Consider the following 56885-nt stretch of genomic DNA (forward strand, 5'->3'; position numbering starts at 1 on the left):
CTTGACGGGAGAGGTCGACGCCCGAAGGGCGGCGGGTGAGGGTGGCAGCGCCAACGTAACAGGCACAGCGCTGCACTGCGCGCGACATCGCAGAACGAACGCGAATGACCGACGACGTCCCGCCGCGACGAGTGCCGAAGCCCGTCACGGAAGCCTATCTCCAGCGCGTCGCGCTCGCCTATCTCGAGCGCTTCGCGTCATCCTCCGAGAATCTGAAACGCATTCTGCAGCGCCGGGTCGCGCGACGTTGCCGGCTGCGTGACGAAGACCCGGCGCCGTTCGCACCGATGATCGAGGCCATCGTCGAGAAGAGCCGGAGATCCGGGCTCGTGAACGACCGGCAATATGCCGAGAACCGGGCCGCGACGCTCCGCCGGCGCGGAGGCTCGGCGCGCGCGATCGGCGCGAAACTCGCCGCGAAGGGAATCGATCGCGAGACGATCGCACAGGCGCTCGAGGGCGAGCCCGAGGACGAGGAACGCGCAGCGCACGCCTTCGCGCGGCGCCGCCGGCTCGGCCCCTACAACCGGGGAGATCGAAAAGCAGCGCGGGCGAAGGATCTCGCATCCCTCGCCCGCGCGGGATTTTCCTATGATGTCGCGCGGCGCGTGATCGATTCCGAGCCGCAGGACGAGTGAACCGCTACATCGCAGCCTTGCGATAGGCGTCGACGACCGCCTGCCCGTCGGGGCCGGCCTTCTTGAGCCAATCCTGCGTGAGCTGCTCGCCGATCTTCTCGAAGCCGCTCTTCAGCTCGGGGCTCGGCGGCAGCACCTTCATGCCCTTGGCGGCGAGCTGATCGGTGTACCACTTCGTCTTTTCCTGAGCGAGCTTCCAGCCGCGATCCTCGGCAACCTGGGAGGCCTTCAGAACGGCCTCCTGGCTGGCCTTGTCGAGTCGATCGAAGGCCGCCTTGTTGACGAAGATCATGTTCTTCGGGAGCCAGGCCTGGGTGTCGTAGAAATGCGAGAGCGATTCCCAGACTTTCGCATCGTAACCCGTCGATCCCGAGGACATGAACGAGTTCACGACGCCGGTCGCCAGAGCCTGCGGGAGCTCCGCCGCCTGGATCGTGACCGGCTGAGCGCCGACGAGCTCCGCGATCCGCGCCGTGCCGACGTTGTAGGCCCGCCACTTCAGACCTTTCATGTCCGCGATGCTGTTGATTTCCTTGTTCGCATAGATGCCCTGCGGCGGCCACGCGACGGCGAAGAGCAGCATCAGGCCCTGGCTGGCGAGCTTCTTCTCGAGCACCGGCTTCTGCGCAGCCCAAAGCTTGCGCGCTTGGTCGAAGGAGGTCGCGAGGAACGGCACCACGTCGACGCCGTAGAGCGGATCCTCGTTCTCGTGCAGCGACATCAGGACTTCGCCGATCTGCGCCTGCCCGGTCTGCACGGCGCGCTTGATCTCGGGCGCCTTGAAGAGCGAAGCATTGGCGTGAACCGTGATCTGCAGCTTGCCGCCCGTCGCATCGGCGACGTCCTTCGCGAACTGCACCAGGTTCTCGGTGTGGAAGTTGTCGGACGGATAGGCGGCCGGCAGGTTCCATTTGGTCTGCGCGGTTGCCGGCATTGCGAGCGCCACGGCCCCCGCGAGCCCGAGCATCAGACGTGGGATCAGTTTCATGGTTTTGTTCTCTCCTTGGGACCCCGATCGTAGCCGGTGAGACTGCGCACGCAAATATGCTCTTCACGCGAGAGTGAATGCGGGTCCTGCTCCCCGGCGCATCATGACCGCGTTTGAGCGCGGAATGCCTCCCCGAATTCCCGGAGCTCGGATGCGTTCAGATCGGAGACCGCCCAGAGGGTCATTCCGTTCTCGGTCCAATGCAGGACGTTGTAGCCCTCGCGGGACAGGTGGTCGGGCGAGGATGCCGGCTGCGCGCCCTCGGAGCCGGGCCAGATGAACACGTTGATGACATGCTCCCGGCGCCGGAAGACGAGCGCGGCGACGGCGCGCCCGGATACGTAATCGAGCCGCCCGCCGACGAGGGGAAAGCCCGCGCTCGTCAGATCGACGACCGGCGGCGAGAAATCCAGCTTGCCGGCAAACCAAGGCTTCACCGTATGCTGATCCGAGGTCTGGACATCGGTCAGGTGATCGACCTGGAGCGATCGGACGTGCCCGGCGACGAGCTCGTTCACCGGATCGGGCCCTCGGAAGGGAGTTGCGATAAAGAGCGCGAGGCTCGCGGCGAGCGCCAGCCCCGAGGCGCCGATGGTCCACCGGCGCCAGGAATCCGGCCGGCGCGGTACAGCACGACGGCTCTCCGCCTGTCCGGTCGGGGCTTCCTCTGCCGCATCGAGCGCGGCGAGAACGCGGGACCGGAGCGCATCGGGAGCGCGCCGAGAAACATCATGGGTCCGGATCGCCTGCCGGAGCGAGCGGTATGTCTCATACTCCGCAGCGCAATTCGTGCAGGTGGCCAGGTGCTCGTCGCATTTCAGCGCATTCGCGGCGTCGAGCTCGCCGTCGAGCAATCCGTGCATGAGCAGCTTCATGTCAGCGCAGCTCGTCATGCCCTTTGCTCCCGGTTGGAATCGTGGCGGCCTCTCCACATCCGTTCCAGCATCTCGCGCGCGCGGGCGAGCCGCGACATGACGGTCCCGATCGGCGCGCCGGTTGCAGTTGCGATCTGTTGGTACGAGAGCTCTTCCAGCTCCCGGAGAACCAGCGTCTCTCGAAACGGCACCGGGAGGGCCTCGATGAGATCCCGCATGCATCGGCTCTCGTCGCTTCGGAGGAGCGCCGTCTCGGGGGTCTCCTGATCCGGATCCCAGATCTCTCGCCCGGGCTCATCCGGTTCGCGATCACCGCCCAGATAGGCTTCCAGGGAGACGGTCCGGCCGGAGCCACGGGCCCTTGCCTCTGTGAGGAAGACGTTGCGCACGATCGCGAGCAGCCAGGCCTTGGCGTTCTCTCCACGGTAGGTCCCGAAGGCGCGCAGGGCACGCACGAAAGCCTCCTGCACGACATCCTGGGCGAGGTCCTCGTCCCGCGCGAGGTAGCGCGCAAGATTGTAGGCTGCATCGAGATGGGGCAGCATGAGATCGCGAAAGCCTGTCCGGGCTTCGGTGCTCGCTGCGCCGCTGCCGTCAGGTACCGAAGAATCGGCTTGGCCGTGCACGGCCATCGGAAGAGCCTGTCCTGGTCTGGCGAGCGCCGCGTCCTCGCCTCGCGGCCGGGCTCGCTTCCCCGAACGGGGAGTGACCTCGACCGCTCCATCGGCGCCCCAACGCATATCCTGCGCTCTGGTCGGGAATATGGCTCCGGACATGCTCTGCACCTGGCCAGCATCGGACCCCGTCGTGACGCGGCGAGGCGAGGAATTATTCCCAGCCGACTGCATCTTCCGGCCGCCCAAAGACCAGCCGCGAAGACTCACGATGGTGAGGCTCCGCTTGCCTTCACGATAATCTTCCCGACCATGTGCGGATGAAGGGAGCAGAAGTAATCGTATTCGCCCGCGGCCGTGAAGGTGAACGAGAAGCTCCCATCGGTGTCGAGGGCCTTCGACCGGAAGGAGTGATCCTGCGCGACGATGGTGTGCGGAATGTCGTCCGCATTGGTCCACGTCACCGTCGTACCGGCCGTCACGGTCAATGTCGGCGGCGAGAAGGTGAAGTTGTCGACGCTTACTTGTGCTGCCCTCGTCGCTGGAGCCGTGGCTTGCAACGACTGTGCCTGCAGTCCGGTTGCGAACGCCAGGCCTCCGAAAGCGAACGTCAGGAGCGCAGCAAAAGCGCGGATAAGCGTGAAGCCATTCGACATGACACGATGTCCTATGGAGTTTCGAATTCCAGGCCTGGAAGCGACCGGGGCTGATCGCCCCGGTCGCACCGTCTCAGGTGACCAGGGGCGTATCGATGATGGCGAGGGGCTTGCGGCCCTGGACGAAGTTGACCGTCGTCACGCCGAGGAGCTTGCGCAGTTCGCCGGCCGGAACCTTCAGCGGCCCCGGTGAGGCGGCCGTTCCCGGTGCGGGCTGCGGAAAGGCGGTGGAGCGCGCCGTGTGGAACGCGACATTGCCCTCGACCTTCTGCATGATCTGATGGATGTGGCCGTTGAGCACGGTCACCGAGCCGAAGCGCTGCAGATACGAGAGCGCGCGGGCACCGTCCTCCGTGCCCCATCCCCATTCCGGATAAACACTCCAGAGCGGGATATGGGCGAAGACCACGATGGGCGTGCTCGCGGAAAGCCCTTTCACATCATCCTCGAGCCATTCGAGCTGCTCTTCGCCGAGATTCCCGAGCCCGCCGGCCTTCAAGTCGACGACATTGACGAGGCCGATGAAATGAACGCCGCCGCGATCGAAGCTGTAATAGCCGGCACCGCGCGTCCCCGCGCCGTAGCGCGCGAGATAGGCCTTCCCGTTATCCTCGTCGATCAGATCGTGCTCGCCGGGCACATAGAACACCGGAATCCCGACTTCCCTGATGATCTGGTCGGCATCGTCGAACTCTCTCTCCTTCGAGAGGTGACTGATGTCGCCGGTGTGGATCAGGAAGGAGGGCTTCGCAGGCATTGCCTTGATCGTCGCAATGGCTTCCCTCAGGGTCGAGAGCGCGTCCGGATTCGCGGGCTTGTCAAAGCCGACATGGCTGTCGCTGATCTGCAGGAAGGTCAGATCGTTCGCCGCAAGCGCGCTTGCCGCTTCGGCGCTGGAGAGGCCGAACGAACGCGGCACGCCGGCGCTCAGCATCCAGATCACGCCGGTTCCGGCCCATGTCATGCATTCGAGAAAACCACGACGGTCGATGCCGTCGTCTTCGTCGCTGGGTGAGTTCTGGTCGGTCGGGTCTTTCATCGGGAGTTCTCCTGACGAGAGTTCGCCCCCCGCTCCCTAGACCCGTCGAACTCCCGGATTATTCCCGGCACATGCGCACAATGCCGAAGATAGTTCCGATGTCGTGCGCGATGGCCGAAGAGATTTCAGAACGTGAATCCGGAGCGGCTGCACACGTCCCCGAACAGCGATCTCACGCAGCTCGGCTCCCGGAATGTCGAGACCCGAAGATCGAACGGTGGCATCGGATGCAATCAGAACCGAGCCGAATTCCTTGTTGAGCGCTTCCAATCGGCTCGCGACATTGACGCTGTCGCCGAGCGCCGTCACGCCTCGCTCCTGTCCTGCGCCGATCCGTCCGAGGACGACCGGGCCGGTGTGAATCCCGATTCCGATTCGAAGCGGTTGCGGCAGGGTGGAGCGGAATTCCACATTCAGCTCGTCGAGCGCCGTCAGCATCGCCTGCGCGGCCTCGAGCGCCTCGCGGCTTCCCGAACGTCGCTCTGACGTTTCGTCGAACACCGCCATGATGCCGTCGCCGAGGAACTTGTCGACCCTGCCGCCATGACGACGGATCTCCTGCTCCATGGCTTCGAAATACCGGTTCAGGAGAAACACGGTATCGTACGGATAAAGGCTCTCGGCGAGCTGCGTGAAGCCACGCAAATCAGCGAACAGAATCGTGACGCGCCGCTCGACGCCCCAGCGATCATCGTCCTGGACAACTCTTGGCGTAGACGCACGAAGCGGGATCAGCGGACGGACCGTCAAGGGATGGGACGGTCGGATCTGGCAAGCCAATCGAACGCCCGGCGGTGCCTTGATCCGAAGCAGCGCGGAGGCCTCCGTCACATCGGGAGGAGGCAGGCGTTCACTGCCTTCAAGGACGAGCACCCGGCAGGTCGTGCATCGTCCGCGGCCACCGCAAACCGACGCATGCGGGATACCGGCAGCCCGGCTGATCTCGAGGAGCGTGGCGCCCGCTTTGCCCTTCACCTGGCGGCCGCCGGAATAGACGATGGCCGGTCCGCTCCCGAGTCGGCCGGCGAGACGCGTCGTCACGATCATGGCCGAGACGATGAGGGCCACGCCCCAGATCACGGCCTCTGTCCGATCGATCAGGCGTGCTCTCGCGTCGAGCAAAAGTCCGGAGAGCGGCGGCGCCTCGACGTGCGTCAGGGCAAGACGCCGCGCGCCCTCGATCCAGCCGGTCAGCGCCAGCACGGGAACCAGGACCGCGAAGGCGAGCAGGAGCGGGCTCCAGGCCCGATACCAATTCTTGAGTCGCACCCAATGGTGCAAGCCGATCATCGCGTGGAGCCAAACGATGACGAGGAGAAGCGATTGCGACAGCGCCTTGGCGGGCCACAACAGGCGCAGTTGCGTCACATAGGTGGGCTCCACGCCGTACAGAGCGCTGAGCCCGCGCGTGCTCATCACGTGACCCGCCGCGAGAAAGGGAATCGACAACCCCAATGCGATCTGAGCGGCCTCCCAGAGCGGCATTCGCCACGTGCGGCGGTTGGCGAGCTTCCAGAGCGCCAGGCCGATATGCACGGCAACGGCTCCATAGAGGAGAAGCGTTCCCGGCCATGATTCCCAAATCGCCCGGCGCACCATCTGCGCTTGCTGCATCGCCTCGAGCGAGACATGCCCGAGCGCGTGGTTCAGAAAGTGCGTGAGCACGAAGGCGAACAGGACGAGGCCGGATGTCGATCGCCAAGCCTGAGGAATGCATAGCCGCAGCAGCACGATCCGGATCGGGCCCGGTGCTTCCGCGGCTCCGGTGCCTGCATCCGTCGCGGACACACGCGCCTTGCGAGCCATGCCAGCGGGCGGGCCGGCAGCTCCGGCACGGGTTTCTGCGCCGTTGACGAGGGTCAGCATCGGTGAGCGTCACCATGCATCAGGCAGGATTGCACTGGGCGAATGCATCACGCTGCGTTCCGTCCCGAGCGGTCGGTGGATTTCGGGCCCGTCCGCCAAGACCGGCGCGGGACGCGATTTATTCCCGTACGGTCCGGCCGCCTGGTCCCGGAGATGACGAGGCCATTTCGAATCTGGCCGTGTCTCGCACCCGGACCGTCGTTCGGGGTCTTAGACCAAAGTCGTTTCGACGAAGGGTCAATTGCACGGGAGCATTCGAGCGATAGGCTTCGTGTCGTTCAGGAGTGCATCTGCCCCCTCGCATGGTGAGGGCGAGACCGACCCGGAGGCTCCGCCGTCCTGCGTGAATGGCCAAGGGAACGACCATGGTTTCTACAGTCGCGACGCCTCTCGCGGAGGCGCAGGCGCGGCCGATGACGCGCGAGGAAGAAGGTCATCCTCGCCTCATCGCTCGGTACCGTCACGATGGTCTATGGCCCGATCGCGGCGGCCCTCGTCGAGTCCTTTCCGACGCGGATCCACTATACGGCGATGTCGCTGCCCTATCACATCGCCAATGGCTGGTTCGGCGACCTCCTTCCACCGGCCGCCTTCGCGATGGTGGCCGCAACAGGGGACATCCTCTTCGGCCTGTGGTACCCGATCGTGATCGCGCTCGCGACTTGCGTAATCGGCCCGATCTTCATGCCCGAGACGAAGAACCGGGACATCTTCGCCTTCGAGGGCAACCGGCAGGACTGACGAGGCGGATTCGTATCCATCCGTCGTTGTGAGCCGGAGGCGTGATGCACAGCCCCTCCCGCCACACCGCACCTCCGTCATTGCGAGACGAAGGCGAAGCAATCTACCCGACGACGGATGTGCCGCTGGATTGCTTCACTTCGTTCGCAATGACGGTGAGGGTACGAGAATGGGGGAGCGCCGCACCGGCCCGGAATGACGGGGAGGATTGCGCGAGGAGCATCATCGGCATAACCACCGTCCCGGCAGGGGGCCTCGGGAACCGGAAGAGACCGGTCGCATTCTGGACCTCCGACCAATGCAAGACGGCGATGACGGGACTCTCGGCACAGCCGAAAGCGGTTCCGAATTCAAGCTATGGAGTGCTCCGTGTCATCAACTCCCAAGGCCATGCTCGACGAGCCTGCACCGACCGATCCGAGCGATCAGGCGGGACTGCAGAATCCCGAACATGGCCTGCCCGAGAGCTTCGGCGAGGGATGGCGGGGCCGGATCCTGTTCTGGATTGCCGTCTCCTTCTCAATCTTCCAGATCGTCACCTCCTTCGGCGTTCCCCTGGACCGCCCGCTCGTCGGCGGGCTGACGCTGATCTGGGTGACCACGGCCGCGCTCGTCGTCTGGGCTGGCTATCTCGTCTGGCAGCGGATCCGTGGCCTGCCCGTTCTCGACGGCGTTCTCGCCCTTGCGGCCGTTGCGCTCGCATTCGGCATCGTCGAGAAATTTAGCGGCAGCCTGCCGAGCCAGGTGGTCCGCACGATCCACGTCGGATTCCTGTGCCTCGTGGCCGCGGCGATGCTCGCCAACCATCGCGCCGGAACAACGGCCATGCGGGTCATCCTCTGGCTCGTCGGTCTCGTGGGCTTCGCCGTCGGGCTCTACCACTGGGCGCAATATTACGATCTCGTGAACCGGACCGGCGATCTCACGCGGCTCGACATGGCGACCGGGATTGCGGCTCTTGCGGTTCTCTTCTATCTCGTCTGGCGGGTCATGGGCCCGGCCCTGCCGATCGTCGCCGGCACCTTTCTGGCCTATTGCCTCTTCGGGCACCTGCTGCCGGCGCCCTATGACCATCGCGGCTACGCGCTTGATCAGGTCATCGAGCACATGTCCTTCGGGACGGAGGGCATCTACGGCGTCCCGACCCTCGTCTCGGCGACCTACATCTTCCTCTTCATCCTGTTCGGCGCCTTCATGGAGAAGGCTGGGGTCATCGACTTCTTCAACGACATCTCGATGGCCGTCTTCGGCGACAAGCGTGGCGGGCCCGGCAAGGTCTGCGTAGCGTCTTCGGCGCTGATGGGCACGGTGTCGGGCTCCGGCGTCGCCAACGTCGTCGCGTCCGGCCAGTTCACGATCCCGCTGATGAAGCGCTTCGGCTTTCCGGCGGCTTTCGCGGGCGGCGTCGAGGCGACATCCTCGATGGGCGGACAGATCATGCCGCCCGTCATGGGGGCCGTGGCCTTCATCATGGCCGAGACGATCGACGTGCCCTATGCCGATATCGTCCAGGCCGCGATCATTCCGGCAATCCTGTACTTCCTGGCCTGCTATCTCGCAGTCCATCTCGAAGCCGGCAAGCGCGCTCTGCACGGATTATCGAAGGACGAGCTTCCGAGTGCCCGCGAAGAACTGCGTAAGAAGTGGTTCCTGGTCACACCGCTCGGTGTTCTCGTCTATCTCCTCTTCGCGGGCTATACGCCGCTCTTCGCAGGCGCAGTCGGTTTGTCGCTCACGGTCGCGCTGATCCTCGGCATCGCCATTGTCGCCGGCCTCGCAGTGCCGGCACTCCGTGTGGCGTTCTGGATCGGGCTGGCGCTCGTCTCGGCAGCCTCGCTCGGCACTAGCGTGGTCCTCGTGCTGGCGGTCGTCGCAGTCCTGGCGGTGTGGAACGCGTTCTCGGGACGCGGCAGGCTGACTCTCACAGCCTGCGTCGAGGCGCTCGCAGACGGCGCGCGGCAGGCGCTCCCGGTCGGCCTCGCCTGTGCGGTCGTGGGCATCGTCATCGGCACGATGACGTTGACCGGGCTCGGCACGATCGTCGGCAACTGGATGATCTCGATCGGCAAGGACAACCTGCTCCTCGCGCTCATTCTGACGATGGTGTTCAGCCTCATCCTCGGCATGGGCATTCCGACGATCCCGAACTACATCATCACGTCGTCGCTCGCCGCGCCGATCCTCCTACAGCTCGACGTGCCGCTGATCGTCTCGCACATGTTCGTCTTCTATTTCGGGATCATGGCGGATCTCACGCCGCCCGTCGCGCTCGCGGCCTTTGCGGCCGCGCCCATGGCGAAGGAATCAGGACTCAAGATCGGCTTCCAGGCCGTGAAGATCGCGCTGCCGGGATTCATCGTGCCCTATATGGCGGTTTACGATCCGGCCCTGATGCTGCAGCCCGTGCCCGGTCTGGATGGCGTGAGCTACTGGCTGTCCGTCGCCTACATCAGCTTCAAGACGGTTCTGGCGCTCGGGCTGTGGGGCGTCGCTGCCGTCGGGTATGGACGCGCATCCCTCTACTGGTGGGAGCGAATCCTCGCCGCGATCGCAGCCGCCTTCCTGGTCGCCGCGCTCCCGATCACCGATGAGATCGGCTTCGTGCTGGCCGCGTTCCTGATCGGGATTCACCTGTGGCGCACCAACACGCGCGCCGATGTCGCGGTGAGCGGGTAGTCTGTATCGTCATTGCAGGTCGTACACACAACCCACTACGACACACCCCGTCATTGCAAGCCGCGGGCGAGGCGATCCATCCTGAGACGGGTAGATTGCGTCACTGCGTTCGCAATGACGATGAGGGCGTGAGAGCGGGAAGAGCACTGCCGGAAACGGTAAGAGGCGCCAGATCCTCTACCGTCATTGCGAGCCGAAGGCACGATGCACCACCCTTTCCGCTGCCTCTTCGTCATTGCGAGCCGCAGGCGAAGCAATCTACCCGTCGACCAATGTGTCGCTGGATTGCTCCGCTGCACTCGCAATGACGGAAAAGTATGCCATCACTCCGCAAAGGCCAGACGGGGCAGGAACAGGGCGATCTGCGGAAATGCCGTGATGATTGCGACGGCCGCGACGAGGAGCAGGAAGAACGGGAGGGCAGCCCGCGCGATCACGAAGCTGTCGCGGCCCGACATGTTCTGCAGCACGAAGAGATTGAATCCGACCGGCGGCGTGATCTGCGCCATCTCGACGAGGATGATGAGGTAGACGCCGAACCAGATCAGGTCGAAGCCTGCCTGCTTGATCATCGGCAGCACGATCACGGTCGTGAGCACGATCATCGAGATGCCGTCGATGAGGCATCCGAGGATGATGTACATCACGGTAAGCGCCGCGATCAGCGTATAGGGCGAGAGATGCCGTGCCTCGACCCACTCCGCGAGAGCCGCGGGGATTCCCGTATAGGCCATCGCCGCCGTCGTGAAGGAAGCGCCTGCAAGGATGAGCATGATCATCCCGGTCAGCCGTGTCGCGGCGAGCAGGCTCTCCTTGAAGGTCGTCCAGGTGAGCGTGCCCGACCAGGCCGCGAGTAGGAGGGCTCCCGCGACGCCGTAGGCGGCGCATTCCGTCGCGGTCGCCAAGCCGAACATCAGCGCCGCGAAGATCGCGAGGATCAGCAGGATGCAGGGCAGGATCTGCGCCGACGCGCGGATCCTTTCCGAGAAGCTGGTCGGCGGATCGGCCGGAGGCGTCTTGCCCGGATTCAGGAGAGACCAGCCCGCGATGTAGCCGGAATAGAGCAGCATCACCATGAGACCGGGCAGGAAGCCGGCCAGGAAAACCTGCAGGATCGAGACATTCGCCGCAACCGCATAGACTACCATCGGGATCGATGGCGGAATCAGCAGACCGAGCGTACCGGAGCCCGCGAGCGAGCCGAGGCTCAGATTGTCGTCGTAGCCGCGCTTCTTCAGCTCGGGCAACGCAATCTTGCCGATCGTCGCGCAGGTCGCGGCAGACGATCCCGACACCGCTGCAAAGATTCCGCAGCCGACGACGTTCACGTGCACGAGCCGCCCGGGAAGCCGGTTGAGCCAGGGCGAGAGGCCCTGGAACATCTGCTCCGAGAGGCGCGACCGGAAGAGGATTTCGCCCATCCAGATGAAGAGCGGCAACGCCGTCAGCGTCCAGGATGCGGAGCTCGCCCAGACGCTCGTCGCGAGCACGGGGCCGATCGGCACGTCGGTCGCGATCAGCATCGCCCCGAATCCGACAGCGACGAGCGAGAGCCCGATCCAGAACCCGCCCGCGAGAAACGCGAACAGGAGGCCGAGGAGCACAAGGGCCGTATTGACGAGACCGACGTCCTGCATGGCCTCAGACTCCCCCTTCGGCGACGCGCGCGACGACCTCTTCGGGGGTCGTGGGCGCCGGCTTCTCGTAGCGAGGAGCGTTGCCGCGCAGCACGTGCACGAGCTCGTCGGCGAAGGCGATCGTCAGGATCACGAGCCCGACCGAGTAGCCGAGTTGCGGGATCCACAGAGGGACCGCGATCACGCCCTGCGACATGTCGTTAAAGCGGTAGCTGTCATAGGTCATCATCACCGCGTACCAGGCGAAGAAGCCGGTCAGCGCCGAACCCGCAGCGAGGCAGACCCGCTCCACGATGCGCCGCGCGCCCGCCGGGAGCCGGTCGATGATGAGGCCGACGCGGATGATCTCTCCGGACCGGAATGTGTAGGCGAGGCTCAGGAAGGCGAGCGCCGCCATGCACCAGGCTGCGAAATCGTCTCCTGCGGGAATGTTGAGATTGACCTCGCGACCGAGGGACAGGCCCAGCATGAGCAGGAAGATCGCGAACAGAAAGAAGGCCGCGAGATATCCCGAGAAACGGTAGAGCGCGTCGAGGCAGGTTCGGATCATCGAGAAGACCTTGCGCCACGGGTCGAAGCGCACGGAGGAAGGGTGACCGGGCGCGCGTCCGGGAGATGCGAGATATGCGGCGAGGTTTGAGGCATCGGGACCATTCGCGGCGGCCGGTTCATGGAGGCAAGAGCCCGGCCATGCACGCCTTTGCGCTTACGACCGGCGGGCCGAACTAACGGCATAGCTGCTCCCAGGGCAAGGCGCCCAGCACGCCAAATTCGATGCCGCGCACGCCGCTCTCCCGTACCCGACCGTCAGCTGTCCCCACCGAGATCGACCGGAACAGGGTCCGTCGTAGCCGCTGCGGCGATCGCAACGGTGATCCCGAATGCGGTCCCGCGCGTTGTCGAAACGATCGAGAAGGATATGGCTATGCCCTCGAAAACACCTCCCGCGAGCACGATGGACATGTTCGACCAGGGCCCGAAATCGCTTGAGGAGCTGAACGCCCTGATCGAGCGCGCAGGCCCGCTCGTTCCGGGCGCGACGCAAGCCGTCTTCGGCGAGGGGCCGGTCGGCGCGGATGTGGCCTTCGTCGGCGAACAGCCCGGCGACCAGGAGGACCGGCAGGGCCGGCCCTTCGTGGGACCGGCCGGTCAGTTGTTTCGGCGCGCGTTGGCGGAAGCCGGCATCGACCAGGACCACGCCTACCTCACGAATGCCGTGAAGCATTTCAAGTTCGAGATGCGCGGCAAGCGTCGGATCCACGTGAAACCGACGGCCGGCGAGGTCAAGCATTACCGGCCCTGGCTCATGAAGGAGCTGGAGTTCGTGCGCCCCAGGCTCGTCACGGCGCTCGGCGCCACGGCCGTCCTGGCGCTGACGGGCAAACAGACCTCCGTGATCCGAGCGCGCGGGCGGGCCGTGCTCGCGGGCTTTCCCGGATACGTCACCGTTCACCCGTCATATCTGCTACGGCTGCCTGACGAAGAATCGAAGCGCGCGGGCTACGAGGCCTTTCTGCAGGATCTCCGCAACATCGCGCATCTCGTGAATGCCGATCCCGAGACCGGCGAGCTGCCACAAGCCGCGCAGTGAAGGCTCTCGAGGAGCTGGATGACCGGAGAGGCCCATGAGGCAGATCGGCAGCGCCGTGATTCTGGCCATGACGCTGGCCACGGGTTCGTCTTCAGCGACGGTTCCGCCGGCACGGGACGGAGAGATCGCGATCCGGGAGGAATTCGACGCGGCCCGCCGGCTCGGGACACGCGCCGCCTACGACCAGTTCATCGCCCGCCACCCGGATCATCCGCTCGCCGCGAAAGCCCGCTCGGAGCGCGCCAAACTGAAGCATTGAGCCCAGCCTCCCGGTCATATGCGGCCCGAGGCCGATGGCGCGCCCGGGCCGAGAGGCTTAACGACCCGTTAAACCGCCACAATTAGGGTGCTCGACACCACGAGGGCCGGACATCGACCGGCGTGGGGATGAGGAGCAGATGGCGAACGGGCGCGGTCGGCAAGAGCCGACGTTCGAGACGCGCGCCGACGCGGGAAGGCTCGATCTGAGCCTTTCGCCGGAAGACCGGGCTGGAGGCGGCATGGCGCGACGCGGTGGTTCGCGGGGCGGGAAATCCAAACCCTCGCGTCGAGGACGATCCGGCAGCAGACGGCGCTCGCTGCTCGGCCGGCTGTTCTACGGCCTCGCCGTGCTCGGCCTCTGGGCCGTCATCGCGGTAGCGGGCATCATCGCCTATCACGCGGCGCAACTGCCTCCCATCGACCAGCTCGCCGTTCCGAAGCGCCCCCCGAATATCGCGATTCTGGCGGCGGACGGCTCGCTAATCGGCAATCGCGGCGAGACCGGCGGCCAGACGGTCTCGATCAAGGAACTCCCGCCCTATCTCCCGAAGGCCTTCGTGGCCATCGAGGACCGGCGGTTCTACGACCATTTCGGCATCGATCCGCTCGGGATCACCCGCGCGGCCTTGCGCAACGTGACCAACCGCGGCGTCTCCCAGGGTGGCTCGACCCTCACCCAGCAGCTCGCCAAGAACCTGTTCCTCACCCAGGAGCGGACGATCTCGCGCAAGATCCAGGAAGCGATTCTCGCTCTCTGGCTCGAGCGGACTTATTCCAAGGACGAGATCCTCGAACTCTATCTGAACCGGGTCTATTTCGGAGCAGGGGCCTACGGAATCGAGGCGGCGGCGCATCGCTATTACGGGAAGCCCGCGAAGGCGATCACCCTCCCCGAGGCGGCCGTGCTGGCCGGTCTCGTCCAGGCTCCGTCGCGGCTCGCGCCGAACCGGAACCCGCGCGCCGCACAGGAACGCGCCGAGCTCGTCCTCGCGGCCATGCAGGAGCTCGGCTTCGTCACGCCCTCCGCCATGAAGAACGCGCTGGCCCAGCCCGCGCAGGTACGCCGGGGCGGATCAGGTTCGGCGAATTACGCCGCCGACTACGTGATGGACGTCCTTGAGGATTTCGTCGGCACGATCGACTCGGATATCGTCGTCTCGACGACCCTCGACACCGCCATGCAGGCTGCCGCCGAGCAAGCCGTCTCAGAGGAACTCGCGGCCAAGGGGGCGCGCTACAAGGTGAGCCAAGGCGCCCTCGTCGCCATGCAGCCGGACGGCGCCCTCAAGGCGCTGGTCGGTGGACGGGACTACGAGGCGAGCCAGTTCAACCGAGCCACCGCCGCCCGCAGACAACCGGGATCGGCCTTCAAGCCGTTCGTCTATCTGACCGCGATCGAGCGCGGGCTCACGCCCGACACTGTCCGCGACGATGCCCCCTTCAATTACCGGGGTTGGTCCCCGGAGAATTTCTCGCGGGATTATCGCGGTCCCGTGACCCTGCGCGAGGCGCTGGCGCTCTCCTTGAATACGGTGGCGGCCCGTCTCGGGGTCGAGGTCGGGCCGAAGGCCGTCGTGCAGACGGCGCAGCGGCTCGGGATCACCTCGCCCCTGCAGGCGAACCCCTCGATCGCCCTCGGAACCTCGGAGGTCACTCCGCTCGAGCTCGTTGCCGCCTTTGCGGCCTTCGCGAATGGCGGAACCGGCGTGATCCCGTTTGTGATCCAGCAGGTCAAGACCGCCGACGGCAAGGTCCTCTACAGGCGCCCGCGCGGCGGTGGCCTCGGCCGCGTGATCGACCCCGCTGCCGTCGCGATGATGAACGACATGCTCCACCAGACCTTCGTGGTCGGCACCGCGCGCAAGGGCGAGATCCCGGGCTGGGAGAGCGCCGGCAAGACCGGCACCTCGCAGGAGCACCGCGACGCCTGGTTCGTGGGCTATACCGGTGCGCTCGTCGCAGGCGTCTGGCTCGGCAACGACAGCGGCGAGCCCACGAAGCGCCTCTCCGGGGGCAACCTCCCGGTCGAGCTCTGGAGCACCTTCATGAAGGCGGCGCTGAAGAACAAGCAGCCGGTGCCGCTCCCCGGCGCGCCCCGCGGGGAGTACGAGACTCCGGTCGCGAGCGGCCCGCAGCCGGGCTCTGCTACGGAGCGCGGCGACAGAGGCCCGATTGCGCGGGCCGATCGGAACTTCCTCGAGCGGCTCTTCGGGCTCTACTGAGCTCACGGGGCTGTGGGCCTCGCCTCCTGCCGGCGCTCACGTCCGATGGGAAAGAAGATGGCGGTCGACTGACGCTCACGGATCGAGTTGCGAGCCATGTGGCGGCGCGGGGCGCCGAGGCAGAACGGGATGTGTCGGGGGTCGGCTGGTGTCCGGAGCCGGTCAGCCGAAGCGATGCAACTCGCTTCCGTGGCGCTTGAGCCACTCCTCCGCTTCGTCCGTTTGCGGGAAAACCGTTTTGACGAGGCGCCAGAAGCGAGGAGAGTGATTCAGCTCGCGCAGGTGAGCCACCTCGTGAGCTGCGAGATAATCCAGGACCATCGGCGGAGCGAGGACGAGCCGCCACGAGAAGCTCAGGGCGCCACGCGCGGAGCAGGATCCCCAGCGACTTGTCGTATCGCGCACCGTGATCCGCTTCGCGGAGACGCCGAGCCGCGTGCAGTAGCGCTTGACCGCAACGGCGAGGTCCCGCTTCGCTTCGGCCTCGAGAAATTCCCTGACTCGGCGCGGAACGTGAGGCGTCTCGCCGAACACTTCGATCGCCGGCCCATCCGGCCCCTCTACAACGCGGGTCGTGCCGCGGGCAGCCGGTCGGTGAATCACGCGGTGCGCGACCCCGCGGAGCGGCACGACGGCGCCTGGCTCGAATGCGATGCGCGTCGGAACCCGCGCGAGCCGCGTTGCGATCCAAGCCCCATGAGCCTCCGCGAAGCGCTGGGCCGTGCCGAGATCGGCGCGCTCCGGGATCGTGAGGACGACCTCGCCGGTCGCGCTGGAGACGCGGAGCGTAATCCGCTTCGCCGTCGGGCGTCGCTTGAGAGCGATCTTGAAGGCCTCTCCGGCGTGCTGGATTTTGAGTTGAGGGGGGTCCGCAGGAATGCGGCGGAACAGAGCGAATCTCATGTGGGTATGTTGCCCCGCGGACCCGTATTCTGTCAGCGCAGCGGTTTGCCGCGACCGTGAACGGAACAAGAACCTTGACACCCGTGATCGTGCCCTTCTCGCTCGCCGGCGGACACGCGCGGACGCGGTCGAGTCGCGGCGGACGAGTTCAGGCGCCGATCCTATGCTACTGTATTCGTGAGACTTTTCTCAGGCCAAGCGGAGCTTCGGGGCTGGACGTGTCCCTGCGGATGCCGCCTGGTGGGTCAGGATGAAATCGGCGATACGCGGGGCGACCTCGGCGCGGAATCGGGAGCCGTTGAAGACGCCGTAATGGCCGACCCTCTCCTGGAGATGGTAGGTCTTCTTGTCCGACGACAGGTTGGGCGTCAGATCGAGCGCCGCCAGCGTCTGCCCTACCCCGGAGATGTCGTCCTTCTCGCCCTCGACGGCCATGATGGCGCAACGCTGGATCGCACTGAGGTCGACGGGCTTACCGCGATGCATCATCTTGCCCCGCGGGAGTTCGTGCCGCACGAAGACCTTGTCGACGGTCTCCAGGTAGAACTCGGCCGTGAGATCCATGACGGCGAGATACTCGTCGTAGAACTCCCGGTGCTTCTCCGCGGAGTCGCCGTCACCTTCCACGAGATGTTTGAACATCTCGTAATGGGCGGAGAGATGGCGATCGATGTTCATCGCCATGAAGCCCGAAAGCTGCAGGAATCCAGGGTAGACATCGCGCCAGAAGCCCGGATTGCCCGGTGGGACCTTGACGATGCAATGGCGCTCGAACCACTCGATGCCCCGCTTCTCGGCCAGGGCATTCACCGCGGTGGGCGAGCGCCGCGTGTCGATGGGACCGCCCATCAGCGTCATCGAGAGCGGAACGGCCGGATCCTTCTCGGCCTCCATGCGGGCGATCGCAGCAAGGACGGGAACGGACGGCTGGCAGACGGCCATCACGTGAAGATCCGGCCCGAGCTCCCGGAACATGTCGATCAGGTAATCGATGTAGTCGTCGAGACCGAACGGCCCGTCGGAAAGGGGAACGTGGCGCGCATCGATCCAGTCGGTGATAAAGACCTGATGATTCGGCAGGAACGTATCCACGGTTCCCCGGAGCAGGGTCGCATGGTGGCCCGACATCGGCGCGACCATCAGGACCTTCGGCTGGGCCTTGGGCTGGCGAAGGGCGCGCTCGAAGGCGACGACGCGGCAGAAAGGGCGCTCCCAGACTACGCGCTCGGAGACCGCTACGCGCTCGCCGTCCACGAGAGTGCTCGTCAGGCCGAATCCGGGCTTGTCGTAGCGTCGGGTCGTGCGCTCGAACAACTCGCAGGCTGCCGCTACGGTACGGCCGTAACTCGTATGCGTCAGCGGGTTGTAGGGATCCTCAAAGAGGCGCTTCGTACCCTCGCTCGCGGCCCGAGCCGGGCTGAGGAGCAGGTGTGCAGCTTCGTACCAGTAGTAGGTGAGGTTCATTTCTACCCCTGAGCAGCGGAGCTCCATTCTGTCGCAGATGCGAGCCGAGTGGCGTCTCAACCGGTCTCTGGAACGTAAAGTTCCATTCTGAGGAATTCAATCAACGCAAAGGTTAATAGGCCGTTAGCATCGGAGTGTGATCTTTTTGCCTCTGTGGGGCACCGGCAGAGGTGGAGTCTATCCCAGCGGGATGGGACAGTGGTGCAGATGTCATCGAAAGCGGGCCCCGGCCTCCTCGACCATGCTCGAATGGCCGGGTACGCCGGTTTCGTTGGACGGATCGGCCGGTAGCCCTATCATCCGCCCGGATGAGCCCGTTCCGCGGCCCCTGCCCTTGGGCGCGGGAGCTGGTGATTTCCTCTCGAATGGATCGATCGGCAGCCGGCATGGTGGAAATCAGGCCATCGGATCTAGCCCGCGATGCGAGGCGGCTACGCCTCGACACGCTCGTGCGGCTGCGATGGCTGGCGATCATCGGTCAATCCGCAGCGGTGGGCGGCGTGCAATTCGGGCTAGGCTTTGCCCTGCCCTTCGGCCTCTGCTTTGCCGTGATTGCCGCATCGGCGCTGCTGAACCTCGTCCTCCGGATCCAGTTTCCGGCCAGCCACCGGCTCGGCGAGAACGTGGCGACCTTGCTCCTCGGCTTCGACATTCTCCAGTTGGCCGCTCTCCTGTATCTCACTGGCGGCCTGCAGAACCCGTTCTCGATGCTGTTCCTGGCGCCGGTCCTGATCTCCGCGACCGCCCTGCCTCCCGAACGGACGTTGGGGCTCGGGATCCTGGCGATCGGCTGTGCGACCCTGCTCGCTCTCGTCCACGAGCCTCTGCCCTGGGCTCGGGGCGAGCGCCTGACCATGCCGTTCCTCTACGTGACGGGCATCTGGACGGCTATCCTGCTCGGGGTAGTCTTCACGGGTATCTATGCCTGGAGGGTTGCCGAGGAGGCCCGACTGCTCGCCCAGGCCCTGGCCGCGACGGAGCTCGTGCTCGCCCGCGAACAGCATCTCAGCCAGCTCGACGGCCTCGCGGCGGCAGCCGCGCACGAACTCGGGACCCCGCTCGCGACGATCACCCTCGTCGCAAAAGAGCTCGATCACACTCTTCCCAAAGAGGGCCCCGTCGCGGAGGACATCAAGCTCCTGCGAGAGCAGGTGGAGCGCTGCCGGAACATCCTGACGAAGCTCACGTCTCTCGGGCAGGATCCTTCCGCATTCCTCGAGACCGTGCCGCTGTCGGTCCTGATCGAGGACATCGTCGCTCCGAACCGATCCCTCGACACGGCTATCGAGATCCGAAGAGAGGGCCTCGGCCCGGAGCCCCTGTGCCGCCGCAACCCGGGCGTCGTGTTTGGACTCTCCAACATCCTCGACAATGCGGTAGATTTCGCCTCGAGCTCGGTGGTCGTCGAGGCGTACTGGAATGCCGAAGAGGTGCGGATCGAGATCAGCGACGACGGCCCCGGCTATGCCCCAGAGGTGCTGCTGCGGGTCGGCGAGCCCTATGTCACGACCCGCTCGGCCGTCCTGCGCACCGAGGAGGGCGGCGGGTCCGGGCTCGGTCTCGGGCTGTTCATCGCCAAGACCTTGCTCGAACGGTCCGGCGCGCAGCTCCTCCTCACGAACGCGGCGCCCCCCGTAACCGGAGCGCAGGCGCGGATCGTTTGGACGCGTCAAGCGTTTGAACGGGGAGCAGCATCGCGGTCGCAGGGGGTCTCCGGCGGCCCCGTGAATCAGGGCGAAACCCTTCCTATATGAGGGTTGAGCCCTTTAGGCCCTGCAAAGGGGCCCGCATCTGGTTCTGGAGGGCGGACTCAAGGAGCACAGCGTTGAGCCAGGGAGACGTATCGATGGTTGACGCGCCGATGCCTTTAGAGGCGCGCGCCGACAAGAGCCTGCTGATCGTCGATGACGATCGTCCTTTCTCCACCCGTCTCGCACGAGCCATGGAGGGCCGAGGTTATGTGGTCCGCGTCGCCGAGAGCGTCGCCGACGGGATCTCGGCGATCGAGAGCGAGCCACCGGCCTTCGCGGTGATCGACATGCGACTCGGGGACGGCAATGGGCTCGACGTGATCGAGCGCCTGAAGGAGCGCCGGCCCGATGCGAGAGGGGTGATCCTCACGGGCTACGGCAATATCGCAACCGCCGTGACGGCCGTGAAGCTGGGCGCCTTCGACTATCTCGCGAAGCCCGCCGACGCCGACGAGATCCACGCAGCCCTCATGGCCGGGCCGGACGAGCGGGCGGTCCCGCCGGAGAATCCGATGTCCGCCGACCGGGTGAGGTGGGAGCACATCCAGCGCGTCTACGAACTCTGCGGCCGCAACGTCTCCGAGACCGCCCGTCGCCTCAACATGCACCGCCGTACGCTCCAGCGCATTCTGGCGAAGCGCGCGCCCCGCTGACGAGGCGCGCACCGGCTCCTCGTCTTCCGCCCCGCGGGAGACGCTCAGATCGTGCTCAGCCGAGCCTGCGGATCGGCGAGCGCATGCAGCGTTCCGGCAGCGAGACGCGCAAAACTCAAGGTGACGGCCTTTCGCCGTGCGCCGGACAGAGGATGACGTTGGGCTTCCCGGAGAATGGCCGCGTCGAAGGCATCGGCAACGATCAGGCCCCGATCATCGGGCATGATGTCGAGCGGTAGTCCCTCGGGTACCGCGAAATAGAACGCATCACAGAAGCATTCGTAATCCGGCCATTTCCGGTCGGCGCGGAAATCCGCGACGCTCGACTTGATCTCGATGATCGTCAATTGCCCCTGTGGCGAGAGGGCGATCACATCCGCCCGGCGCCCATTGGCCAGGGTGAACTCGGGAAGCGTCACGTGGCCGAGGCGCGCAAAGAGGCGGCGGACGCCCCGCTGAATTGCGGCCGCCGTGGGCGATTGACGGCCGTCTACGGGCAGAACGATAGCAGAATCAGCCATGGCGCGAGACTCGCGCCTCTGCGGCCGGGCCGCAATGGCGGGATTGTCGCGCGCTCCGCAAAGGTCAACGGTCACGACGCCCTTGCATCCTCCAGGACAATGGCAGCGCCCTTCTCGGCGATCATGACGGTCGGGGAATTGGTATTGCCCGACGTGATCCGCGGCATCGCCGACGCATCGATGACCCGCAGCCGGCCAATGCCGCGCACGCGCAGCCGCTCATCCAGCACGGCCATCGGATCGGAGGAGACGCCCATCTTCGCAGTGCCGACCGGATGGAAAATGGTGGTGCCGAGATCGCCGGCCGCTTGAACGAGGTCGTCGTCTCGCGTGAGATGGGCGCCGGGCCGGTACTCCTCCGGTCGATAGCGAGCCAGAGGAGCCTGGGCAACGATCCGCCTCGTGATTCGCAAGGCATCGACCGCGACTCGCCTGTCCTCGTCGGTCGACAGGTAGTTCGGCCGGATCGATGGTGGCGCAAGCGGATCCGGCTTCACGATATGGATGCTGCCGCGGCTCGACGGGCGCAGGTTGCAGACGCTCGCCGTGAAGGCACCGAACGGGTGCATGCCCTCGCCCCATTTGTCGAGCGAGAGCGGCTGGAAATGGAATTCGAGATTGGCCGTCGCGTAATCGGGCGACGAGCGCGTGAAGGCGCCGAGTTGCGAAGGCGCCATCGTGAGCGGGCCTCTGCGGAGCAACGCATATTCGAGCCCCATCTGCGCGCGCCGCCAGAGCTTCGCATAATCGGTGTTGAGGGTTCTGACATCATGGACCCGGTAGACCGGACGGATCTGCAGGTGATCCTGCAGGTTCTCGCCGACCCCCGGGAGGTCATGGGCGACCTCGATTCCGAGCTTCGAAAGTCTCGCGGGAGCACCGATCCCGGACCGTTCGAGAATCGTCGGCGAGGCGACCGCACCTGCCGTCAGGATCACTTCGCCCGAGGCGCGTGCCAGAAACCGCTCGCCTCCCCGGGAGAAGACCACCCCTTTGGCCTCGCGCCCCTCGAGCGAGACCGTCTCGACGTGAATGCCGGTTTCGAGGCGCAGATTGGGTCGCGACAACGCCGGCTTGAGGAAACCGCGCGCCGCACTCCACCGGCGGCCGCGCCGCTGGTTGACCTGGAAATACGAGGTGCCCTCGTTGTCGCCGGTGTTGAAGTCATCGATCTTTGGGATGCCGGCCGCCGCGGCCGCCTCCCGGATCGCATCGAGAATGTCCCAGCGGATCCGGGGATGCTCGACCCGCCATTCACCGCCGCTGCGATGGAGATCATTCGGCGGGGATTCGTGATCCTCGTGCTTGAGGAAGAAGGGCAACACGTCGTCCCAGCCCCAGCCCTGAAGTCCGAGTTGGCGCCAGCCGTCGTAATCGGCCGCCTGGCCGCGCATGTAGATCATCGCGTTGATGGCGGATGACCCGCCGATCACCTTTCCGCGCGGATAGGCGAGCGCGCGGTCGTTGAGCCCAGGCTCGGCCTCGGTGGTGAACATCCAGTCGGCACGGGGATTGCCGATCGCGAAGAGATATCCGACCGGGATGTGGAACCAGATCCAGCGGTCCAGCCCTCCGGCCTCCAGGACCAGCACCCGATGGCGCGGATCGGCGGACAGCCGGTTGGCGAGCACGCAGCCCGCCGAGCCCGCGCCGACGACGATGTAATCGTAAATCCCGAAATCCTGCATGTCGCTCCTCGCTGGCTCCCACGATAGCGCGGGAGGAGCGCAATGAGCGAGCCGCAGTGGCGCACCACGGCTTTGCGCTCCGGCGAGGATGCCTGAGGGCGCACACTTGCAGGGAAGTGCACGAGATCCGGGACGATCACCGTGCCGGGGCCCGCGTCCAAAGTCGGCTGACCAGCCCCTGCCGTATCGAGGGCCGTCAATGCAGCATGAGCGTGCGGGGGCTCAGATCGTCGATCATTTCCCTGAGACCTTCCAGGTGCGGATTGAGCGAGAGCGCGATCTGGAACGCCGCCCGGGCCTCGTTGAGATGCCCGTGCCGGAGGCAGATCTGTCCAAAACCCGAAACCGCTCCGAAATGGCGCGGCTCGAGTTCGAGAGTCTTCATGATGTCTCGCGTGGCATCCGCATCGCGGTTCTCCACGAAGGCCAGGGTCGCACGCTTGTTCCAGGCTTCCGCCCAGTCGGGGTAGCGCAGGACCAGCTCATCGAGGAGCGGGCGGGCCTCGCCGAGCGCGCCGTCTGCCAGCGCCTCGACCGCAGCGCCCATGCTCTCTTCGGCCTCACGATCCTCGTGCGAGATCCAGATCGCCCAGATGAGCTCCTCGATCTCGTCCGCCGCCTGCTTCGTCCGAGGGGCTGCCAGCGCCCGGAAAAGGCCATCGAGCCGGCGCGGCAGGCTCGAGGCCGGGCGACGCCCGGAAAGATCGAGGATGAGCTGGAAGGCGCAATCGATCGGCGGTCGGAACAATGCTTCTTTGCCAAGCATCCGTTGCACTCCGGCAGGCCCTGGCCTCGGAGAGGCTCACGCAACGGAACCTAGAGCATGCCTTTGGGAAGGGGATGTTGATCCGGGCCGAATTTCGGCCGGCGGCAGGCGGATCCGAGCGTATGCAGCCTGGAAAGACCGTGCTCGCAGCGAACAAGATTGTCTGCCGCGTCGCCCGGAGGACTGTTCCTCCCAGCCGCGCTTGGTTAACGTTGCCTGTCGGACTGTCGAATTGGACCGGACGGAACGATGGGACGCGATCTCCTGCCTCTTTCCCCTGATAGTCTGGCGACGGCCGCTGCACTCCTCCTGCTGCCGCTCGGCCCGTCTCTCCTCGCCACAACGGTGACCAGCTCGGCGTCCGTCGCCCCTCGTTGCGCCCGCTCGGCGCGGGCTCTCGTGCCGAGCCGGGAACTGGAGGAGGCATGACCCGGTTTGCCGAGAGGGTGCTCCGTGATGGGTGTGCCAGCGCACATGCGCTGGCTGACGATTCGGGTCAGAGTGCGCCGATGGCGGTGTGTGCGTTAACCCATGATAACGCGCTGCGAGTGCGCTTCTGGGGAACTCGGGGGTCTACTCCTGTTTCCGGACCCGAATTCCTGCGGTTCGGGGGCAATACCCCTTGCGTGGAGATCCGTTGCGGGAAACGGCTGTTCGTCGTCGATGCCGGGACCGGACTCCCCTTCTTCGGGGCTTCCCCGGAGGCCGAACTCCCTTCCGAAATCGACATTCTGCTCAGTCATTTCCACCTCGACCACATCGGCGGGCTACCGTTCTTCAAGCCCGCGATCCTGGATCCGGGATGCACCATCCACACTTGGACCGGCCACCTCGACGGAGGGGATGCCAGGGATCCTCTGGACCGGGTGTTCTCGCCACCCACCTTCCCGCTCCAGCTCGATTCCCTGCCGGCCCGCTTCGTCCACCACGGCTTCAAGGCCGGAGAGCCGCTCACCTTCCGTGACGGCATGGTCGTTCGTACCCACCCTCTCAACCACCCGGGTGGAGCGACGGCGTACCGCTTCGATCACGGAGGGCGGGCGGTCTGCTACGTGAGCGACCTCGAGCACAGGGACCCATGGCCGGATCCCGGCCTCGCAGCCTTCGTGCAAGATGCGGATCTCGTCATCTACGACGGCATGTTCTCCTCGCAGGAATACCAGCCGTGCCAGGGCTGGGGCCACTCGACCTGGGAAAAGGGGGTCGAGCTGTGCCAAGCCGCCGGCGTGAAGGCGCTTGCCATTTTCCATCTCTATCCCGGGCACGATGACGATTTGCTGCTGGCCCGGGAGGCGGAAATCCAGAAGGTGATGCCGAGCGCCTTCATCCCGTGCGACCGGCAGGCCGTCGCCTATCACCCGATCTGCATGCGCGACTCGGATTCCCTTGCGGACGCAACGGGCCGCCTTAAGGTGGCGAACGGATAGCTGCCACCCAAACCGATTTCATGCCTGATTCGTGCTTCGGCCGGATTCTCCGGCCCTCCTGCGCCTGCCGATGCCGGAGCTGATCTATCCGGCCGTCGCGGCGGTCAGCGCGGGACTCTGTGCCCTTCTCATCATCGCGCTTCATCCATTGCTGGTGCGCTATGCGATGGCACGCCCGAATGCACGATCGAGCCATCGTGTTCCGACGCCGCAGGGTGGCGGGCTGGCGGTCATTGCGGCGACCTTCTTCGTCGCCGGAGCGATCCTGGTCGGGACGGGTCAAGGGCTTGCTGGGCCCGCGAGCGTTGCCGCGGCCGGCGCCCTCCTCGCTCTCCTCGGAGCGGTCGACGACATCAAGCCGCTCCCGGCAGTGCCGCGGCTTCTCGTTCAGTTCTTTGCGGTCACTACGGTCGTCGTCGCCTCGGAGGTGCAGATCTTTCCCGAGGCGGTTCCCTCAAGTGTCGAGCGGGCGATTCTCGTTTTTGCAGGCGTCTGGTTCGTGAACCTCGTCAACTTCATGGACGGCATCGACTGGATTACGGTCGCCGAGGTGGTGCCGATCACGGCCTTCCTGGCCTGTCTCGGAGTTGTCGGCCTCGTGCCTCCAGTTCCGGCGATCGCCGCAGCTTCGCTATGCGGCGCGATGCTCGGCTTTGCGCCGTTCAACCGGCCGGTCGCGCGGCTCTTTCTCGGGGATGTTGGCTCTCTTCCGATCGGCCTGATCCTGGGATGGCTGTTGCTCGAGCTCGCCACCACCGGCGCCATCGTCGCCGCTATCCTTCTCCCTCTCTATTATCTGGCGGACGCCACGATCACGCTCCTGAGGCGCCTCGTCGCCGGCGAACGGATCTGGGAGGCGCACCGCACGCACTTCTATCAGCGCGCCTCGGACCATGGCTTCTCGATGCTCGCGGTGAGTGGGCGGGTCTTTGGGTTGAACATCGTCCTCGCGGTCCTCGCGGGAGTGACGATCCTGTGGCCGCAACCGGCCGTCCAGATGCTCGCCCTGGCAGCCGGGGTCGTTGCTGTGACGCTTCAGCTGCGCCGCTTTGCCGGGTACGGAGGGATGGTGTGGGGATGAAACCTGCCCTTGCCCTGCTCTCCAGTGCGACAGGCAGCGCCTTCGCGACGGCGCTGCGCCGGTTTTGACAGCATGGTGTTTGCATGAAGCGGCCTCTGATCGCTCTCACGGGAAGCACCGGATTCATCGGACAAGCCGTGCTGGCGGGCCTCTCCCGCCGCGGCATGAACGTACGGGTTCTTCTGCGGCGGCCCATGAATGTGCCCGAGGCGGCTTCGAGTGCCGTCATCGGGGACCTCGCATCTCCGCAGAACATGGCGGCTGCCCTGCGCGACGTCGATGCGGTCGTCCACTCGGCGGGAATCGCCCATGCGATGTCGGGCTTTCCGGAGGACGACTACCGGGCGATCAACACCGAAGCGACGATCGCTCTGGCCCGTGCGGCCGAGCGTGCCGGCGTGAAGCGCTTCGTCTTTCTGTCGTCGGTCCGGGCGCAATGCGGGCCGAGCGCACCCGGAACCCTCGACGAAAGCGCCAAAGCCCGCCCGGTGGATGCCTATGGCCGCTCGAAGTTCGAGGCCGAGCAGGGCCTCGCGGATCTCTCGATTGACTGGGTCGCGCTGCGGCCCGTGCTCGTCTATGGCCCCGGTGTGAAGGGCAATCTGGCCGAACTCCTGAGGATCGCGCGGACACCTTGGCCTCTGCCCCTCGGCAAGTTCTCCGGGCGTCGGTCCCTGGTATCTCTGGAGGATCTCGTCGCGGCGATTGCTCTCGTGCTCGGAACGGAGGGCCCCTTGCAGCGTCCGCTCATCGTTGCCGAGCCGGAGCCTTTGACGGTCGGCGAGATGGTCGCGGCGCTGCGGCACGGGTTCGGTCGCCGGCCAGGCCTGCTGCCGGTGCCGGAAGCTCTGATGACCGCCTTTGCTCGCCTGACAGGCCGCGGAGAGCTGATCGAAAGGCTCGCGGGCTCGCTCGTGGCGAACCCGGCCCAGCTCATGGCGCTCGGATGGCAGCCTGCTCTTGCAGCGCGGGATGGGCTCGCTCAGCTGGCGCGAGCGTCTGCATCCGGCGCCTGAAGCCCGGCACTGCCTCTTCGAATACCGCCTCCGCCCGGGCCCTGTCCTCGGCACGCACGGCCTCGTCGAGGCGGGCGAGCCAAGCCTCGAGACGTGCGCGATCAGCGAAGACCGGTTGCGCCGCCATGACGCCGTCGATGCCGATCTCGGCCATGGGCTCCTCCCGCGCGAAGAGGATCTCGTGCAGGCGCTCGCCCGGCCGCGCCCCCGTAACCATGATATCCACGTCCTCGCCGGGTTCGAAGCCCGCCAGGCGGATCATGCGCTCCGCGAGCTCGTAGATCCGGACGGGTTGTCCCATCTTGAGGACATAGACCGAAGCCCGCTCGTCGCCATTGGCCCCGTCCTTCACGGAGCGTCCCTCGCCGTCCGCATGAGAGGCCGAGGTCAGGACCAGATCTGCGGCTTCGCGAGTGGTCATGAAATAGCGGACCATCTCCGGGTGGGTCACCGTCACGGGCCCCCCGCGGGCGATCTGCGCCTTGAATTTCGGGACCACCGACCCGACCGAGCCGAGGACGTTTCCGAAACGCACGGCGATCAGGCGGGTCGCGCCGCCCTGCCCCATCGATTCCGCGTCGAGCGCCTGCGCATACATTTCGGCGAAGCGCTTCGTGACCCCGAGCATCGAGACGGGCTCGATCGCTTTGTCCGTCGAGATCATGACGAGACTGGCGGCCCCGGCGGCGACCGCCGCATCGGCGACGTTCACGGAGCCGAAGACGTTCGTCTTGATGCCCTCCGCCCAGTCCTTCTCGAGATAGGGGACGTGCTTCAGCGCCGCCGCGTGCAGGACGATGTCGGGCCTGAATTCTTGCATGATCGCATGGATGCGCTCACGGTCGCGCACGTCGGCCAGCACCCCCTCGACACGCGTTTCCCCATCGGAAATCGCGGGCGTCTCGAGGGCGTGGTGAAGGGAGGGCTCCGAACTCTCCAGGATCAGGAGATCGGAAGCCGCGAAGGCCACGGCCCGGGCGCAGATCTCGGATCCGATCGACCCGCCGCCGCCCGTCACGAGGACGCGCTTGCCGCGCACGAGATGCTCAAGGCGCTGACGGTCGATCTGAACGGTCGGGCGCAACAGGAGATCCTCGATCTCGAGCGGCGCGAGCTCCGCGTCGCGCACTCCGTCTCCCAGGCTCGTGAAGCGCGAGAGTGGCACCCCGAGACGCCGAGCCCGTGCGAGCAGCGTATCGGGATCGGCCTCCGGTGCGAGGGCACTCGGGGTCGCGACAAGGCGCCGGATCGCGATGCCGCGCTCCTGAAAATCATGAACGACCTGATCGAGATCCGTGAAGTCGCCGAGCACCGGAATGCCGCGAATCGTCTGGCCGAGATCATCGATCCGGTGCGAGAGGATCCCGTGCGGCTGGATCTTCTTGACGGTGCCGGACTCGATGGCGCGCAGCACGACCTCGATGTCGCCAGCTCTTCCGAGCAGCAGCGTCGGCGTCGTGGCATCGCGCCGGATCGTGTTCCGGGAGCGGACATATTTGAAATACCGGAACGCGAGACGCGGCCCACCCAGTGCGAACATCTGGAGGAGCCAGTAGAGGGCGATCGCGATTTTGCCGAAGAAATACGACCCGAAGAAATGCGGGGAGACCAGGATGTAGTCGATGACGAGAAGCGTCATCGCGAGCAGCGTCGCAGCCCGGAAGATGTTAAACAGATCCGGGAGCGAGGCGAAGCGCCACTTCGAGCGGTAGAGCTGGAACCAGCCGTAGACGAGCCCCGAAAAGGCCACGAAGGGGATGAGGAAGATCGGCAGATAGGCGAGCCGCTCGTCGAGGAGCGGCCCCTCGAATCGCACCACGAGCGTCGCAACGATGGCGATTGCCGTCGCGACGAGGTCATGCGCGATGATGAGCGCCTTCTTGAACTCCTGACGTTTCATGATCTCGCGGAGGCTGGACGGGGCCGCGGTATCTGCTGCGCCCGATGCTTTGTCAACGAAGCGGGCGGTATGGCTCCATCCCTGACGGTAAGCTTCGATCCGTCAGCACGTATTACGGCCACGCTTCCAGCCGAGGCCGGCGAGGATGAAGTCGGCCATGACATCGACCGGCGGATTCGGTCGCTGAGCACATTGCGCACAAAGGCCCGGATGAAAGAACCGGACGAGTGAGACGTGGGCGCAACGCGCAGCGAGCGCGACATCCGGAACGTCGAATTCCCCGGACTCGACACCCTGGGCCACCAATTCCTGGAACATGGCATAGACCCGGTCGATGTGCCGGTCGATGACGTTCCAGCTCTCCGTCATGGCGACCTCGACCATCTCGTGCATCCGCTGGTGGTCGGTATAGCGTGAAATCGTGAGACGATGGCCGGTGGCGATCAACGCACGCAGTCGCTCGGCCGCGGGACCAGGCTGTTCGACGATCGCCTCGAGAGCTGCCTCCATCTCCCCGGTGATGCGTTCGGCCACGGCTTCGTTGATGGCCTTCTTCGAGTCGAAGAACCGGTAGACATTGGCCGGACTCATCCGGAGCGCCTTGGCGATATCCGCCACGGTGGTCTTCTGGTATCCGATTTCGCGAAAATACCGCTCCGCCGTCTCGACGATACGATGGCGGGTATCCGCGTCCGATGAACGGACAGCAGCTTCTGTACTCATGTGCTGACGTTATGACGAAATTCGTCAATCGTCAAAGCATGCCTTGGAATGATGAGCGGCCAGCCGTCGACGAGCTTCACCTCGGCCTCAATCCCGAAGGCATCCGCAAGGCGTGGCGCCGTCAGCACCTCGCGCGGCGTCCCCGAGGCTTCGATCCGCCCGGATTTCAGGAGCAGCACCTCGTCGGCATAGCGTGCGGCCAGCGCGAGGTCGTGCATGATGCAGGCGATCGTGCCGCCGGCGCGCGCGCGCTCCTGGAGGACATCGAGGACGATGAGCTGATGGCGCGGGTCGAGGGCGGCGACGGGTTCGTCCGCGAGGAGGATGGCGCTTTCGGTCGCGAGCGCGCGCGCGAGGAGCGCCCGGGCCCGTTCCCCTCCCGAGAGGGATGAGGCCGGCCGGCTGGCGAGCGCCGCGAGGCCGACCGCCGCGAGGGCCGAGGAGACAGCCGATTCCCCTGGCCCGAGCCGGTCCGGCACTTCCCCGTGCGGCAGGCGCCCGAGCGCGACCACATCGCGGACCGGGATCGGCCAGGCAACCGTGCCCCCTTGGGCGAGGTAGGCAATGCGGCGCGCCCTCTCCCGCGCGGTCATGCGTTCGAGCGGCGCCCCGTCGAGCAGGATCGTCCCCCGCGTGGGCGCCTGCAGGCCCGCAAGGGTCTTGAGAAGCGTCGTCTTGCCGGCCCCGTTCGGGCCGACGATTGCCGTCAGGCGGCCGGAGCGCAGGACGGCATCGACCCCGTCCAGAACCGTCCGGTCGCCGAGCCGGACCGAGATGCCGGAGGCCTGGAGAGCGGTCATGCGGGCGCCTCGACGAGTTCGGCCTTCCGGTGGGCGATGATCCACAGGAAGAAGGGAACTCCGACGAGCGCGGTCACGACGCCGAGCTTCACTTCCACAGCGGCCGGAATCAGCCGGACTCCGATATCGGCACTGAGCAGCAGGGCCGCTCCTGCCCATCCGGCCGGAACGACGGTGCGGGACGGATCATGCCCGACCAGCGGGCGCACGAGGTGGGGCGCCACGAGACCGACGAAGCCGACCGCCCCTGCGACCGCAACGGAAGCTCCCGTCGCGACCGCGGCCGCGGCGACGATCGCCAGCCGCAGGCGGCCGATTCCGATCCCGAGGCTCTGCGCCGTCTCCTCACCGAGAGCGAGCGCCCTCAGGCCCTTGCTGCTCCACAACAGGGCCGCCGAGGTGACGATCGCAAACGGGAGAAGGAGAAGTACATGTCTGATCGAGCGGTCCTCGAGCGAGCCCAGGAGCCAGAACACGATCTCCGTCACGGCGAAAGGATTGGGCGAAAGATTGATGGCGAGTGACGTTCCGGCACTCGCGAGGCTCGCGACGGCGAGTCCCGACAGCACGAGCACGACGACCGTCGCGTTGCGCCCGGCGACCGCGAGCACGAGACCGATCGAGATCACCGCTCCCGCAATCGCCGCGAAGGGCAGCGCAAAGGACAGGGCGCCCGCCCAGCCCGAATAGAGGACGACGACGGCCCCGAAGGCCGCAGCCTGCGGAGCCCCGAAGACGCTCGGATCGGCGAGAGGATTGCGCAGCAAGCCTTGAAGAGCCGCGCCGGACAAACCGAGGAGCCAGCCGATCAGGATGGCGAGGACGGTCCGGGGCAAGCGGATCTCACGCACGATGGTGCTAGCGGGACCAAGATCGGTCACGAGTGCCCACGCGGCCTGCACGGGGGACAGAGGCGCTGGGCCGACTGCGAGCGAGACGAGGGCGAGCGCGATGACGAGTGCCGCGAGAGCGGCGGTCAAATGGCTCGCAGCACGGACGCGAACTGACCTGATCGGGAGGAGCGGTGTTCTGTCCTGGTGAACGTGCAAGAGATCCAAAATCCCAACGCCGCGCCGCCACCCTCACCCGGCTGCGCACCGCTGCCGCTTTACCTCTCCCCGGAGGGAGAGGTCGCGCACGAAGTGCGCGGGTGAGGAGGGAACCACGGCCTTATGCTGATCGCGCGCCCTATATCACGCCTCTTGAACGGTCGCCTACTCTGCGGCGATCGCGTAGGGCTGCGCTGGAACAGGGTGCAGCACGCTGACTTCAGCCTCCGGCACCGAGTCGGGCACGTCGTCGAGCGTGCGCCGGAACCACAATGCGTAGAGCGCCGGCAGGAAGAGCAGCGTCAGGAAGGTCGCGACGAACAGGCCACCCATGATCGTGTAGGCCATGGGTCCCCAGAAGGCTGACCTCGAGAGCGGGATCATGGCAAGGATCGCGGCGAGAGCCGTCAGCACCACGGGCCTTGCGCGGCGCACGGTCGCCTCAATGATCGCTTCGCGCCGGCTGAGCCCCGTCGTGACGTCGTGCTCGATCTGGTCCACGAGAATCACGGTGTTGCGCATGATCATGCCCGCCAGCGCGATGAGCCCGAGGAGAGCCACGAAGCCGAAGGGCTTGCTGGCGAGATTCAGGGCAAGCGAGGCGCCGATGATGCCGAGCGGCGCGGTCAGGAAGACGAGAGCCAGCCGCGAGAAGCTCTGGAGTTGGATCATCAGCAGCGTCAGCATCGCGGCGAGCATGACGGGAAAGAGCACGTAGATCGAAGCGTTCGCCTTCTCGGATTCCTCGACAGCGCCACCGATCTCGAGCCGGTAGCCGGCCGGGAGTTTGTCGCGGATAGTCTGGAGATTCGGCCAGATCGCGGCTGTGACGTCCGGCGGCTGAACGCCGTCGATCACGTCGGCGCGGACCGTGATGGACATGTCCCGGTTGCGGCGCCAGAGGATCGGCTCTTCGTGTGTGTATTCGATATGCCCGACTTGGGCGAGGGGAACGGGAATCCCGTTGCGCGACACGATCGTGAGATCGCCGATCCGGCCGAGATCGAGCCGCTCCGACGGAACCGCGCGCGCAATCACCTCGACGCGCTCCGTGCTCTGCCGCACGGTGGTGACCGGGACGCCGGAGAGCAGCGTCTGCAGCGTCTGCGAGACGGTCTGCGGATCGAGCCCGAGAACGCGCGCCCGCTCCTGATCGACGACGATGCGCACGGCCGGACTCATCTCGTTCCAGTCGAGATGCGGGTCGACGACCTGAGCATTCCGGCGCATGACGTCGCGGACGTCCGATGCGATCTCGCGAACCTTCATGGGATCGGGTCCGACGACGCGGAATTGCACGGGGAAGCCGACCGGAGGTCCGAAATTGAAACGGTCGACGCGCACGCGCGCCTCCGAGAGCGTGCCCTCGGCGACGGCGCGCTCCAGCCGGGCCTTGATGCGCTCCCGAGCGTCGACATCCTTCGCCACGATGACGATCTCGGCAAACGACGTATTGGGCAGTTGCGGGTTAAGGCCGAGCCAGAAGCGGGGCGATCCCTGTCCGACATAGGTCGTGTAGGTCGCGATGTCCTCGTCACCGGCGAGCAGCGCTTCTGCCGTCTCCGCGGTGCGCCGCGTTGCTCCGATCGCGCTTCCTTCGGGAAGCCTCACCTGCAGGAACAGTTCCGGACGCTCGGAGAGCGGGAAGAACTGCTGCTGCACGTGGCCGAACGCCACGATGGCCGTAATGAAGACGACGAGCGTCGTCACGACCGTCAGGCCACGGCGGCGGACGCAGGCCTGCACGACACGGCGCAACGCGCGATAGATCCGTGTCTCGTAGATCGCATGCGGATCGGCATGCCCCTTGGCGAGGGACGCCGGCAGCAGCTTCACGCCGAGATAAGGAGTGAAGATCACCGCCACGAACCAGGACGCCACGAGAGAGATCGCCACGACCCAGAAGATGCCGCCGGCATATTCGCCGACGGCGGAGTTCGCGAAGCCGATCGGCAGGAATCCCGCAGCCGTGACGAGCGTGCCGGTGAGCATCGGGAAGGCGGTCGACGTCCATGCAAAGCCGGCTGCGCTGATGCGGTCCCAGCCCTGCTCCATCTTCACGGTCATCATCTCGACCGCGATGATCGCATCGTCGACGAGGAGCCCGAGGGCGATGATCAGCGCACCGAGCGTGATCCGGTGCAGGTCCATGCCGAGCACCATCATCACCACGAAGGTGATGGCGAGGACGAGAGGGACGGAGAGCGCGACGACGATGCCGGTGCGCCACCCGAGCGACAGAAAGCTGACGAACAGCACGATCAGCAGTGCCTCGACGAAGGAGCGCTCGAACTCTCCGATCGCGTGCTCCACGACCTGCGGCTGATCCGCGACCTGCTCGATCTCGAACCCGACCGGTACCTGAGCCATGAAGGCATTGGTCTCGGCCTGCACGGCTTCGCCGAAGGTCAGGATGTTCGCGCCCTTCGCCATCACGATGCCGATTCCGAGCGCCGGCGTGCCACGCTGCCGCACAAGGAAATCGGGCGGGTCCTCGAATCCGTGGCTGACGGTGGCGATATCGCCCAACCTGAAGACGCGCCCGTCTGCTTCGACCGGCGTTTCGGCGACAGCTTTCGCGCCTTCGAGGGCACCAGTCACGCGCACTGCGATCCGCTGAGCCGCGCTCTCGACGGTGCCCGCCGGCGTGACGGCGTTCTGCCGGGCGAGCGAGTCGAAGATCGCCTGCGGCGAGAGGCCGAGCGTCGCGAGCTTCGCATGGCTGAACTCGACGTGGATGCGCTCATCCTGCACGCCGTAGATGTTCACCTTCACGACGGAGGGAATCTTGAGGAGATGCTGCCGGAGGGCTTCCGCAATCGTCTTGAGCTGCGCGTAGTCGGCGCCCGTACCGGTGAGCATGTAGAGGACGGAATCCACGTCCCCGTATTCGTCGTTGACGTTCGGCCCGATCAATCCGCTCGGCAATTCGCTATGCAGATCATCGAGTTTCTTCCGCAGCTGGTAGAAGAGTTCGGGCACCTGCTTCGCTGGCGTGTTGTCGCGCAAAGACACCTGCATGGCCGTGAAGGCGGGCTTTGTGTAGGTCTGCACCTTGTCGAAGAACGGCAGCTCCTGGAGCTTCTTCTCGATGCGGTCAGAGACCTGATTCTGCATCTCTTCCGCAGTGGCGCCGGGCCAGAACGCCGTGACGACCGCGACCTTGATCGTGAAGTTCGGATCCTCCGCGCGACCGAGCCGCCCGAACGACAGGGCTCCGCCGACGCCGAGCGCCAGGATCATGAAGAGAACGAGCGCGGGATGAGCAACTGCCCAGGCCGAGAGATTGAATTTCTTCACGGCCGCCTCCTCGGAATGTGAGTGGGACGAGAACAAGGGCAGGGTTGAGTGACCGCCCGGGCCGCGAGGTTGGCGTTCCTCGCAGCGGCTTCTTTAGAATGTCAGCGAATTCACGACCCGCACCCGCTGGCCGGGATCGAGTTTCTGAACTCCCATGGCGACCACCTGATCGCCATCGCGCACGCCGGCCGTGACGAGAACCGCATCGGCCTCGTAGGAGCGCACGGTGACCGGACGCAGCGCCAAGCGTCCGTCCAGGTCGACCGTCCAGAGCGAAGGCCCATTGCCGGCATCGTAGAGAGACGAAAGAGGCAGCCGCGCTACGTTCGAGGATCGAGGCGACTCGATCGTCAGTGTCGCGGTCATCCCGAGCTGTACCTCAGGTCCTGCGTCCGGAATGCTGAACCGGGCGAGATAGGTTCTCGTCACCGGGTCGGCCGCCGGTGAGAGCTCGCGCAGCGTGGTCCGATAGACACGGCCGGCGTTCGACCAAAGCGATAGCGTCGCGTCGCCCTGGCTGAGCACGGCGACCTGTGCTTCGGGAAGCGCCACGACGGCTTCTTTCTCGTCATGGGCGATCCGGAATGCGGGCTGCCCCGACGCCAGAACCTGGCCTGGTTCGACATGGACTGCAGTGACGACTCCGTTCGAATCGGAGTTCAGGACGGCATAGGAGAGCGCATTGTCGGCGAGCGACAAGGCCTTTTCCGCCCGTGCCATCCGGCCTCGGGCTTCCTCCTCCGCAGCCGTCTGCTTCTCGAGGAGGGAGGCCGTGGACCAGCCGTCTTGGCGCAAGGTGCGGATCCGCTGAAGCTCCGCCCGAGCCTGGGTCAGGGCTGCCGAAGCGGCCCTGAGCTCGGCATCGGCCTGCTCGCGCTGCAAACGAAGATCCGACTCGTCGAGGCGGGCGAGCGGCGTGCCGGCGCGAATGCGGTCACCGACATCGACCAAACGCTCAGCAACCTTGCCGGCGACGCGGAAGCCAAGATCGGTTTCGATGCGGGCCCGCACCGTGGCGACGAAGGATCGGGTCGGAGTCTCCGGCGCGAATCGCACCTCGGTCACGAGCACCGGCCGGGCTGCGCGGGCGGGTGTCGCGGGCGCCTCCTGGCAGGCCGTCAGAGCGAACAGGATGATCGCGAGAGCAGAGAAAGCAGACTTCATCGCATGGCTCCCTGGTGCCGGACCGGCCCCGAGCCACAGCCTGCGGAGGGACCAGCGCCGCCCGGCCGAAACCGGTCCAGCCGGACGATTTAAGAATGATGACTGACGAATGTCAATTTTCGTCAGCAAGCATTTTTCAGGGTTCAGGCAGCGATGTGCGACGGCACACGCGACCGGGTGCGCCTGCCGCCGTGCTGCCGGGCCAGGAGCCGTGGCTTGTCGCGAAGGCTGTGATAGGGACGGGCCCGCAACCGACGACTGCCATGAACCCGATTTTCGCCGAACTCCCGACCACCATCTTCGAAGTCATGTCCCGCCACGCACGGGACACCGGCGCCGTCAATCTCGGCCAAGGTTTTCCGGATGATCCGGGGCCCGAGGACGTCCGCCGCAAGGCGGCCGAGGCCGTGATTGAGGGCTGGAACCAGTATCCGCCGATGATGGGCCTGCCCGAACTCCGCCATGCGGTCTCAGAGCATTACCGCCATTGGCAGGCCCTCGACTTCGACCCCGAGGCCGAGGTGATGATCACCTCCGGTGCGACCGAGGCCCTCGCGGGAGCTCTTCTGGCGTTGATCGAGCCGGGTGACGAGATCGTGCTCTTCGAGCCGATGTACGATGCCTATTTGCCACTGGTGCGCCGGGCCGGGGGCATCCCGCGTTTCGTCACTCTGAAGCCCCCGCGCTTCGCGCTCACCGAGGAGGCGCTCGCGCAGGCCTTCGGCCCTCGTACGCGCGCCGTTCTCTTCAACAATCCCCTCAACCCGGCGGCCACATTGTTCTCCCCGGAGGATCTCGATCTTCTCGCCTCTTTCTGTCGGCGCTTCGATGCGATCGCCATCTGCGACGAGGTCTGGGAGCACGTTGTCTTCGACGGCCGCCGGCACCAGCCGCTCATGAGTTGCGAGGGCATGTGGGAGCGGACAATCAAGATCGGCTCGGCCGGCAAGATCTTCAATCTCACGGGCTGGAAAGTCGGCTTCGTCTGTGCGGCGCCGGCCATCATGCGCGTCCTCGCGAAGGCCCACCAGTTCCTGACCTTCACGACACCTCCCAACCTGCAGGCTGCGGTCGCATACGGCCTCATGAAAGAGGATGGTTACTTCGAGAGCCTGCGTCGCGACCTCGCCCGCAGCCGGGACCGGTTCACGACCGGCCTGACGGATCTCGGCTTCGACGTCATCCCGAGCGAGGGAACGTATTTCCTGAACATCGACATCGCGCGCTTCGGCGACGCGGACGATGTCGCGTTCTGCCGCCGCCTCGTCCTCGAGCACGGGGTTGCCGCCATTCCGGTATCGGCCTTCTACGCGGAGGGCGCTGTCAAGAACGTCGTGCGCTTCTGTTTCGCAAAACGCGACGAGACGCTCGATGCGGCGCTCGAGCGCCTGTCGGGCGTCGTGCGGCAGGCTGCCTGAAGTTTCCGCTCCGGGAGGTGTCGGCGCACGGCCGGCCTGAAGCGGGCCGGCCCGTCCGAGGTCCAACGGACTTTCTGCCCAACGGGCCCTTCCACAGGCTCCGGATCATCAGATGCAATTGTATCCCGGGCAGGATGCGGCTAGCGTTCGCCGGCCCGCTCTGACGGGCTGCTCGAATTCTCCTACGGAGTGCCTGCCCACGATGATCCGCCCTATTCTCGCAGCCGTCGTTCTTGCCGTCTCGACGATTGCCGCACCTGCCCAGGAGCGGGTGGTGAACGTCTATAACTGGTCGGACTACATCGATCCGAAGATGCTCGAGGAATTCACTCAGCAGACAGGGATCAAGGTCGTCTACGATACTTACGACAACAACGAGATCGTCGAGACGAAGCTTCTCGCGGGCAGATCCGGTTATGACCTGGTGGTGCCGTCGGGACCGTTCCTGCAGCGCCTCATCAAGGCGAAGATCTTCCGCCCCCTCGACAAGGAAAAGCTTCCCAACATCGGGAATCTCTGGCCCGAGATCATGCAGCGTCTGGCCGTCTTCGATCCCGGGAACCAGCATGCCATCGACTACATGTGGGGAACCACGGGACTCGGCATCAACGTCAAGAAGGTCCGCGAGCGCCTCGGGGATATCCCGCTCAACACGTGGGATCTCCTGATGAAGCCGGAGCTGTCGTCCAAGCTCAAGGATTGCGGCATCTACGTGCTGGATTCGCCCGAGGATCTCTTTCCGGGAATTCTCTCCTATCTCGGACTCAACCCGGACTCCAAGCGCGAGGAGGATCTGAAGCGCGCCGGTGATGCCTTGTTCCGCATCCGCGGCAACGTGCAGAAGTTCCACTCGTCCGAATACATCAACGCTCTCGCAAACGGCGATATCTGCCTCGCCGTCGGCTATTCGGGAGACGTCCTGCAGGCGCGCTCGCGGGCCGAGGAGGCGAAGAACGGACAGGAGATCACGTACGTCATTCCGCGCGAAGGCGCCCTGATGTGGTTCGACGCTTTCGCGATCCCGGCCGATGCCAAGAACATCGACGAGGCGCATGAATTCCTGAACTTCATGATGCGTCCGGAAGTTGCCGCGGCGAACACGAATTTCGTGTCCTATGCGTCCGGCAATCTTGCCGCAAAGCCCTTGGTCGACCCGGAGATTCTGAACAATCCCGGCGTATATCCCGACGAAGAGACGTTCAAGCGCCTCTTCACCAACACAGCCTATGACAACCGCACGCAGCGCACGGTGACGAGGCTGTGGACGCGAGTGAAGACCGGGCGGTGACGATGACGCGCCGCATGCGGATCGCGATGCTCTGTGCCGCCCTCATGGCTTCGGTCCCGGCGGCGGCACAGCAGCCGCCGCGCCCCCCCTCGATCAGCGTCACGGGCTCCGGCGAGGCCGAGTTGAAGCCCGATTTCGCGCGGATCTTCGTGACCGTCGGAACACAGGCGGACACGATCGCCCAAGCGGTCGATCTGAATCGTGCGGCCACTGAACGGGCGCTCGCCCGCCTCGAGGGGATTGGGATCAAGCGGGATGACATCGCAACTGCCGGATTCCAGGTCTTCCAGACGCCTCAACCGCAAGGCCCCGACGGGCGCGAGCAGAAGGTGCCGCGCTTCAGCGTCGATCACCGCATCCGCGTGAAGACCCGCGATGTGGCGGGCGTCGGCAAGCTCGCGGGCGAGGTGCTCGCGGCCGGCGACGTGACCTTCCAATCGATCAGCTTCGGACTGGACCGTCAGGACGAGGGCGGAGATGTCGCAAGACGTGCGGCCGTTCGCGATGCCAAGCGGCAGGCCGAGGTCTTTGCCGAAGCCGCGGGGGTCAAGCTCGGACGGCTGATCGAGATCCGTGACGGGGCCGCGCACCCGCTCCCGGAATCGGACATGCCGATGATGCGCATGCGCGCCGTGGCGGCGGAGGCGGTCCCCCTCGTGCCGCCAGCCACCCTGCGTTTCAATGCGAGCGTGCAACTCGTCTATGAGATCGCGCCCTGACGGGCGCGCCCTTTCGAACCGTCGCGCATTCGGGGCGCAAGCTCGAGGCCCCCGAACGATGCAGCCACGCTGTCCGTTCGCCGCGATTCTTCGTTTGCGGTCCACGCGCTTCGCAAGCTGTATCGTGGATGCGAGTCCGGCGTGCCATCTTGCCGCGCCTGCCGATCCACGGCACATCCGAGCGCTGAAGCCTGAACGGGACGATATCCCGCCCTGTCTCCAGGCCCGGGCGGGCCGCTTACCACGGACGGCTAGATATACCTCGTTCGAGGGATTACGCTCCCTCCAATACAGAATTGCTCCTGCTGGTCAGCGGCTTACGATTGCCCGGTTCCGATGCCCGGCTCCATGGAGCCCATCGGGTGCCCGTGCGCAAAACCTGTCAAACGCACGGGCGCAGAGGCTTACTGGGAGATGATTTCATGTCGGAGCGGATCCGCCCTCTTGCTGCACGGTCTGGCCCTATCGCGCGAAGGGTGCGTGATGCGATCGTCCGGATCTCTGCGACGGCCATTCTGGTCTCGGCGACCCTTGCTGCCGGTCTATTACCCGTCTCCGCGCAGAATCCCACGCCACGGTCGACGCCGAATTCCGCGAGCATCAATGCCGGAACGGTCGGCGTGATCTCGGGTGGAGCCGACGGCACATACATCCGCATCGCCGCCGATCTCGCCAACGTTCTGGATGGCGAGGATTTGCGAATCATTCCGATGATCGGCCGCGGCTCGCTGCAGAATCTGCGCGACATCATGTTCCTGCGCGGCGTTGATATCGGCATCGTTCAGATGGATGCCCGCGCGAGCCTGAAGGCTGAGAATCTCCACAACGCAGCGGCCGATCGGCTCCGCTACATCACGCGTCTCTACAACGAAGAGGTCCATATCCTGGCCAGCCAGTCGATCACGGATATCCGCCAGCTCGATGGGAAGAAGGTCAATATCGACAAGGACGGCAGCGGCACCAACCTGACCGCACGCCTCATCTTCAAGGCTCTCGGGATCAATCCCGAATTCACGACGCACGATCAGGCCTCTTCCTATGCACAACTTCGCTCGGGAGAGATCGACGCTGCCGTGTACGTGGCCGGACGTCCCGTGCGCGCGATTTCGGAATTCCAGGGAGACGGTCGCTTCCACCTGCTCGGAATCCCGTTCGAGGGCGAGCTCGCCGAAGCCTATTTCCCGGCCCGCTTCGAAAACTCCGACTACCCGAGCCTCATCGAGCCTGGGCAGCCCGTGGATACGCTGGCGGTCGGCAGCATCCTGGCCGTATTCAACTGGCCGGAAAAGACCGAACGCTACAAGAAGGTCGAGCGGTTCGTGAACGCGTTCTTTTCGAGGTTCGAAGAGTTCCAACAGCCGGGCCGGCATAAGAAGTGGCAGGAAGTCAATCTTGCTGCCGAAGTGCCCGGCTGGGAGCGTCTGAAGGTGGCGCAGAAGTGGCTCGATCAGCATGCGGCCCAAACGTCTCGCGCCGCTGCCGCCGGCGCACCATCAGCGGAGCCCCGCTGGATGTCCGGCGAAGCCGCGCAACGCGAGCGCATGTTCAATGAATTCCTCACCTGGCAAAGGCAGCAGTAGAGAGCCGATCTGACGCGTAGCTGCGGGGCGCCCGGCCCAGTGGGGCTCGCCCCGGAAGGAGCAGACGCGGACACAGTGACAAAGACGGTTCCCGCCGAGGGAACCGTCCCCGGCCCGGTAGAATCGCCACGAGGTGCACCGGCCGCGACAGAGGGAGGTCCGATATGAATGGACCGTATTGCCAGAGATTCCCATTTCCGCAGCCGGCGCTTCTGGCTCGCTCCCGGTCGACGCGGGGGCGCAGTGCGAGAGTCGGCCTTCTGCTCGCAAGCGCGTCCTGGCTCCTGCTCGCCACGACGATGACGGGGAGCGCTGCGGATACCCCGCCGGCCCCCATGCAAGCCGACAGCCCCAATGTCGCGCTGCCGCCCGACACGGATGATCAAAAGGATCTCACGGCACTGCTGTCGTCTCTGATGCAGGAGGCAGAGAGCCGGCAGCTCGCCGGAAAGCTCAAGCAGCTCATCGACCGCGGTGACGTGAAGTCCGCGGAGCTGCTGCTTTCAGGCGCCATCGAGCAGGGCACCTTCGCCGCGCTTCTCATCGACCGCATCCACGATCCTGGACTGATTTCCTTCCTGCGCGACCAGAAGCTTCCCGCCACAAGCGAGACGGAGCAGCCCGCAATGAGCGGCCCGGATACGGCCGCGGTCGAGGAATTGCGGAAAGGGTTGGAGCAAGAGCGGACGCGAGCCGAACAGGCCTCGCGTGAGCTTGACACCCTTCGGAGCAAGGCGGAACAGGACCTTGCCGCTGCACGGGAGAGTGCGGCGCGCGATCTTGCAGCAGCTCGCGAAGAGGCCGCCCGTGACCGCGCAGCGCTCGAGCAGAAGAGCGCTCAGGAAATCGCGTCGCTCAAAGAGGCTGCATCCCGCGAGGCTGCATCGGCCGCGGAGGCCATGCAGAAGCTCGCGGCGCTCAAGGAGAGTGCCGCCCGAGAGCTCACAACCGTAAAGGAGAATGCGGCACGGGACATCACCGCTGCTCGCGAAGCTGCGCGGGAACGCAGCGAGAATTCCGCCCGAGAGTTCGCAGCCGTCAAGGAGAACGCCGCGCGGGAAATTGCTGCCGCGAAGGAGAACGCGGCGCGTGAGATCGCGGCCGTACGCGAAACTGCGGCGCGCGAGCGCCAGGCGGCCGAAGAAAAGGCTGCGGCCGAAGTCGCGTCCCTCAAGGAAAAGGCCGTCCGGGACATCGCGGTTGCTGCCGAGACAGAGCGCGAATTCGACGACTACAAGCAGAAAGCGGCCCAGGAGCTCGCCGCCGCGAAGGAAGACGCGGCGCGCGAGATCGCAGAGGCTCGCGCAGCCGTAGAACGCGGCCGCAGTGATGATGCCGCGCAGGAGATCGCCGCCATCAAGGCGAATGCGACGCGCGATGTTGCGGCCGCGCGCGAGGCGGCCGCACGCGAGCGCGACGAGCAGATTGCCCGGGAGGTCGATAAGGTCAGGCGGGACGCTGCGCAGCAGGTCGCATCCATCAAGGACAATGCAGCGCGCGAGATGGCCGCTCGTGAGGCAGCGCTCCAGGAAAAAGCCGAGAATGCCGCGCGCGAGCTCGACTCCATCAAGGAGAAAGCTGCCCGGGAGCTTGCGGCTGCCAAGGAGAGCGCAGCCCGCGAGATCGCGGCGGCACGGGCAGCTCTGGATGGCGAGCGCACGGCCATTCAGGAGAACGCCACCCGGGAGGTTGCATCCGTGCGTGAGGAGGCTGCGCGCAAGGTAGCGGCAGCCGCCGAGGCCGCGCGCGAATACGCAGCCCTGCAGGAGAAGATGCACGCGCCGGCGTCTCGCCGTCCGATTGGGCAGATCTTCCCGCTCGCGTGGTATGGGCCAAGCGACTCGGCCTTTGTCGAGACAGTCCGTAACACCGCTGATCCGGCACCGGGCAACCAGAGCGGACAGCGCGAAGCGCAGCCTCAGACCCGGTCGATGCTATTCCTCGCCGGCGCAGCCGGAGAGACGGGTAGCGGGGCCCAGCCGGCGGCGCGAAATCAGGCGTCCGCTGAGCCAACCCCGAATCCCCCAGTCAGTGCTGCTCAGGCGCCTGTTGCGCCCAACGCCGATCGGGCACGTTCCGCACCTCCGCCTCCACCATCCGCTGAGGAGCGCATCTTCGCGCGCGTCGCGGAACTCCTGCGCACCGGCGACATCAGCGGAGCGCGCCTGCTGCTGGAGCACGCCATGCAATCGGGCAGCGCCCGGGCCATTTTCGGCTTGGCCGAGACATACGATCCTGAAGTGCTGTCCCGCCTCGGCGTGCTTGGAATTCGCGGGGACCCGGCGCGGGCTCGCGAGCTCTATGCCAGAGCCCGGGCGGCAGGCTACCAGCAGGCGCAAGGGCCGGTCGGCGCCACGAGGTGAGCGTCAGCCGTTTTCGCTTCGACGCGCGGCACTCACCACACGCACAGGCATTTGGGTCCGAATGCCTGTGCGTGATGCGTTTTTATTCCTGGTGAGACGCCGTGCTCAACCGAGGTTGAGCTCGCGGAAGAAGTCGTTCCCCTTATCGTCGGTGACGATGAAGGCCGGAAACTTCTCGACCTCGATCCGCCAGATGGCCTCCATCCCGAGTTCCGGATATTCCACGACCTCGACCTTGCGGATGCAATCCTGAGCAAGGCGGGCAGCAGGTCCTCCGATCGACCCGAGATAGAAGCCGCCGTGCTTCTGACAGGCTTCCCGCACGGCCGAGGACCTGTTCCCCTTCGCCAGGGTGATCATGGATCCGCCGGCCGCCTGGAACTGATCCACGAAGGAATCCATGCGCCCGGCCGTCGTCGGTCCGAACGAGCCGGAGGCATAGCCTTCCGGCGTCTTGGCGGGGCCCGCATAATAGATCGGGTGGTTTTTGAAATAGTCCGGCATCGGCTCCCCGCGCTCGAGCCGCTCGCGAATCTTCGCATGAGCGAGATCGCGCGCCACGATCACGGGTCCCGTGAGGGAGAGCCGGGTGCGGATCGGGTAGCGCGTCAGGGTGCCGAGAATCTCGCTCATCGGACGATTGAGATCGATCTCGACGACCTCGCCGCCGAGATCGGCCTCGTCGATCTCCGGGAGATATTGCGCGGGATTCGTTTCAAGCTGCTCGAGAAACACGCCGTCCCGCGTGATCTTGCCGAGAGCCTGCCGATCCGCCGAGCAGGACACGCCGAGCCCGATCGGAAGAGAGGCGCCGTGGCGCGGAAGACGAATCACCCGGACGTCATGGCAGAAATACTTGCCGCCGAACTGGGCGCCGACGCCCAGCGACTGCGTCATGCGATGGATCTCCGCCTCCATCTCGAGGTCCCGGAAGGCGTGGCCGGCTTCGGAGCCTGCCGTCGGCAGCCCGTCTAGGTAGCGCGTCGAGGCGAGCTTCACGGTCTTGAGCGTCTGCTCCGCGCTCGTCCCGCCGATGACGATTGCAAGATGATAGGGCGGGCAGGCCGCGGTCCCAAGCGTGAGGATCTTCTCCTTCAGGAAAGCCATCATGCGGTCCCGGGTCAGGAGCGCGGGCGTGCCCTGATACAGGAAGGTCTTGTTCGCCGAGCCGCCGCCCTTCGCGACGAAGAGGAACTTGTAGGCGTCCTCGCCTTCCGCATAGAGCTCGATCTGCGCCGGCAGGTTGGAGCGCGTGTTGCGCTCCTCGAACATCGAGATCGGTGCGAGCTGCGAATAGCGCAGGTTGCGCTTGAGATAGGCGTCCCGGATGCCCTCAGCGATCGCGGCCTCGTCTCTCCCGTCCGTCCAGACGAGCCGGCCCTTCTTGCCCATCACGATCGCCGTGCCGGTGTCCTGGCACATCGGAAGGACGCCGCCGGCGGCGATATTGGCGTTCTTCAGGAGGTCCACGGCGACGAACCGGTCGTTCGGCGTAGCCTCGGGATCCTCCAGGATCGCCCGCAGCTGCGCGAGATGGCCGGGCCGCAACAGATGGTTGATGTCGGTGAAGGCCTGCTCGGCGAGCAGGCGGAGAGCCTCCGCATCGACAGTGAGAATGTCGCGACCGCCCAGACGCTCTGTCCCGATGCCGTCGCTCGTCAGCTTCCGGTAGGGCGTGGCATCAGGGGCCAGCGGGAAGAGCTCGTGATGAGAAAATGCCGGATCGGCGGACATGGACTTCGAAACTCCAGCCTGAGGGATCAGCTGGCCGAGCTTCTAACCAGTTCCGGCCGGCTGCGACACAGCTTCGTCGTCGCGGCCAAGATTCCGATCGGGCGATTGTGGAGTAGATGTTTCGCGTTCGAAGGACCCCGAACGGTCGACCGCCCATGCGGTCAGGCAGGCTGCGGGGTCGAATTCACGATCACGGAATAGAGCGCTGCGCCGTCCCGGGCGGCTCTGACGCGCTCGACCACCCCGGGCTCCCGCAAGGCCCGAGCGATGCGGGCAAGGGCTTTCAGGTGGTCTGCTCCGGCGCCTTCCGGTGCCAGAAGAAGAAACAGGATGTCGACGGGCTGGCCATCGAGAGCCTCGAAATCGATCGGCTTCTCCATCCGGGCCACGAGTCCGAACAGTTTCTGCAGCCCCGGAAGCTTGCCGTGCGGGATCGCGATCCCCTCGCCAATCCCCGTCGAGCCGAGGCGCTCCCGCTGGAGAAGCGCCTCGAAAATGGCGTGCTCATCGAGGCCCGTGAGGCGCCCAGCATGGCTCGCGAGCTCGTTGAGAACCTGCTTCTTCCCGCTCGCGCGCAGGACCGGGATGACGGCTTCTGGACTCAGGAAATCAAGAGAAGGCATGGAAGCAGCCACGGTGTTCCGCGAAGCAACAGCATCGCGATCATTCAAGCAAAGCTCGGGCCAGCCGGGTTCTCTTCTTCGCTCAGACCTGGCCCGGTGGTGGATCGACCCAGCCGATCGTCCCGTCGGGGCGGCGATATACGATGTTCAGACGCACAGTGCCAGTGCGAAGGTGCCCTCATGTGCCCGAAGACGTTCTCGCCGGCTGGCAGGTGGTCAAGGGGGCCCTTCGCCCCTGCGATGAGGGCCGAAGCGCGGAAGCGGACATGAATTTCGTCAAAGCTTGCCCCGGACGCTCGCAGCGGCATGCCTCCCCTCCCGCAGCATGACGGACCTGTCTTGCAGATTCCGATTCCGGTCAGAAGATGGCTTCCGGGCGCGAAGTGCAAGTGGATTTCGGCTTCTGCTCACAGCGCCTGTTTCACCCGCCGCCGCTCGACGGACGAGGGGATCCGAAGGCTTTCGCGGTATTTGGCGACGGTGCGACGGGCGATATCGATACCTTCTTCCTTGAGGCGCTGGACGAGGGCGTCGTCCGAGAGCACCTCCCGGGGATTCTCGGCATCGATCAGTTGCTTGAGCCGGTGGCGAACGGCTTCCGAGGAATGGGCCTCGATCCCTCCAGCCCCTGCGATGGCGGCCGTGAAGAAATACTTCATCTCGAACGTGCCGCGGCTCGTTCCGATCGCCTTGTTCGATGTGACCCGGGACACGGTCGATTCGTGCATCCCGATCTCGTCGGCGACGGTCTTCAGGTTGAGGGGACGCAGGAACGCGACGCCGTGTCGGAAGAAGCCTTCCTGCTGTCGCACGATCTCGGCAGCGACCTTGAGAATCGTCCTGGCGCGCTGCTCGAGCGAGCGTGTGAGCCAGTTCGCGTTCTGCAGGCATTCGGTGAGAAACGATTTTTCGGTTTCGTTCCTGGCCGTACGCGTCACGCGGGCATAATACGTCTGGTTGACGAGCACCCGCGGAAGCGTGTCCGGGTTCAGTTCGATCTGCCAGGTCCCGTCCGGCCGCGGGTGCACGGTGACGTCGGGCACCAGGACGCCGACCGGTCCGCTTCCGAAGGCCCGGCCCGGTTTCGGCTCGAGCTGCCGGATCTCGGCCAGCATCTCCGTCAGGTCCTCATCGTCCACGCCGCAGACGCGGCGAAGGGCTGCCATGTCCCGCCGCGCGACGAGATCGAGCCGCTCGAGGAGGGCGGCCATGGCCGGATCGAGCCGATCTCTTTCACGAAGCTGGATCGCGAGACATTCCGTGAGGCTCCGGGCGCCGATCCCCGGCGGATCGAAGGTATGGATCACGGCGAGAACCGACTGCACATCGACAAGCGGGGCTCCAAGCCGATCCGCGATAGCGTCGACGGGCTCCGCGAGATAGCCGGCCTCGTCGACGGCATCGACCAGATGCCGGCCGATGAGCAGGGATTTCGGGTCCCGGAAGGCGAGTTCGAGCTGGCTTTGCAGGTGCTCGCCGAGCGTTATGTCGCGGGAGAGGGTCGCCTCGAAACCGGGCAGGTCCTCGTCCGAGGCACTTCCGGCGCCGCTCCAGAAGGACGGCAAGATCGGCAGAACATCTGTATCGTCGGCCTGCCGTGGCGCCGTAGGGCCCTCATCCTGAAAGACGTTCTCGAACGAGGTGTCCATGTCCCGCTCGAGAGCGTCGCGGCTGGGATCGATATCAGCCTTGAGCCAGTTCTCCTCGGGAGCCCCGTCACCCTCTCCGTCGATGCCCTGCTGTGCATCGTCGCCCGACCAGATATCGGAACCGCCGTCCTGTGCGGCTTCCGTTTCGGGCCGCTCGAGAAGGGGATTTCGCTCGAGTTCCGTCTCCACATAGGCCACAAGCTCGATATGGGAGAGTTGGAGGAGCTTGATCGCCTGCAGGAGCTGCGGCGTCATCACCAGGGACTGGCCCTGGCGCATTTCCAGTCTCTGCAACAACCCCATGGTGGTTCCTGAACCCGGGAGCAAGCACCTTTGCCTTACGGCATGTTTCTTGCTTGTCCGAATCCGGGTTCTATAGGCCCAGGCAGCGCAGGTCAAAGCTACGCTCCCGAACGCAGCCGCCTTCATATAGTAGCCCATGCAGCCCCACGGGTGTGGAATGGCTGAATGCGGGCCGCTACAGCCTGAAATCCTCGCCGAGATAGAGACGGCGCACGTCGTCGTTGGAGACGATCTCGTCCGGACGCCCTTCGGTGAGGACGCGGCCGGAATGGATCACATAGGCGCGGTCGGTCAGGCCCAAGGTTTCACGCACATTGTGGTCCGTGATGAGCACCCCGATCCCGCGCCGGGTCAGGTGCCGGACGAGGTTCTGGATGTCGCCGACGGCGATCGGGTCGATGCCCGCGAATGGCTCGTCGAGCAGCATGAAGGTCGGCTCTCCGGCGAGCGCCCGGGCGATCTCGCAGCGGCGACGCTCGCCGCCCGAAAGCGCGATCGAGGGGGTCTTCCTCAGCCGGGTAATGTGAAACTCGTCCAGGAGCGCGTCGAGCTTGCGCTCGCGCTCCTTGCGCGACGGCTCCACGACTTCGAGCACCGCCCGGATATTGTCCTCGACATTCAACCCACGGAAGATCGATGCCTCCTGGGGGAGGTATCCGATCCCGAGCCGCGCCCGGCGATACATCGGCAGCCCGGTGACGTCGTTGCCGTCCAGGCTGATCATGCCGCGATCCGCCGAGACGAGGCCGGTGATCATGTAGAAGATCGTGGTCTTGCCGGCCCCGTTCGGCCCGAGCAGGCCGACCGCCTCGCCGGCATGCACCTCGAGCGCCGCGTCCTGAACGACGGTGCGGCCGCGGTAGCTCTTCTGCAGCCCCTTGACGGCAAGAATTCCCGGCCCCCCGAACGCATCCGCGGGACGCGACCGGTCAGGTGCGAAGTCGCTATGGGAAATGCGGGAGAGAATGGCGGTCACCAGCGCAAGAAAGGACAGGTCCTACAGAACGATCGTGCCGGCCGCAACGGCCGGCGCCGGCTCAACGCCGGGCGGAATTGGCCTCGGGCTTCGGCTTACCTTCGGGCTTCGGCTTGCCGTCGGGTGCCTGCGAACCCGAGCCCGGGACGAACAGCGCTCTAACGCGCCCTCCCGGCTTCGTCTCGACATTCGCGATGCCCGAGTTGAGATCATAGACCAGACGCTCGCCGCGGGTGACGTTCGGCCCGTCCGACAGCGCCACGTTGCCGGTGAGGAGAACGCGGTTGGCGACCCGATCGAAGGTGGCGTTGTCACCGGTTGCGACCTGGGTCTTCGACACGATCGTGACGGGTCCCTTGCATTCGATGCGCTTGATCGCGCCTTCGCCGGGCGATGCCGCTGCGGGCTGGGCATTTCCCTGCCCGCGCTGCTCGTAGAACACTTCGAGGTTCGTGCATTTCATCGTGGTTTCGCCCTGCACGGCCACGACATTGCCCTCGAAGACGGCCCGGCTCTCGCGGTCGAAGACGTCGAGGCGGTCGGCATCGATCTTGATCGGCTCCTTGTTGGATCCGAGCGTCCCAAAGGCGGAGGAGCGATCCTTGGCGGGTTGGGCCCAGGCGGAAGACAGGCCGACGCCGGCGAGGAGAGCCGTCACGAGGACAGGAAAAAGGGTTCGCATCATTGCGCGACCGCCGTGGATTGCTCGGGATTGGGCTCGGAGGACTGTTCGGGCGGGCGGCCGATCTCCGAGTCGAAGACTGTCCGAACGCGGCCCTGGAAATGCATGATCTTGCCGCTGTCCTTCACCTCGAGCCCGTTCGCGCGGATCACCCCGTCGCCGAGAGTGACGGTAACGGGCTCGGACGAGACGACCGTCCCGGCCTTGAAGTCCACGGAGGCGGAATTCAGCTCGATCCTTTCACCGGCCTCGGTCGTGAGACGCACCTGATCGTGCAGCTTAAGATGCTCTTTCTCGGTGTCGAGCAGGCCAGTGTTCGCCTCCAGGCGGGCGGTGCTGCCGCGGTCGTCGGTTACGATTCGGGCGCGCAGGTCCTTCAGCTCGACGAGGTTGGGCTGGCGGACATCCTGATTCGCAACAGTGGCGGTGACTTCGTAGGGCCGTGTGCCGTCCCGGAACCCGGTCAGCCGCGGGCTCTCCATCGTGATCTGCGTGCCCGACAGGGAAACCGGCCCGATCGACAGGCCCCCCACGCTCCGGAACGGATCGAGGATCGCCACGGCGGCGACCGCAATCCCTCCGATCAGCGCGCCGGCCGGAATCGCGACCTTGAGAAACCGCACAAGGCGGGAATGCCGCCGGGCGCTCGTGAAGGCGCGCGATCGCCCGGCGGGAACCGATCCTGCCCGTGCGTCCAACAATCCCGTTACGCCCACCACCTGTGAAGCCCTCGCCCACGCCGCCCGCCGTTACGGGGCAACTGCCTGCCGCCGATGGCGAAGTTATGACGGGTTACCTTTGCTCGCAGAGCGTTGACGCCGCGTCAAGGCTGAGCCGCTCGAAGAGCTTCGACAGGAAGGACCCAACCTCTTGCCGGCCGTCGGCTCAGGAATGCGCGAAGATATCCGTTTCGGCCCAGCCGAGGAGATCGAGCCGGGCGCGGGTCGGAAGGAACGAGAAGCAGTTCTGTGCGATCCCATGCCGGTTCTCGCGCTCGAGCATCTGGTCGAGGCGGAGCTTGAGAGCATGCAGATGGAGAACATCCGATGCCGCATAGTCGATCTGGGCCTGCGTGAGGGTCTCGGCGCCCCAGTCCGAGGATTGCTGCTGCTTCGAGAGATCGATCCCGAGAAGCTCCCGGACGAGGTCCTTCAGCCCGTGGCGGTCCGTGTAGGTGCGGGTGAGGCGCGACGCAATCTTCGTGCAGTAGACGGGCCGCGGCATCACCGCGAGGGCATGGAAGAGCACCGCAAGGTCGAACCGCGCGAAATGGAAGATCTTCAGCACGCCCTCGTCGGCCAGAATCCGGGCGAGATTCACCGGCTTCGGCCCATCCCTGAGGATCTGGACGACATCGGCCGTTCCATCACCGCGCGAGATTTGCACGACGCACAGCCTGTCACGGTGAGGATTGAGACCGAGTGTCTCCGTGTCGACCGCGATCGCATCACCTGGATCGTAGTCGGCGGGCAGGTCGCCGCGGTGGAAGCGGATGGTCATGGAGGTCCGACAGCGGGGCAATCATTCACACGTGGCCGGCGGCACGCCGCGCGCCGGTCACTGCACCGCACTATCCGGTCCTCGGCACCGGTTCAACGCCTTTCAGCTTCGCTGGCGAGGCCGACGGGCTCCACGGAGCTTCGCCGGACGAGTATTCAGCCCGCGCTCAGTAGCACGTGCGCACGCGACGGACGACGACGCGCCCGCCACGGGTGACCACCCGACGGCGTTCGACGAAGCAGTCCCGGTAGCGCGTGCGGACGGGATAGGCATAGGCCGGGCGCGCGGCCTGTGCCGCGAGAGCCCCGAGGGCCAGACCACCGATGAGGCCCGCGGCGACCGCGCCGCCGTTTGACCGGCGATGGTGATAATAGGGATAGCCGTACCCGTAATAGGGCCGTCCGTAGTATCCATTTCGGTACGCGGGAGCGTAGCGATACCCGTAGGGGCCTCCATACCCATAGACGGGACGATGCCAGCCGTAGCCACCGCCATAGCCCCGGTAATAGACCTGCGCCTCCGCTGGAGCCGGTAAAGAGGCAACGGTGCCGCTGAAGGCCAAGGCCGCAATCGCGGGCAGGACGGCCTTTCTCATTATGGTAAACATGACGCGTAACTCCAGACAATGCCTCGAGCAGACAACCGGCAGAAAGGAGCAAATGTTCCGTCTCATGAGATCGTAGTTTCGAGCAGAGCACCCCTCTTGGGGATCGAGGCGAGCGTGCTGCTCATGTGCATGCAAAATCCAGATCTCTCCGCAGAGAGACGAGGACTGCACTGGCCGGTACACATCACCTCTTGCTTCGGGGCAAATGCGGAACGAGACTGACTTTCATGGGCCGCAATGCTTGACCAAATCTGTCCGGGCGCGAATGGGTTTCTAAGGCGCTTCGATGGCCATGTCCGGCGAGACGGCCAGCAGCGCGCAAGGCGAGAGGGAGAGACAGATGCCGATCAGGGCGCTCGTGTTCGATGTTTTCGGGACGCTCGTCGACTGGCGCTCGGGCGTTGCCCGAGAGGTCGAGCGTCTTCTCGGCAACGATCATCCCGGTCTCGACGGCGGATCTGTCGCGGATGCCTGGCGGGCACGCTATCAGCCCAGCATGGAGGAGATCCGAGCGGGCAGACGAGCCTGGGCCGATCTCGACACGCTGCATGGAGAAAGCCTGGACGACGTGCTGGGCCAATTCGGCCTCTCCGTGAGCCCGGGGGTCCGGTATGAGCTCGTTCTGGCCTGGCATCGCCTCGATGCCTGGCCCGAAGTTCCGGGTGCCCTGACCCGGCTACGGGAGCGTTTCCTCCTGGCACCGCTTTCGAACGGCCACGTGGCGCTGATGATCGCGCTCGCCCGCCGCAACCGCATCGCCTGGGACGCGATCCTCGGCGCGGAATTCGCACGCGACTACAAGCCCAAGCCGGAAGTCTATTTGAGAGCCGTACAGGCCCTCGGCTGTCGGCCGGCGGACGTCCTCATGGTGGCCTGCCACTCGAGCGACCTGGCTGCGGCCGCCGCATGCGGCCTGTCGACAGCACATGTCGCGAGGCCGGACGAACACGGTCCGGGTCGGGGAGAAATCAAACCCGAGGCACCCGTGGATTTCATTGCCGCCGATCTGAGCGATCTCGCACGGCAATTGAACGCTTGAGCAGAACGAGAAGCGCCGCGCAAGCTGGCTTCGCCTGCACGCCGTTTCGCGAAGATGTCAGGGGAGGGAACGCCCCTCCCCTGGTGTTACCTTACTGGCGCGGCGCCGTGGTCGTAGCCGGCGGAGCCGTTGTCGAGGCCGGCGGGTTCGTGGTGCCCATGGTACCCGACCCGGTGGCGGTATTGGCGCTATAGCGGAACTCGGGGGCAGCCTTCAGCTGATCCTTCGTCATGCTGATTCTGGCCCGATCCGGAACGCCGTCATTCGAAGCGGCCATGCCGGTAGACGTCGTCCCGGTCGTTCCCGTCGTCGTGCTCCCGGTCGTGGCAGGCTGACCGGTCCGCGGCGCTGTCGGCGTCGAGACGCCGCCCGCGCCCGTGGTGTTCGTGGCCGTACGCGCCTCCTCGTTGGACATCCACTGCAGCTCCGCAAACGGGATCGCTACGTCCTTCTCGCCGATGCCGAGGAAGCCGCCGACTCCGACCACGACCGCCTCGATCTTGCCGTCGCGGTCAATGAGAACTTCGTTGATATCGCCGACCTTTTCGTTGTTCGGGCCATAAATGTCCACGCCCATGAGCTTCGAACCACGCATCATTCCCGGAGCCATCTGGGTCATCATCTGACCGGAGCTCGACGTCGCGCTCGTCGTGCCGGACGGCATGGTCGAGGTCGACGGCGAGGCCTGAGTGCTACTGGCTGGCGGCATGGCCGACGGAGCGTTCGAACCAGCCGGGGCGTTCGTCTGTGCGAAGGCAGCCGCGGTCATCAGCGCCGAGGCGGCAAGGCCAGCGGCAAGACGAGTCATTGTCATATCATCCTCCTATGTTCACCGGCGCCCACCGGGCGCTTGAAAGGAGAACGAGAAGCCTGCGCTAAGGTTCGCTCGAAATTTTTCAGGATAGCCGGCGCGGATTGACCAGGAACTCTGACGCAGCTGTAGAGTTTTCATATCGAGAGCTGACGGTTCTCCTCCTGGTGCTCAACTCGACCCCGCCCGAGCGGGGTTTTTTTGAGCAGCTCTCAAGATACCGCGCTGAAGCAGCTCGAAGCACCCCGTGACGGGAATCGCAACCGATCTCCTGTAACTCGCCTGACTGCGTCTGCATGCCCGGGTCCGGACGAGACATCTCCGGACCGCGGCATGATAGAATGCGGCGCTTGCAGGATCTGTGCGGGAGATGCCGAGCTGCTCCGATTTCTACTTTACCGTCCAGGTGTTCAGCGATTTCGCGAGGCTGGTGGATCCGGACCTCTACAGGCCTTTGCCGCCGGACTGGCTAATCGGCTTGGCCGATATCGTGAACTCCACGCAGGCGGTTCGGGATGGGCGCTACAAGATCGTGAACACGGCCGGCGCAGCCGTGATCGCCGCGATGATCAATGCGCGCCCGCAGCGGAATTTCCCGTTCGTGTTCAGCGGAGACGGAGCAAGCTTCGCCGTGGAGCCCGAAGCTGAGGCAATGGCGCGTGCGGCGCTTGCCGCCACCGCGACCTGGGCGAAAGAAGAATTCGATCTCATGCTCCGGGTCGCTCTCATCCCACTGTCAGCCATCCGGGCTCAAAGGCTCGATGTACGCGTGGCGCGCTTCGCCCCCTCCCGGAACATCTCCTACGCGATGTTCTCCGGCGGCGGCCTTGCCTGGGCGAGCGAGGCCATGAAAGCCGGGCAATACGCCGTTGCGCCGGCCGCATCCGGCACGAGGCCGGACCTGACCGGGCTCTCGTGCCGCTGGGAGGAGATCGCGAAGGCAAACGGCACGATCCTGTCGATTCTCATCGTCCCCGTGAAGGAGGACGACTCGGTCTTTCGGGCCTTCGTCACGGACATCCTCGACCGAGTCGAGAGGACGCCCGGCGTTGCCCGCCCCTTGCCGGAGACGGGTCCTGAACTCCGCTGGCCCCCACGGGGCCTCGACACTGAGGCTCGAGCTCGCGGGGGCGGCGGTCCGGGCCTGTTCGCCCGCAAGTCCGGCCTCTTCCTGCGGATGAGCGCTGCATACCTCGTTTTCCGGTCCGGCCTCCGGATCGGGCGGTTCGATCCGGGCACATACCGACGGCAGCTGGTCGCGAACTCCGACTTTCGGAAATACGATGATGGCCTGCGCATGACGCTCGATTGCACATCGACTTTCGCCGACGACCTCGAACGGCGGCTCGAAGATGCGGAGCGCGACGGCATCCTCCATTTCGGCCTCCACCGCCAGAACGCTGCGCTCCTGACTTGTGTCACGCCGTCCGCGTACGAGGCCGACCACGTGCACTTTCTCGATGGAGCCGCAGGCGGTTATGCAATGGCGGCGCTGCGCCTGAAGGAGCGTTCAGGCCGTCGCAGCGCCTTTTCGAAGGTCTCGCCGCCGTGAGCGGAGGCCACCCTCGGCCGGCAGGATCATCGTGTTCCCTGCAGCATGCGGTGCAGCGTCGGTGCGAGGTGCTCCAGGAGATAAGCTTTGGGGATGAACTCTCCCCCGTCCGGAATCGGACCGGATGATGCGTCGGAGTGCCCTGACATCATGATCACGGCCAAGTCCGGCCAGCGCTCGCGGACGAGCCGGGCGAAGGAGAAGCCGTCGATCTGCCCCGGCACGTGAGCATCCGTGACGACCGCGCGAATTCCGGACCGGGACTCGAGCGTTTTGAGCGCGGCATCGGAATCCGCAACATCCACCACCTCGAAGCCGGCCTCTGCAAGATAGCGGCCGATATCTTCGCGCTCGAAGAGTTCCTCCTCGACGAGCAGGACGGGCACGCGACTCTGTGATCCGGAAGAATGCACGGCCGACTCCAGAAGTTATCTCTCATCCTATCGCTGACGGGCGCTCCTGTCTCGCAGCATCGAACCCTCTCATCTGTTCGGACAGCGCGCTCTATGTTGCACGAGACGCCGGAAACTCTGCGAGGGATTGGCTGATGATCATCGAATTCACGCTGCTCGCCGATACGCGCTGTGGCATCGCGGAGGGACCGGTCTGGGACGACCGGCGGAAGCTCCTGTTCTTCGTCGACATCCTCGCGCCGGCGGTGCATGCAGTGCGGCTCGACGGATCGGATTTCCACAGCTGGAGGATGCCGTCGCGCACCGGCTCGATCGGATTGGGCGAGAGCGGCCGACTCATTGTTGCGCTCGAGCGCGCGCTGGCCGTGCTCGATCCGGATACCGGCACGTTGTCGCCTCTCGCGGACCTTCCGAACGAGCCGGCCAGCAACCGACTCAATGATGGCAAGGTCGGACCCGACGGTGCATTCTGGGTCGGATCGATGGACGATCGCCCGGAGAAGGAACCGGTCGCTTCTCTCTACCGCATCGACGGTCGTGGGCGCGTTACGCAGCCGATCGCGGGCGGGCTCATCATCTCGAACGGCCTCGCCTGGTCACCGGACGGCGGCACGATGTTCCATTCGGATTCGCGTGGACCTTGGATCGACCGCTATGCCTTCGAACCCGCCTCGGGCCGCATGTCGGACCGCACGCGCATCGCGAGCGGCATCGCGCAGGAGACCGGGCGCCCCGATGGTGCGGCGTGTGATTCCCGTGGGCGCTACTGGAGCGCCGGCGTCACCGCGGGACGGCTCAATGTCTGGTCGCGCGACGGCGCGGTCGAGGAGAGCTACCCGACACCGGTTCCTGCGCCCACGATGCCGTGCTTCTGTGGTGACGATCTGCTTACGCTCGTCGTCACCTCGCTGCGTCGGGATGATTGCGAGGCGTCATCGCATTCCGGAAGCGTCTTCATCGGCCGTGCACCCGTCGCCGGGGCACCTGTCGCACGCTGGGCGGATATATGATGCTCATGAAGCCATATGCGCGCGTGATTCTGGATTGCATCGCCTTCTCGCAATGACGAGGTGGATCCGGAATTCATTCCGTTTCCGGCAATGCTCCTCGCGTCCTCACGCCCTCCCCGTCATTGCGAGCGGAGTGAAGCAATCCAGGAGCGCATCCTTCGACGGGTAGATTGCTTCGCCTCCGGCTCGCAAGGACGGTGAGGCGGTGGAATGGGTGGTGTGTTGCACCGTTATTCCGCCGCCCGACTGATCTGCGCGCGATCGTTCTCTGCACGCAACGCGATGGCTGCCGCCTGAATCGCCGTGAGCACGTCAGGGTCGGTGATGTTCGACAGCATCGGCTGCATCGGGCCGGTCTCGGCAATGCCGGCGAGTCGCACGGCTTCGTGCAAGACACGCAGAGGTGAATGAGCATCCCGCAGATCCTCCGTGGCGAGGAACGTTTCGCGAATCGCAGCACCCCTTGCGAGATCCCCTGTAGACAGTGCCTGGAGGATCATCGTCGACAGTCGCGGTGCGATGCAGACGGCGCCGGACGTGAAGGCCCGCAATCCGAAAGCCCTCGCGTGATCGATCACCGGTCGCTCGCCGATTCCGGAAATCACGAG

48 protein-coding genes and 2 pseudogenes (1 of these 50 running past the window's edge) are annotated in these 56885 nt (G+C 65.5%); 20 read left to right on the forward strand and 30 right to left on the reverse strand.

What is annotated here, in order from left to right; all coding sequences use genetic code 11:
* Window positions 1-104: 104 nt before the first annotated feature.
* Window positions 105-638, forward strand: a complete 534-nt coding sequence (locus BN1233_RS00050; protein WP_046861512.1) for a regulatory protein RecX — start codon at window positions 105-107, stop codon at window positions 636-638.
* Window positions 639-642: 4 nt separating this feature from the next.
* On the opposite strand, the gene BN1233_RS00055 is transcribed toward BN1233_RS00050, so the two are convergent.
* From BN1233_RS00055 to BN1233_RS00080, 6 genes are all read right to left on the reverse strand, one after another.
* Window positions 643-1626, reverse strand: coding sequence for a TRAP transporter substrate-binding protein (locus tag BN1233_RS00055; protein ID WP_147706905.1), 984 nt, complete (start codon window positions 1624-1626; stop codon window positions 643-645).
* Between the two features lie 101 nt (window positions 1627-1727).
* A complete protein-coding gene (locus tag BN1233_RS00060; RefSeq protein ID WP_046861513.1) occupies window positions 1728-2519 on the reverse strand; it encodes an anti-sigma factor family protein in 792 nt (263 codons plus the stop codon).
* On the reverse strand, window positions 2516-3277 hold the full coding sequence (locus BN1233_RS00065; RefSeq protein WP_244470881.1) for a sigma-70 family RNA polymerase sigma factor: 762 nt from the start codon (window positions 3275-3277) through the stop codon (window positions 2516-2518). Before BN1233_RS00065 ends, BN1233_RS00060 begins: the two co-directional genes overlap by 4 nt.
* 104 nt (window positions 3278-3381) lie before the next feature.
* Window positions 3382-3771: a cupredoxin domain-containing protein gene (locus BN1233_RS00070; RefSeq protein ID WP_082145075.1), complete on the reverse strand. Its 390-nt coding sequence runs from the start codon at window positions 3769-3771 to the stop codon at window positions 3382-3384.
* Window positions 3772-3844: 73 nt separating this feature from the next.
* Window positions 3845-4810, reverse strand: coding sequence for a metallophosphoesterase family protein (locus BN1233_RS00075; RefSeq protein WP_046861514.1), 966 nt, complete (start codon window positions 4808-4810; stop codon window positions 3845-3847).
* A gap of 36 nt (window positions 4811-4846) precedes the next feature.
* On the reverse strand, window positions 4847-6676 hold the full coding sequence (locus tag BN1233_RS00080) for an adenylate/guanylate cyclase domain-containing protein (protein WP_063776695.1): 1830 nt from the start codon (window positions 6674-6676) through the stop codon (window positions 4847-4849).
* A gap of 459 nt (window positions 6677-7135) precedes the next feature.
* Between BN1233_RS00080 and BN1233_RS00085 the strand changes: the two are divergent.
* Both BN1233_RS00085 and BN1233_RS00090 read left to right on the forward strand, forming a co-directional pair.
* Window positions 7136-7417: pseudogene (locus BN1233_RS00085) on the forward strand (MFS transporter); the annotation flags it as partial.
* A gap of 390 nt (window positions 7418-7807) precedes the next feature.
* Window positions 7808-10093 (forward strand): TRAP transporter permease, encoded by a 2286-nt coding sequence (locus tag BN1233_RS00090; protein ID WP_147706964.1) that lies wholly within the window; start codon window positions 7808-7810, stop codon window positions 10091-10093.
* 323 nt (window positions 10094-10416) lie between these two features.
* Here the strand turns inward: BN1233_RS00090 and BN1233_RS00095 are convergent, their stop codons facing one another.
* Both BN1233_RS00095 and BN1233_RS00100 read right to left on the reverse strand, forming a co-directional pair.
* Window positions 10417-11730, reverse strand: a complete 1314-nt coding sequence (locus tag BN1233_RS00095; protein WP_046861516.1) for a TRAP transporter large permease — start codon at window positions 11728-11730, stop codon at window positions 10417-10419.
* Between the two features lie 4 nt (window positions 11731-11734).
* Window positions 11735-12280 (reverse strand): TRAP transporter small permease, encoded by a 546-nt coding sequence (locus BN1233_RS00100; RefSeq protein WP_046862284.1) that lies wholly within the window; start codon window positions 12278-12280, stop codon window positions 11735-11737.
* Window positions 12281-12586: 306 nt separating this feature from the next.
* On the opposite strand from BN1233_RS00100, the pseudogene BN1233_RS00105 reads away from it, so the two are divergent.
* The 3 genes and pseudogenes from BN1233_RS00105 to BN1233_RS00115 form a co-directional block, all read left to right on the forward strand.
* A pseudogene (locus BN1233_RS00105) lies at window positions 12587-13321 on the forward strand (UdgX family uracil-DNA binding protein); the annotation flags it as partial.
* A gap of 34 nt (window positions 13322-13355) precedes the next feature.
* The gene (locus BN1233_RS00110; RefSeq protein ID WP_046861517.1) at window positions 13356-13580 is read left to right on the forward strand and encodes a hypothetical protein; all 225 of its coding nucleotides are present in this window, start codon (window positions 13356-13358) and stop codon (window positions 13578-13580) included.
* 139 nt (window positions 13581-13719) lie between these two features.
* Window positions 13720-15804, forward strand: a complete 2085-nt coding sequence (locus tag BN1233_RS00115) for a transglycosylase domain-containing protein (RefSeq protein ID WP_046861518.1) — start codon at window positions 13720-13722, stop codon at window positions 15802-15804.
* Window positions 15805-15966: 162 nt separating this feature from the next.
* On the opposite strand, the gene BN1233_RS00120 is transcribed toward BN1233_RS00115, so the two are convergent.
* Both BN1233_RS00120 and BN1233_RS00125 read right to left on the reverse strand, forming a co-directional pair.
* On the reverse strand, window positions 15967-16707 hold the full coding sequence (locus BN1233_RS00120; RefSeq protein ID WP_046861519.1) for a M48 family metallopeptidase: 741 nt from the start codon (window positions 16705-16707) through the stop codon (window positions 15967-15969).
* Window positions 16708-16896: 189 nt separating this feature from the next.
* Window positions 16897-18171 (reverse strand): polyhydroxyalkanoate depolymerase, encoded by a 1275-nt coding sequence (locus BN1233_RS00125; RefSeq protein WP_046861520.1) that lies wholly within the window; start codon window positions 18169-18171, stop codon window positions 16897-16899.
* Window positions 18172-18557: 386 nt separating this feature from the next.
* Between BN1233_RS00125 and BN1233_RS00130 the strand changes: the two genes are divergently transcribed.
* Together BN1233_RS00130 and BN1233_RS00135 are read left to right on the forward strand one after the other, a co-directional pair.
* Window positions 18558-19925 carry an ActS/PrrB/RegB family redox-sensitive histidine kinase gene (locus BN1233_RS00130; RefSeq protein ID WP_046862286.1) on the forward strand — a complete coding sequence of 456 codons (1368 nt, stop codon included), beginning with the start codon at window positions 18558-18560 and terminating at the stop codon, window positions 19923-19925.
* A gap of 92 nt (window positions 19926-20017) precedes the next feature.
* Window positions 20018-20575, forward strand: coding sequence for an ActR/PrrA/RegA family redox response regulator transcription factor (locus tag BN1233_RS00135; protein ID WP_046861521.1), 558 nt, complete (start codon window positions 20018-20020; stop codon window positions 20573-20575).
* Between the two features lie 44 nt (window positions 20576-20619).
* On the opposite strand, the gene BN1233_RS00140 is transcribed toward BN1233_RS00135, so the two are convergent.
* From BN1233_RS00140 to BN1233_RS00150, 3 genes are all read right to left on the reverse strand, one after another.
* Complete coding sequence (locus BN1233_RS00140; protein ID WP_046862287.1) at window positions 20620-21096, reverse strand: MmcB family DNA repair protein; 477 nt, start codon at window positions 21094-21096, stop codon at window positions 20620-20622.
* Window positions 21097-21167: 71 nt separating this feature from the next.
* Window positions 21168-22784: a GMC family oxidoreductase gene (locus tag BN1233_RS00145; protein ID WP_046861522.1), complete on the reverse strand. Its 1617-nt coding sequence runs from the start codon at window positions 22782-22784 to the stop codon at window positions 21168-21170.
* Window positions 22785-22980: 196 nt separating this feature from the next.
* Complete coding sequence (locus BN1233_RS00150; protein ID WP_048709016.1) at window positions 22981-23550, reverse strand: tetratricopeptide repeat protein; 570 nt, start codon at window positions 23548-23550, stop codon at window positions 22981-22983.
* Window positions 23551-23799: 249 nt separating this feature from the next.
* Between BN1233_RS00150 and BN1233_RS46540 the strand changes: the two genes are divergently transcribed.
* From BN1233_RS46540 to BN1233_RS00165, 4 genes are all read left to right on the forward strand, one after another.
* Entirely contained in the window at window positions 23800-23979 is a 180-nt protein-coding gene (locus BN1233_RS46540; protein ID WP_048709014.1) for a hypothetical protein, read from the forward strand.
* An 80-nt stretch (window positions 23980-24059) separates the two neighbouring features.
* The gene (locus tag BN1233_RS00155) at window positions 24060-24977 is read left to right on the forward strand and encodes an MBL fold metallo-hydrolase (RefSeq protein ID WP_046862289.1); all 918 of its coding nucleotides are present in this window, start codon (window positions 24060-24062) and stop codon (window positions 24975-24977) included.
* A 31-nt stretch (window positions 24978-25008) separates the two neighbouring features.
* Complete coding sequence (locus BN1233_RS00160; RefSeq protein ID WP_425311663.1) at window positions 25009-26058, forward strand: MraY family glycosyltransferase; 1050 nt, start codon at window positions 25009-25011, stop codon at window positions 26056-26058.
* 83 nt (window positions 26059-26141) lie between these two features.
* Window positions 26142-27074 carry an NAD-dependent epimerase/dehydratase family protein gene (locus BN1233_RS00165; RefSeq protein WP_046861523.1) on the forward strand — a complete coding sequence of 311 codons (933 nt, stop codon included), beginning with the start codon at window positions 26142-26144 and terminating at the stop codon, window positions 27072-27074.
* Here the strand turns inward: BN1233_RS00165 and BN1233_RS00170 are convergent.
* From BN1233_RS00170 to BN1233_RS00195, 6 genes are all read right to left on the reverse strand, one after another.
* Window positions 26992-28974, reverse strand: coding sequence for an SDR family NAD(P)-dependent oxidoreductase (locus tag BN1233_RS00170; protein ID WP_046861524.1), 1983 nt, complete (start codon window positions 28972-28974; stop codon window positions 26992-26994). The two genes, BN1233_RS00165 and BN1233_RS00170, sit on opposite strands and share 83 nt — an antisense overlap.
* A gap of 102 nt (window positions 28975-29076) precedes the next feature.
* Window positions 29077-29697 (reverse strand): TetR/AcrR family transcriptional regulator, encoded by a 621-nt coding sequence (locus BN1233_RS00175; protein ID WP_046861525.1) that lies wholly within the window; start codon window positions 29695-29697, stop codon window positions 29077-29079.
* Entirely contained in the window at window positions 29694-30497 is an 804-nt protein-coding gene (locus BN1233_RS00180; RefSeq protein WP_046861526.1) for an ABC transporter ATP-binding protein, read from the reverse strand. Before BN1233_RS00180 ends, BN1233_RS00175 begins: the two co-directional genes overlap by 4 nt.
* Window positions 30494-31477: a FecCD family ABC transporter permease gene (locus tag BN1233_RS00185; RefSeq protein WP_244470880.1), complete on the reverse strand. Its 984-nt coding sequence runs from the start codon at window positions 31475-31477 to the stop codon at window positions 30494-30496. Before BN1233_RS00185 ends, BN1233_RS00180 begins: the two co-directional genes overlap by 4 nt.
* A 234-nt stretch (window positions 31478-31711) precedes the next feature.
* Window positions 31712-34846: an efflux RND transporter permease subunit gene (locus tag BN1233_RS00190; protein ID WP_046861527.1), complete on the reverse strand. Its 3135-nt coding sequence runs from the start codon at window positions 34844-34846 to the stop codon at window positions 31712-31714.
* A 93-nt stretch (window positions 34847-34939) separates the two neighbouring features.
* A complete protein-coding gene (locus BN1233_RS00195) occupies window positions 34940-36010 on the reverse strand; it encodes an efflux RND transporter periplasmic adaptor subunit (RefSeq protein WP_046861528.1) in 1071 nt (356 codons plus the stop codon).
* A 263-nt stretch (window positions 36011-36273) separates the two neighbouring features.
* Here BN1233_RS00195 and BN1233_RS00200 point away from each other — a divergent pair, with 263 nt between their 5' ends.
* The 5 genes from BN1233_RS00200 to BN1233_RS42515 all read left to right on the forward strand — a co-directional run bounded on the left by BN1233_RS00200 (window position 36274) and on the right by BN1233_RS42515 (window position 43378).
* Complete coding sequence (locus BN1233_RS00200; RefSeq protein ID WP_046861529.1) at window positions 36274-37428, forward strand: aminotransferase; 1155 nt, start codon at window positions 36274-36276, stop codon at window positions 37426-37428.
* 202 nt (window positions 37429-37630) lie between these two features.
* Window positions 37631-38716 carry a polyamine ABC transporter substrate-binding protein gene (locus BN1233_RS00205; protein WP_046861530.1) on the forward strand — a complete coding sequence of 362 codons (1086 nt, stop codon included), beginning with the start codon at window positions 37631-37633 and terminating at the stop codon, window positions 38714-38716.
* Window positions 38717-38718: 2 nt separating this feature from the next.
* Complete coding sequence (locus BN1233_RS00210; RefSeq protein WP_046861531.1) at window positions 38719-39435, forward strand: SIMPL domain-containing protein; 717 nt, start codon at window positions 38719-38721, stop codon at window positions 39433-39435.
* Between the two features lie 422 nt (window positions 39436-39857).
* Window positions 39858-41015, forward strand: a complete 1158-nt coding sequence (locus tag BN1233_RS00215; RefSeq protein ID WP_063776694.1) for a TAXI family TRAP transporter solute-binding subunit — start codon at window positions 39858-39860, stop codon at window positions 41013-41015.
* A 164-nt stretch (window positions 41016-41179) separates the two neighbouring features.
* A complete protein-coding gene (locus BN1233_RS42515) occupies window positions 41180-43378 on the forward strand; it encodes a coiled-coil domain-containing protein (protein ID WP_048709010.1) in 2199 nt (732 codons plus the stop codon).
* 105 nt (window positions 43379-43483) lie between these two features.
* On the opposite strand, the gene BN1233_RS00225 is transcribed toward BN1233_RS42515, so the two are convergent.
* From BN1233_RS00225 to BN1233_RS49410, 8 genes are all read right to left on the reverse strand, one after another.
* Window positions 43484-45112, reverse strand: a complete 1629-nt coding sequence (locus tag BN1233_RS00225) for a fumarate hydratase (protein WP_046861532.1) — start codon at window positions 45110-45112, stop codon at window positions 43484-43486.
* A 161-nt stretch (window positions 45113-45273) separates the two neighbouring features.
* The gene (gene ptsN / locus BN1233_RS00230) at window positions 45274-45735 is read right to left on the reverse strand and encodes a PTS IIA-like nitrogen regulatory protein PtsN (protein WP_046862294.1); all 462 of its coding nucleotides are present in this window, start codon (window positions 45733-45735) and stop codon (window positions 45274-45276) included.
* Between the two features lie 407 nt (window positions 45736-46142).
* On the reverse strand, window positions 46143-47687 hold the full coding sequence (gene rpoN, locus BN1233_RS00235) for an RNA polymerase factor sigma-54 (protein ID WP_046861533.1): 1545 nt from the start codon (window positions 47685-47687) through the stop codon (window positions 46143-46145).
* Window positions 47688-47862: 175 nt separating this feature from the next.
* Window positions 47863-48654 (reverse strand): LPS export ABC transporter ATP-binding protein, encoded by a 792-nt coding sequence (lptB, locus tag BN1233_RS00240; protein WP_342341637.1) that lies wholly within the window; start codon window positions 48652-48654, stop codon window positions 47863-47865.
* A 70-nt stretch (window positions 48655-48724) separates the two neighbouring features.
* On the reverse strand, window positions 48725-49348 hold the full coding sequence (locus BN1233_RS00245; protein ID WP_046861535.1) for an LptA/OstA family protein: 624 nt from the start codon (window positions 49346-49348) through the stop codon (window positions 48725-48727).
* Window positions 49345-50064 carry an LPS export ABC transporter periplasmic protein LptC gene (gene lptC, locus BN1233_RS00250; RefSeq protein ID WP_046861536.1) on the reverse strand — a complete coding sequence of 240 codons (720 nt, stop codon included), beginning with the start codon at window positions 50062-50064 and terminating at the stop codon, window positions 49345-49347. Before lptC ends, BN1233_RS00245 begins: the two co-directional genes overlap by 4 nt.
* 166 nt (window positions 50065-50230) lie before the next feature.
* The gene (locus tag BN1233_RS00255) at window positions 50231-50845 is read right to left on the reverse strand and encodes a ribonuclease D (RefSeq protein WP_046861537.1); all 615 of its coding nucleotides are present in this window, start codon (window positions 50843-50845) and stop codon (window positions 50231-50233) included.
* 166 nt (window positions 50846-51011) lie between these two features.
* A complete protein-coding gene (locus BN1233_RS49410; protein ID WP_147706906.1) occupies window positions 51012-51452 on the reverse strand; it encodes a hypothetical protein in 441 nt (146 codons plus the stop codon).
* Between the two features lie 340 nt (window positions 51453-51792).
* On the opposite strand from BN1233_RS49410, the gene BN1233_RS00265 reads away from it, so the two are divergent.
* A complete protein-coding gene (locus BN1233_RS00265) occupies window positions 51793-52491 on the forward strand; it encodes a haloacid dehalogenase type II (protein WP_046861538.1) in 699 nt (232 codons plus the stop codon).
* A 91-nt stretch (window positions 52492-52582) separates the two neighbouring features.
* On the opposite strand, the gene BN1233_RS00270 is transcribed toward BN1233_RS00265, so the two are convergent.
* A complete protein-coding gene (locus BN1233_RS00270; protein WP_052763652.1) occupies window positions 52583-53305 on the reverse strand; it encodes a PRC-barrel domain-containing protein in 723 nt (240 codons plus the stop codon).
* Between the two features lie 367 nt (window positions 53306-53672).
* On the opposite strand from BN1233_RS00270, the gene BN1233_RS00275 reads away from it, so the two are divergent.
* Entirely contained in the window at window positions 53673-54854 is a 1182-nt protein-coding gene (locus tag BN1233_RS00275) for a DUF3095 domain-containing protein (protein ID WP_046861539.1), read from the forward strand.
* Between the two features lie 26 nt (window positions 54855-54880).
* Here BN1233_RS00275 and BN1233_RS00280 read toward each other — a convergent pair whose 3' ends face one another.
* Entirely contained in the window at window positions 54881-55267 is a 387-nt protein-coding gene (locus BN1233_RS00280; protein WP_046861540.1) for a response regulator, read from the reverse strand.
* A gap of 134 nt (window positions 55268-55401) precedes the next feature.
* Here BN1233_RS00280 and BN1233_RS00285 point away from each other — a divergent pair, with 134 nt between their 5' ends.
* A complete protein-coding gene (locus BN1233_RS00285) occupies window positions 55402-56277 on the forward strand; it encodes an SMP-30/gluconolactonase/LRE family protein (RefSeq protein ID WP_046861541.1) in 876 nt (291 codons plus the stop codon).
* A gap of 230 nt (window positions 56278-56507) precedes the next feature.
* On the opposite strand, the gene BN1233_RS00290 is transcribed toward BN1233_RS00285, so the two are convergent.
* A protein-coding gene (locus tag BN1233_RS00290) for a dihydrodipicolinate synthase family protein (RefSeq protein WP_046861542.1) crosses the window boundary here: on the reverse strand, window positions 56508-56885 show its 3' end. The gene runs 564 nt beyond the window's last position; 378 of the gene's 942 nt are visible here — the last part of the coding sequence; its start codon lies beyond the right edge, outside the window — the gene reads right to left on this strand; it ends in the stop codon at window positions 56508-56510.

Source organism: Microvirga massiliensis (assembly GCF_001006805.1).
Lineage (GTDB): Bacteria > Pseudomonadota > Alphaproteobacteria > Rhizobiales > Beijerinckiaceae > Microvirga > Microvirga massiliensis.

Excerpts from the sequence above, each read along its gene's own strand:
- BN1233_RS00050 (WP_046861512.1), top strand. The coding sequence starts at position 105 with ATGACCGACGACGTCCCGCCGCGACGAGTGCCGAAGCCCGTCACGGAA.
- BN1233_RS00055 (WP_147706905.1), bottom strand. The coding sequence starts at position 1,626 with ATGAAACTGATCCCACGTCTGATGCTCGGGCTCGCGGGGGCCGTGGCG.
- BN1233_RS00060 (WP_046861513.1), bottom strand. The coding sequence starts at position 2,519 with ATGACGAGCTGCGCTGACATGAAGCTGCTCATGCACGGATTGCTCGAC.
- BN1233_RS00065 (WP_244470881.1), bottom strand. The coding sequence starts at position 3,277 with ATGTCCGGAGCCATATTCCCGACCAGAGCGCAGGATATGCGTTGGGGC.
- BN1233_RS00070 (WP_082145075.1), bottom strand. The coding sequence starts at position 3,771 with ATGTCGAATGGCTTCACGCTTATCCGCGCTTTTGCTGCGCTCCTGACG.
- BN1233_RS00075 (WP_046861514.1), bottom strand. The coding sequence starts at position 4,810 with ATGAAAGACCCGACCGACCAGAACTCACCCAGCGACGAAGACGACGGC.
- BN1233_RS00080 (WP_063776695.1), bottom strand. The coding sequence starts at position 6,676 with ATGCTGACCCTCGTCAACGGCGCAGAAACCCGTGCCGGAGCTGCCGGC.
- BN1233_RS00090 (WP_147706964.1), top strand. The coding sequence starts at position 7,808 with ATGCTCGACGAGCCTGCACCGACCGATCCGAGCGATCAGGCGGGACTG.
- BN1233_RS00095 (WP_046861516.1), bottom strand. The coding sequence starts at position 11,730 with ATGCAGGACGTCGGTCTCGTCAATACGGCCCTTGTGCTCCTCGGCCTC.
- BN1233_RS00100 (WP_046862284.1), bottom strand. The coding sequence starts at position 12,280 with ATGATCCGAACCTGCCTCGACGCGCTCTACCGTTTCTCGGGATATCTC.
- BN1233_RS00110 (WP_046861517.1), top strand. The coding sequence starts at position 13,356 with ATGAGGCAGATCGGCAGCGCCGTGATTCTGGCCATGACGCTGGCCACG.
- BN1233_RS00115 (WP_046861518.1), top strand. The coding sequence starts at position 13,720 with ATGGCGAACGGGCGCGGTCGGCAAGAGCCGACGTTCGAGACGCGCGCC.
- BN1233_RS00120 (WP_046861519.1), bottom strand. The coding sequence starts at position 16,707 with ATGAGATTCGCTCTGTTCCGCCGCATTCCTGCGGACCCCCCTCAACTC.
- BN1233_RS00125 (WP_046861520.1), bottom strand. The coding sequence starts at position 18,171 with ATGAACCTCACCTACTACTGGTACGAAGCTGCACACCTGCTCCTCAGC.
- BN1233_RS00130 (WP_046862286.1), top strand. The coding sequence starts at position 18,558 with ATGGTGGAAATCAGGCCATCGGATCTAGCCCGCGATGCGAGGCGGCTA.
- BN1233_RS00135 (WP_046861521.1), top strand. The coding sequence starts at position 20,018 with ATGGTTGACGCGCCGATGCCTTTAGAGGCGCGCGCCGACAAGAGCCTG.
- BN1233_RS00140 (WP_046862287.1), bottom strand. The coding sequence starts at position 21,096 with ATGGCTGATTCTGCTATCGTTCTGCCCGTAGACGGCCGTCAATCGCCC.
- BN1233_RS00145 (WP_046861522.1), bottom strand. The coding sequence starts at position 22,784 with ATGCAGGATTTCGGGATTTACGATTACATCGTCGTCGGCGCGGGCTCG.
- BN1233_RS00150 (WP_048709016.1), bottom strand. The coding sequence starts at position 23,550 with ATGCTTGGCAAAGAAGCATTGTTCCGACCGCCGATCGATTGCGCCTTC.
- BN1233_RS46540 (WP_048709014.1), top strand. The coding sequence starts at position 23,800 with ATGGGACGCGATCTCCTGCCTCTTTCCCCTGATAGTCTGGCGACGGCC.
- BN1233_RS00155 (WP_046862289.1), top strand. The coding sequence starts at position 24,060 with ATGGCGGTGTGTGCGTTAACCCATGATAACGCGCTGCGAGTGCGCTTC.
- BN1233_RS00165 (WP_046861523.1), top strand. The coding sequence starts at position 26,142 with ATGAAGCGGCCTCTGATCGCTCTCACGGGAAGCACCGGATTCATCGGA.
- BN1233_RS00170 (WP_046861524.1), bottom strand. The coding sequence starts at position 28,974 with ATGAAACGTCAGGAGTTCAAGAAGGCGCTCATCATCGCGCATGACCTC.
- BN1233_RS00175 (WP_046861525.1), bottom strand. The coding sequence starts at position 29,697 with ATGAGTACAGAAGCTGCTGTCCGTTCATCGGACGCGGATACCCGCCAT.
- BN1233_RS00180 (WP_046861526.1), bottom strand. The coding sequence starts at position 30,497 with ATGACCGCTCTCCAGGCCTCCGGCATCTCGGTCCGGCTCGGCGACCGG.
- BN1233_RS00195 (WP_046861528.1), bottom strand. The coding sequence starts at position 36,010 with ATGAAGTCTGCTTTCTCTGCTCTCGCGATCATCCTGTTCGCTCTGACG.
- BN1233_RS00200 (WP_046861529.1), top strand. The coding sequence starts at position 36,274 with ATGAACCCGATTTTCGCCGAACTCCCGACCACCATCTTCGAAGTCATG.
- BN1233_RS00205 (WP_046861530.1), top strand. The coding sequence starts at position 37,631 with ATGATCCGCCCTATTCTCGCAGCCGTCGTTCTTGCCGTCTCGACGATT.
- BN1233_RS00210 (WP_046861531.1), top strand. The coding sequence starts at position 38,719 with ATGACGCGCCGCATGCGGATCGCGATGCTCTGTGCCGCCCTCATGGCT.
- BN1233_RS00215 (WP_063776694.1), top strand. The coding sequence starts at position 39,858 with ATGTCGGAGCGGATCCGCCCTCTTGCTGCACGGTCTGGCCCTATCGCG.
- BN1233_RS42515 (WP_048709010.1), top strand. The coding sequence starts at position 41,180 with ATGAATGGACCGTATTGCCAGAGATTCCCATTTCCGCAGCCGGCGCTT.
- BN1233_RS00225 (WP_046861532.1), bottom strand. The coding sequence starts at position 45,112 with ATGTCCGCCGATCCGGCATTTTCTCATCACGAGCTCTTCCCGCTGGCC.
- ptsN (WP_046862294.1), bottom strand. The coding sequence starts at position 45,735 with ATGCCTTCTCTTGATTTCCTGAGTCCAGAAGCCGTCATCCCGGTCCTG.
- rpoN (WP_046861533.1), bottom strand. The coding sequence starts at position 47,687 with ATGGGGTTGTTGCAGAGACTGGAAATGCGCCAGGGCCAGTCCCTGGTG.
- BN1233_RS00245 (WP_046861535.1), bottom strand. The coding sequence starts at position 49,348 with ATGATGCGAACCCTTTTTCCTGTCCTCGTGACGGCTCTCCTCGCCGGC.
- BN1233_RS00255 (WP_046861537.1), bottom strand. The coding sequence starts at position 50,845 with ATGACCATCCGCTTCCACCGCGGCGACCTGCCCGCCGACTACGATCCA.
- BN1233_RS49410 (WP_147706906.1), bottom strand. The coding sequence starts at position 51,452 with ATGTTTACCATAATGAGAAAGGCCGTCCTGCCCGCGATTGCGGCCTTG.
- BN1233_RS00265 (WP_046861538.1), top strand. The coding sequence starts at position 51,793 with ATGCCGATCAGGGCGCTCGTGTTCGATGTTTTCGGGACGCTCGTCGAC.
- BN1233_RS00270 (WP_052763652.1), bottom strand. The coding sequence starts at position 53,305 with ATGACAATGACTCGTCTTGCCGCTGGCCTTGCCGCCTCGGCGCTGATG.
- BN1233_RS00275 (WP_046861539.1), top strand. The coding sequence starts at position 53,673 with ATGCCGAGCTGCTCCGATTTCTACTTTACCGTCCAGGTGTTCAGCGAT.
- BN1233_RS00285 (WP_046861541.1), top strand. The coding sequence starts at position 55,402 with ATGATCATCGAATTCACGCTGCTCGCCGATACGCGCTGTGGCATCGCG.